32 protein-coding genes and 2 pseudogenes are annotated in these 42,720 nt (G+C 38.6%); 5 read left to right on the top strand and 29 right to left on the bottom strand.

Features of this window, described 5'->3' with window-relative positions:
• Positions 1–314 precede the first annotated feature (314 nt).
• The 3 genes from WQ54_RS18970 to WQ54_RS18960 all read right to left on the bottom strand — a co-directional run bounded on the left by WQ54_RS18970 (position 315) and on the right by WQ54_RS18960 (position 2,905).
• Complete coding sequence (locus WQ54_RS18970; protein ID WP_046585952.1) at positions 315–1,034, bottom strand: YebC/PmpR family DNA-binding transcriptional regulator; 720 nt, start codon at positions 1,032–1,034, stop codon at positions 315–317.
• Between the two features lie 126 nt (positions 1,035–1,160).
• Complete coding sequence (locus WQ54_RS18965) at positions 1,161–2,153, bottom strand: lipoate--protein ligase (RefSeq protein WP_046586319.1); 993 nt, start codon at positions 2,151–2,153, stop codon at positions 1,161–1,163.
• 14 nt (positions 2,154–2,167) lie between these two features.
• Positions 2,168–2,905: an MBL fold metallo-hydrolase gene (locus WQ54_RS18960; protein ID WP_046586311.1), complete on the bottom strand. Its 738-nt coding sequence runs from the start codon at positions 2,903–2,905 to the stop codon at positions 2,168–2,170.
• Positions 2,906–3,169: 264 nt separating this feature from the next.
• Between WQ54_RS18960 and yhfH the strand changes: the two genes are divergently transcribed.
• Entirely contained in the window at positions 3,170–3,304 is a 135-nt protein-coding gene (gene yhfH / locus WQ54_RS32880) for a protein YhfH (protein ID WP_084822173.1), read from the top strand.
• Between the two features lie 154 nt (positions 3,305–3,458).
• Here the strand turns inward: yhfH and WQ54_RS18955 are convergent, their stop codons facing one another.
• The 13 genes and pseudogenes from WQ54_RS18955 to WQ54_RS18895 all read right to left on the bottom strand — a co-directional run bounded on the left by WQ54_RS18955 (position 3,459) and on the right by WQ54_RS18895 (position 22,436).
• Positions 3,459–4,478 carry a LacI family DNA-binding transcriptional regulator gene (locus tag WQ54_RS18955; RefSeq protein WP_046586302.1) on the bottom strand — a complete coding sequence of 340 codons (1,020 nt, stop codon included), beginning with the start codon at positions 4,476–4,478 and terminating at the stop codon, positions 3,459–3,461.
• 184 nt (positions 4,479–4,662) lie between these two features.
• Positions 4,663–6,885, bottom strand: a complete 2,223-nt coding sequence (locus WQ54_RS18950; RefSeq protein WP_052737869.1) for a YhgE/Pip domain-containing protein — start codon at positions 6,883–6,885, stop codon at positions 4,663–4,665.
• A 76-nt stretch (positions 6,886–6,961) separates the two neighbouring features.
• Positions 6,962–7,534: a TetR/AcrR family transcriptional regulator gene (locus WQ54_RS18945; protein ID WP_046586294.1), complete on the bottom strand. Its 573-nt coding sequence runs from the start codon at positions 7,532–7,534 to the stop codon at positions 6,962–6,964.
• Positions 7,535–7,660: 126 nt separating this feature from the next.
• A complete protein-coding gene (locus WQ54_RS18940; protein ID WP_046586292.1) occupies positions 7,661–9,037 on the bottom strand; it encodes an MATE family efflux transporter in 1,377 nt (458 codons plus the stop codon).
• A gap of 451 nt (positions 9,038–9,488) precedes the next feature.
• On the bottom strand, positions 9,489–10,517 hold the full coding sequence (locus WQ54_RS18935) for an SDR family oxidoreductase (RefSeq protein ID WP_046586290.1): 1,029 nt from the start codon (positions 10,515–10,517) through the stop codon (positions 9,489–9,491).
• Between the two features lie 434 nt (positions 10,518–10,951).
• Complete coding sequence (locus WQ54_RS18930; protein WP_269431580.1) at positions 10,952–11,581, bottom strand: MFS transporter; 630 nt, start codon at positions 11,579–11,581, stop codon at positions 10,952–10,954.
• Positions 11,582–11,617: 36 nt separating this feature from the next.
• A pseudogene (locus WQ54_RS18925) lies at positions 11,618–11,746 on the bottom strand (endo-1,4-beta-xylanase); the annotation flags it as partial.
• A gap of 186 nt (positions 11,747–11,932) precedes the next feature.
• Positions 11,933–13,909, bottom strand: coding sequence for a YjhG/YagF family D-xylonate dehydratase (locus WQ54_RS18920; RefSeq protein ID WP_046586288.1), 1,977 nt, complete (start codon positions 13,907–13,909; stop codon positions 11,933–11,935).
• A 65-nt stretch (positions 13,910–13,974) separates the two neighbouring features.
• The gene (locus WQ54_RS18915; RefSeq protein WP_084822169.1) at positions 13,975–15,606 is read right to left on the bottom strand and encodes a glycoside hydrolase family 43 protein; all 1,632 of its coding nucleotides are present in this window, start codon (positions 15,604–15,606) and stop codon (positions 13,975–13,977) included.
• 55 nt (positions 15,607–15,661) lie between these two features.
• Positions 15,662–17,728, bottom strand: a complete 2,067-nt coding sequence (locus WQ54_RS18910) for an alpha-glucuronidase family glycosyl hydrolase (protein WP_231597577.1) — start codon at positions 17,726–17,728, stop codon at positions 15,662–15,664.
• Between the two features lie 284 nt (positions 17,729–18,012).
• Entirely contained in the window at positions 18,013–18,945 is a 933-nt protein-coding gene (gene hemH / locus WQ54_RS18905) for a ferrochelatase (RefSeq protein ID WP_046586286.1), read from the bottom strand.
• Between the two features lie 57 nt (positions 18,946–19,002).
• Entirely contained in the window at positions 19,003–20,055 is a 1,053-nt protein-coding gene (hemE, locus tag WQ54_RS18900) for a uroporphyrinogen decarboxylase (RefSeq protein WP_046586284.1), read from the bottom strand.
• Positions 20,056–20,294: 239 nt separating this feature from the next.
• Positions 20,295–22,436, bottom strand: coding sequence for a transglycosylase domain-containing protein (locus WQ54_RS18895; RefSeq protein WP_046586281.1), 2,142 nt, complete (start codon positions 22,434–22,436; stop codon positions 20,295–20,297).
• A gap of 139 nt (positions 22,437–22,575) precedes the next feature.
• Between WQ54_RS18895 and WQ54_RS18890 the strand changes: the two genes are divergently transcribed.
• Both WQ54_RS18890 and WQ54_RS18885 read left to right on the top strand, forming a co-directional pair.
• Positions 22,576–23,079, top strand: coding sequence for an antibiotic biosynthesis monooxygenase (locus tag WQ54_RS18890; protein ID WP_046586279.1), 504 nt, complete (start codon positions 22,576–22,578; stop codon positions 23,077–23,079).
• 482 nt (positions 23,080–23,561) lie between these two features.
• Positions 23,562–24,950: a hypothetical protein gene (locus WQ54_RS18885; RefSeq protein WP_046586278.1), complete on the top strand. Its 1,389-nt coding sequence runs from the start codon at positions 23,562–23,564 to the stop codon at positions 24,948–24,950.
• A gap of 277 nt (positions 24,951–25,227) precedes the next feature.
• Here WQ54_RS18885 and WQ54_RS18880 read toward each other — a convergent pair whose 3' ends face one another.
• The 8 genes from WQ54_RS18880 to WQ54_RS18845 all read right to left on the bottom strand — a co-directional run bounded on the left by WQ54_RS18880 (position 25,228) and on the right by WQ54_RS18845 (position 33,938).
• Positions 25,228–25,758 carry a chromate transporter gene (locus WQ54_RS18880; protein WP_046586276.1) on the bottom strand — a complete coding sequence of 177 codons (531 nt, stop codon included), beginning with the start codon at positions 25,756–25,758 and terminating at the stop codon, positions 25,228–25,230.
• On the bottom strand, positions 25,755–26,330 hold the full coding sequence (locus WQ54_RS18875; RefSeq protein ID WP_046586274.1) for a chromate transporter: 576 nt from the start codon (positions 26,328–26,330) through the stop codon (positions 25,755–25,757). Before WQ54_RS18875 ends, WQ54_RS18880 begins: the two co-directional genes overlap by 4 nt.
• A gap of 353 nt (positions 26,331–26,683) precedes the next feature.
• The gene (locus WQ54_RS18870) at positions 26,684–27,133 is read right to left on the bottom strand and encodes an Lrp/AsnC family transcriptional regulator (RefSeq protein WP_046586269.1); all 450 of its coding nucleotides are present in this window, start codon (positions 27,131–27,133) and stop codon (positions 26,684–26,686) included.
• A 103-nt stretch (positions 27,134–27,236) separates the two neighbouring features.
• Positions 27,237–28,817 (bottom strand): gamma-glutamyltransferase, encoded by a 1,581-nt coding sequence (gene ggt, locus WQ54_RS18865; RefSeq protein ID WP_046586268.1) that lies wholly within the window; start codon positions 28,815–28,817, stop codon positions 27,237–27,239.
• A complete protein-coding gene (locus WQ54_RS18860; protein ID WP_046586267.1) occupies positions 28,814–30,061 on the bottom strand; it encodes an MFS transporter in 1,248 nt (415 codons plus the stop codon). The genes ggt and WQ54_RS18860 overlap by 4 nt, the downstream gene beginning before the upstream one ends.
• A gap of 358 nt (positions 30,062–30,419) precedes the next feature.
• Positions 30,420–31,403, bottom strand: coding sequence for an aldo/keto reductase (locus WQ54_RS18855; protein WP_046586266.1), 984 nt, complete (start codon positions 31,401–31,403; stop codon positions 30,420–30,422).
• A 123-nt stretch (positions 31,404–31,526) separates the two neighbouring features.
• Positions 31,527–32,978: a YfcC family protein gene (locus tag WQ54_RS18850; RefSeq protein ID WP_231597576.1), complete on the bottom strand. Its 1,452-nt coding sequence runs from the start codon at positions 32,976–32,978 to the stop codon at positions 31,527–31,529.
• A 315-nt stretch (positions 32,979–33,293) separates the two neighbouring features.
• The gene (locus tag WQ54_RS18845) at positions 33,294–33,938 is read right to left on the bottom strand and encodes a phosphatase PAP2 family protein (RefSeq protein ID WP_084822165.1); all 645 of its coding nucleotides are present in this window, start codon (positions 33,936–33,938) and stop codon (positions 33,294–33,296) included.
• Between the two features lie 154 nt (positions 33,939–34,092).
• Here WQ54_RS18845 and WQ54_RS18840 point away from each other — a divergent pair, with 154 nt between their 5' ends.
• Positions 34,093–35,295 carry a M20 family metallopeptidase gene (locus WQ54_RS18840; protein ID WP_046586259.1) on the top strand — a complete coding sequence of 401 codons (1,203 nt, stop codon included), beginning with the start codon at positions 34,093–34,095 and terminating at the stop codon, positions 35,293–35,295.
• Between the two features lie 93 nt (positions 35,296–35,388).
• Here WQ54_RS18840 and WQ54_RS18835 read toward each other — a convergent pair whose 3' ends face one another.
• The gene (locus tag WQ54_RS18835; protein WP_046586258.1) at positions 35,389–36,885 is read right to left on the bottom strand and encodes a flotillin family protein; all 1,497 of its coding nucleotides are present in this window, start codon (positions 36,883–36,885) and stop codon (positions 35,389–35,391) included.
• Positions 36,886–37,200: 315 nt separating this feature from the next.
• Here WQ54_RS18835 and WQ54_RS18830 point away from each other — a divergent pair, with 315 nt between their 5' ends.
• Complete coding sequence (locus tag WQ54_RS18830; RefSeq protein ID WP_046586257.1) at positions 37,201–37,818, top strand: J domain-containing protein; 618 nt, start codon at positions 37,201–37,203, stop codon at positions 37,816–37,818.
• 84 nt (positions 37,819–37,902) lie between these two features.
• On the opposite strand, the pseudogene WQ54_RS18825 reads toward WQ54_RS18830, so the two are convergent.
• From WQ54_RS18825 to WQ54_RS18810, 4 genes and pseudogenes are all read right to left on the bottom strand, one after another.
• Positions 37,903–38,996 (bottom strand): annotated as a pseudogene (locus WQ54_RS18825) (tartrate dehydrogenase).
• 588 nt (positions 38,997–39,584) lie between these two features.
• Entirely contained in the window at positions 39,585–40,298 is a 714-nt protein-coding gene (locus tag WQ54_RS18820; RefSeq protein WP_046586253.1) for an EcsC family protein, read from the bottom strand.
• Positions 40,299–40,301: 3 nt separating this feature from the next.
• Entirely contained in the window at positions 40,302–41,528 is a 1,227-nt protein-coding gene (locus WQ54_RS18815) for an ABC transporter permease (protein WP_046586251.1), read from the bottom strand.
• Complete coding sequence (locus WQ54_RS18810; RefSeq protein WP_046586250.1) at positions 41,515–42,261, bottom strand: ABC transporter ATP-binding protein; 747 nt, start codon at positions 42,259–42,261, stop codon at positions 41,515–41,517. The genes WQ54_RS18815 and WQ54_RS18810 overlap by 14 nt, the downstream gene beginning before the upstream one ends.
• Between the last annotated feature and the right edge of the window lie 459 nt (positions 42,262–42,720).

The raw sequence follows: 42,720 nt of genomic DNA, 5'->3' as shown, positions 1-42,720 counted from the left end.
AAATATAATAACGTTTCTTTTTGTTTCTGAAAATAAATGGTACAAACAATACCAATTAACTTCATTTCTATATACTTCTACGAAAAATATTAACAATAAAAATATCGCTTGCGATAATATACTACAGCGACAAGATTTATATCGTATCACTAATAATTCAGGAAGTCAATAACTTTGTTTAAGAACTAATTGGAAACTTTTGAAATCAAACTATGACATAGTATTATGAAATGGCAGCAATGCTCTGGTACTTGATTTGAAAATATATTAAGGGCCTAGCCCCCACTTTAAGACAGAGGCCCGACCCTTTATTATCATTCACCTAAATCAACGTTGTGGTACACTTGTCTAACATCTTCTAAATCTTCCAATGCATCAATCATTTTTTCAAATTGTGCCTTAGAATCTTCTGGTAGTGTGACGTCATTTTGTGCCAGCATGGTTAATTCTGCAACGGTAAATTCAGTTATGCCGCTATTTTTGAACGCTTCTTGAACAGCATGGAATTGATCAGGTTCTGCATAAACAATCACTTGATCATCTTCTGCTAGAATATCGCGAACCTCTACATCTGCTTCCATTAAAAGCTCAAGAACTTCATCTTCAGTTTTGCCTTCAAATCCGATTACAGCTGTCGCATCAAACATGTAGGATACCGATCCGCTCACACCCATGTTTCCTCCGTTTTTACCGAATGCTGCACGTACCTCGGATGCAGTACGGTTAACATTATTCGTCAGCGCATCCACAATCACCATTGATCCGTTTGGCCCAAATCCTTCATAACGAAGCTCATCATAGCTTTCTTCTGCTCCGCCTTTTGCCTTTTCAATTGCACGGTCAATAATTGTTTTAGGAACACTGTATGTTTTCGCGCGTTCGAGAACAATTTTTAATGCTTGATTTGATTCTGGATCTGGTTCACCCTGCTTTGCGGCTACATATATTTCACGTCCAAATTTTGCATAAATACGACTTGTATTCGCATCCTTTGACGCTTTCTTTTCTTTAATATTGTTCCACTTACGGCCCATCATGAACACTCTCTTTCTACTTTGAATCTAAATTTAAAAGTTTCTATTACTACTATGATCTATTATACCTTAAACACTAGGAAATGGATAATCTTGATTAATCATTTCCGCCCAAAAGCAGCTCATTTAATAAATAAGCTGCAGGAAATCTGTCTTTTCAATATTTCCAAAGTATGCTTTTACATCGATTTCTTGAAGCATTCTTTCTAGTTCCGACTTATCATATCGGGTACCTATCAAGGCTTGTTCTACCTCTTTTACATCGCCCACGCCAAAAAAGTCACCATAAATCTTGCAATTTTCGATAACACCTTTTTGTACTTCTAATCGTACATCGATCTGTCCAACAGGGAATCGGTGTGAATGTTGATAGTTAAATTTAGGAGACTTTCCATAGTTCCAATCCCAATTTTGATAGCGTTCTTTTGAGATTTCATTGATTTTTTTCCAATCTTCATCGGTTAAATCATATGTTGGAATTTGATCTGCTCCATCAAAAATATACCTCAGTAATAACTCTCTAAATTGTTCAATCGTTATTTTTTCTTCTAAATACTCAATAATATTGGCAACCCTGCTTCTAATTGACTTTATTCCTTTTGATTCGATTTTATCCTTTTTTACTTTTAATGCTGAAACTACACTATCAATTTCGGAATCAAATAATAATGTCCCATGAGAAAACATTCGTCCACGTGATGAAAATTGTGCATTCCCTGAAATTTTTCGACCATCGCCTGCGATAATGTCATTCCGGCCACTCATTTCTGCTTTCACACCTAGCTTTTCAAGGGCCAGAACAACAGGCTCAGTGAACTTTTTGAAATTATGAAAACTTTCACCATCATCTTTTGTTATAAAGCTAAAATTCAAATTCCCTTTATCATGGTAAACGGCACCGCCGCCAGAAAGCCGTCTGACAACATGGATTTTATTTTCTTCAACATATGATGTATTAATTTCCTCAATCGTATTTTGATTTTTCCCAATAATGATCGATGGTTCATTTATGTAAAACAATAAATAGGTTTCATTTGGGTCTAAATGTTTAACAGCATATTCTTCAATGGCTAAATTTATTCTAGGGTCTGTAATCCCGTTATTATCGATAAACAACATTTCAATTCCTCCAATTAATGTTTGCTCCATTCAAGGCCGGAACTAGCTAGGGTAACCTGTCCATTAAATTGCTCATTAGCTTCCTTTACTAAATTCTCATGGTCCCCAAAATGCGGCAAATGTGTTAATATAAGCTGCTTCACACCAGCGCCTTGAGCGATCGCTGCTGCTTCTTTACAATTCATATGTCCGGCACTTGATCCGTCTTGATTGCCATAATAGCTCGATTCTGCAATCAAAAGATCTGCACCTTTCGAAAACGGAATGAAGTCTTCTTGAAAGCTTGAGTCGGCAGTATAAACAATGGTCGATTGTTTGTCAGTAATCCTCATGGCAAAACAAGGAACAGGGTGAACAGTCCGTAAAAAGCGAATCTCAAATGGACCAATCGTTAAGGGCTGATCCGCTTCATACGGTATACCTTTTGTTGCATCTTTATAGGTAAGCTTTGCAAAGGCTGCTTGATCAAAAGTATGAGCATAAATCGGGATGGTTTTTTTTGAGCCCGTAATAAATGATGTTACATAACTCGCATATTGCAATGGCCCGATATCAGCCATATGATCATGATGATAATGAGATAGAATCACAGCGTCCAATTCTTCTATGGCAACTGTCTCCTGGAGTTTTGATAAAACGGCACTTCCGCAATCGACTAATAATCGAAACCCGTTTGATTCTAGCAAATACCCTGAGGTTGCTTCATTTGGCCCCGGAAATCCGCCCCAATAACCAATCACCTTTAGTTTCATTTGCTCATCAACCTTTCATTTCCCAGTTATTTTACTAATCAATATCCCCATTATACTAAACGGCTAACACGACTTCACGTTTATAAGCTTTGCTTTCAGCCACTTTAAAATGACTCTATTTGGGCATAAACACATTTTTCCATCATATCGTTATTTCATCACAAAAAGGGCCATTCAAGCGAAAATTGTTACAAAACAGTTGTTGACACAATATAACTGTTATAATACAATTAAATCAACAAATGACAACGGAGGGGATTCCAAATGATCATGAAAATAACTGAATTTTTCAGAAACTTACCAAAAAAACAATGCAAAGAGTGTGGCCAGGATATAGAGGAACAGCATGAATGCTATGGCAACACATGTAATGAGTGCCTGCATGTAACAGATCTATAAGAATCGATGAGTAAAGGGACTTATAAAACTAAAAGTATCTGAATCTTCAATAATTCCATTCTGTACTAATACACATTCCACCATTTATCTCCACATAAAAAGGATGGCGAAACAATCGCCATCCTTTTTACTTTAGGCTATTTAAGCCTTCTATTTAAGATGTCGCAACTAGCTTCCTTTTCATCATGGTTGATTCTCTTACTGCAAGCTGAGAAGAAAACACATGCTTTTCGTAAGAGCGGTACTGTTTTTTATGTATTTTATCATAAATAACATCCAATGATTTCAAGGCGATTTCCTGAACAGGCTGGATCACGGTCGTAATCTGCGGATCCAGTATTTCCGTAATTTCCATATTATCAAAACCAACTACAGCTAGATCTCCAGGTATGCTCCATCCATGTTTTTTTGCTTCAGAAACAACACCTGCCGCAACAGCATCTCCTCCAGTAAAAATAGCTGTCGGTGAAGTCTTCATGCTTGCGATCCTTTTAAAAATTTGCTTTCCATCCTCAACGTTAGTAGCATGTTGGAAGTGACAGTTTTCATCAAAATAGCAGCCTGCCTCTGTTAATGCCCGTTTAAATCCAAGCTCCCTTGCCTTCATTCCTTCGCTTACTATTCCGCTTGAACAATAAGCGATTTGTCTATGACCCCTTTCAAGCAAATGGCTGGCAATTGTAAAGCCGCTATATGCTTGATCCATATACACCATAGGAATTTGTGCATTCTCCACCATTTCATTGCAAAGAACAATTGGACCATAATTTAAATAAGCATCGACGACCGGCCAGTCATTTTCAACCGACGTCATAATCACTCCATCAACCTGCCTAGTTTTTAACAGATTCAAATAATATCGTTCTTTCTGTTTCAAGAATTGTGTTTGGCAAATAATTAACTGATAGCCTTTTGCAGAAGCAGCCATTTCTAGTTTTTCGATCAGCTGGCTAAAAAATGGTGTAGATATTTTTGGAATTAAAACAGCAATAATTCCAGTTTTCTGATTTCTTAAGCTTCTCGCAGCAGAATTTGGAACATACCCCAATTGCTCCATAGCCTGCTGAACAAGCTTCTTCTTCGCATCGGAAACATATGGATGATTATTTAAAACACGTGAAACAGTTGTTCTTGATAATCCCGCTAGTTTCGCGACATCTTCTATGGTAGACAAATTTCTCCCTCCCCATGGCTCTATGTTGCCCACCTTGTTTGACGTCTGAAAACGTTTTCATATATAAGTATATGAAAATATTATTTATTTTTCAACCTTTTTTCGAAGAAATCTAACTTTTTTTATGTCATTCTTTGGATTTGATAGAAAGAGAGGCTGACTTGCAGCCCCTCTTTCTGTTTGACTAAGCAGAAACCTCGTTTAGTGCCCGATTTTCCTTTCTCAATTTCATTGTAAAGTAGAAAATCGTCCCTGCTATTGCAATAGCAAAATATCCTAATAAAACAAGTGCTTGTGACCACATATAATCAAAATTGCCGCTAGAGATTATTGCTTTAAATCCAGCAACAGAGTAGGTCATCGGCAGCCATTGATTGATCTTTTGAAATCCTTCTGGAATTAGCTCAAGCGGAAATGTTCCTGCGCTTGTTGTTAATTGAAGGATCAACAGGATGATCGCAATAAATCTACCAGGATCAGCCATCGTTGTTACCAATAATTGAACAATTGATATAAAGGTCAAGCTTGTTACTATGCTGAATAGGAAAAATAAACCCACACTTTTTACTTCTAAACCCAAACCATATAAAAGGACAAGATCTGCCAGGATTGCTTGAATGATGGCAACAAAAAACAGCACACTAAATTTGCTGGCAAACCAAGCTAATCCAGATTTTGGTATCCCAGTTGTTTTTCGTAATGGAAACACAACTGTTACTAAGAGTGTTCCAACAAATAAGGCCAATGATAAGAAATATGGTGCAAGACCTGTTCCATAGTTTGGAACTTCGTTTAGTTCTTCTGTGTGTAGATCAACAGGATCTGCCACCATATCATAGACCTTATCAGATCCTTTTACATCTTTTGTTTCATCTGTTGCTTCTTTTAGCTTTGTGGAAAGTTCACTTGTTCCATCTGAAAGCTCTGATAATCCTTCATCTACTTGATCTGCACCATTTGCCAGTCTCTTTGAGCCATCTTCTAACGCGACAGATCCATCAGCTAACTGACCAATCCCTTGTTCAAGAGCTGTTCCCCCATTTACTAATTGTTCAGTGCCAGCTTTCGCTTCAGCAAGCTTGTCACCAAAAACATGTAAACCTTCTGTTAGAGCCGATTGACCGTTATTCACTTGAACTGCCCCATTATAAAGTTTTTCCTGACCTGTTGTAAGCTGATTAATTGCAGCTTCTACTGAAGCAGTCCCTTTATATAGTTTTTCTGTATTTGCCGGCAATTCCGCTACATTTTGATTAAGCTCACCGGCACCTGCTGCTAATTGATTAAGGCTAGTTGATAGCTGCTTTCCACCTTGGTCTAAACTATTTAAAGCTTCCGCTAGTGCTAAAAGCTCCTGGCGTTTCTCTTCAGGTAAAGGCATTCCTTGCAAATCTGCTATCACATTATTAACCCCAGAAGTTACTTGGGATAAATTCTTTGATAAATCCGCTGCTCCCTGACTGGCAGCAGTGGTTCCACCTGCAAGCTGCTTTGTGCCTTCCACCAGGCCCGGCGCACTATTTTTTAAGGTTTCGGTCCCCTTTTTCAGGTTTGGAAGATTATTTTGTAACTCCTTCATGCCTGTTATTGAATCATTCAATCCTGTTGCTAATTGTGAAGATCCTGACTCGGCTTTGGACGATCCGTTATATAATTCCTCCTGACCCTGTTTCATCGCAGCTAAACCGCTATCTAATTCGCTTACTCCCTCTACTAGCTCTGCTGTACCTGAAGATGCTTCCTGCAGACCATCTTTAAAGGTAAGCGAATTGGTTACAAGCTGATGAAGATTTTCAGTAAGTTTGCCTGAGCCTTCCTTTAGCTCGCCAGCGCCATTATTAATTTTATTAGCACCTTCGCTTGCATCTCCAATTCCATCTGCCATTAGCTCAATATTATCAAATATCGTTTCTGCATAAGTTTTCGTTATTGTATTAGCAACCTCTTCTTTAATTTTAGCAACAGCACTTTCACCTATTTGCCCTGAAATAAAGTTATTTCCTTTATTTGAGATAAATGTAAGTTCTAAGTGCTCTGGTTCGCTGCTTTGTAAAGTTGTGGCATTGCTTGAAAAGTTCTTTGGGACTTCAATTACCATATAATAATCTAGTTGTTCCAGACCTTCTTCTGCCTGTTTCTGATTGACAAAATGCCACTCAAATTTCCTGTTATCTTTTAAATTATCAATTAATTCATTCCCAACGTCCAGCTCCTTCCCTTCATAGGTGGTGCCAGTGTCATTGTTGACAACAGCAACAGGGAGCTGATCAAGTTTTCCATAAGGATCCCAAAATGCACCTAGGTAGCCGCCGCTATACATTAACGGAATAAAAAGTACTCCGATGACAGCGATAAGAACTTTTTTATTTTTAAATAATGCCTTCCATTCTTGTTTAATTAAAGACAATTTTTTCAACCTCCTGTATTTTTCAAAATGACCATTTTGTTCATTGGGTCATAATATATCAAAAAAGTTAGGATTATCAGATTGATAATCCCTTTAATAAATACTGCTCAAATACTTCTGCAATTTCTTCTTTTTCAAGTGGTTCGTGATGTTTTTCCCAATCAAAGATTAACGAGATATAGAGCTTTAATAAAATAAAAGCGGTCAACTCTGGATCACAAGGTTTGATCTCTTTATTTTCGATTGCAACAGTAATTTTTTGCTTAATATAATACAATATCATTTGTTCAACCTTTTTAACACCCTCATTCACTGTTGGTGTTCCAAAATCACTACTTTCCTGAAAAAGTTTGATGGTCAATTGATGCGTTTTTCGAAATTCCAAAATACTGTATAACGCTCTGTGGACATTCTGTAAAAATGACAAATTGGAATCAAACGCATTCTCTGCAGCTTCCTTCATATCCAACAGCAGACCATCAATGATTTCAGCAAAAAGCTCTTCTTTATTTTTATAAAACGTATAGATCGTCCCTTTTCCTACATTAGCCAGCTTAGAAACTTGATCCATCGTTGTTGCTTTATATCCGAATTGGGTAAAAGATTTTGTTGCTGCCTCCAAAATTAGCTGCTTTCGATTGATGCCCAAACGATTCCCTCCTATCACAAAATGACCACATGAAGAAATTAGTCAGTTTTTATATTGTTACTATAACATGTGATTTAATTGAATTCAATATCTGGTTTTGGAGTCAGTCTTCAGTCATTCATTCCATCAGCTTATAACAGCTTTTGTTCCCTTATTCTCATGTTTTATAAGTGCTTTATTCTCCCACGTTCTGCTTTTCCAGCGAAGGCACAGGATCAATCCTCTGACCCACTCATCTGCAATAAATGCAACCCACATTCCTATCAATCCATATCCCAAATGGATTCCAAGCAAATAGGTTAAAGGAACGCTGAAGCACCAAATCACAAAAATTGATACGAACATCGAAAATCGAGCATCACCAGCGGCTTGAAGCGACCTTTCAAGAAATATATTAAAATTTCTTCCAGGTTCTAGCAGAAAGCCCATCAGCAACAATACGGAACCAAGGGAAATGATGTCACTGTCATCAGTAAATAAACTTAATAATTGGTTCCTAAATAAACAAATGATGAGCACAGCAGTGAGCGTGATTATCATGCTTCTCCGCAAATTCAAAAAGGCTTGTTTATAGGCTTCTTCCTTCTCGCCAGCACCAACTAAATGCCCGATAATAATCTGTACGCCTCTCCCCAACGAAATGGCAAGGATCATAATAAAGAACATAATATTTTGTGTATAAATCCTTGTTGATAGCATTTCTGATCCTAGTGAGACAATAAAAGCGGTCGTCACAATTTGATTAGCTGAATATGATAAGTTTGATGCAGATGCCGGTATACCTATTTTTAATATCTTTTTTACATGGTCTTTATTCCAGCTAAAAAGGTTCTTCCAAATTATCTTTACATGTACCTTTTTTGTTAAAACAAGCAGGTTTATAAAAAGTCCGATACAAATGCTGATAACAGTCGAGATCGCGACTCCAACTACTCCAAGCTTTGGCACACCTAGCGCACCGTATATAAACAGGTAATTACCCACAATATGTATAGCATTTATTCCGAGTGCAACAAACATTGTATATTTTGTAAAACCGTGTGATTGGATGATCGCGGTGATTGTAATCATAACAGCTTGAATAAACAATGATCCTCCTGCGATTAGAAGATATGACTTTGCAAGTGAAAATAGGGAAGGATCAAGGTCAAACATGTGAAGAATTGGATTGCAGAAAAAGATCATGACCAAGCTAATCAATACACCAAATAAAAGATTTAATGAAATGGAAGTTGCTGCAAGCTTTCCAATTTCATCCCGCTTTTGCGCCCCAAGATATTGAGTAATGACAACCGCGGAACCAACGGCAACGAAGTTAAACAATAAAAAGGTGAACATGATAATTTGATTTGCTACTCCCACTGCTGCTACAGCTGAATCAGACACCTTGCTTAACATAAATGTATCAGCGGTTCTTAGAAACATTTGGAGTGCTGATTCGATGAAAATCGGCCAGGTTATTGCAAATAAAGAAAGTTTGATAACGCTATTTTTGTTATCCACAACAAAGACTCCTTCTGGCTGGTTTGTTTATCTAACGAAAGCGCATTAGAAAACATTTTTTATCGTTCGTCATTTTAGGCAAACCGGTTAACTAATATTTACTCTTTCTTTTCTGATCATTTTTTAAGATAAAATTAGATCAGAGCTGGTTTGCCGTCAGTCATTCAATATAGTTGATATAGCGAGGCTTCCACTAGCAGGAGTTTTCCAATCCTATTGATGGTTGTGCTGAGCCTTATCTTGCTTAAGACGCCAAGTCCTTAAAGGAGTTAAATTATTATATGATTATTTGGTGGTGTTTCCTAATATCAGGAGTTAATAGTAAAGGACTTAAACTGATGAAATGATTGCATGGTATTTGCGTTCTAAAAAATTCCTGGATTTATAATCATTGATAATACAAGACTAGAAGGATGCAGTCTCAAAGGAGACAGCACCCTATTATACCTTTCTATTTATAAACCTCTTCATTTATTGCTTGTAACGCACCTTGTAAGGCATCGATAACCCGATCACACCAACGATCAAATTCCTTATCTTCTGTTTGAAGTTCAGGGTTGGCTAAAATGTTTTCAATCGTTTGCTTTATTCCTTGGTCAACTCGAGTGGTTGCAACAAAATCCGGAACAAGTCGTTTTAGCTTTGAATTATCAAATACAACGGTATTCGCCTTATCTCCTAATAATCCGCCTCTGTAATCCTCTTTACTGCAAGCCGCTAAAAATTCCGATGGAACATGGACAGCATTGAGTTTTACTCCGAGGGCATCGGCAATAATTTCGTAAATTTGGTTCCAGGTAACGCTTTCATCTGAAGTAATGTGAACAGCCTCTCCAATCGCATGAATATTTCCCATTAAACCAATAAAGCCTTTGGCAAAATCACTATTATGTGTCAACGTCCATAAAGATGTACCATCCCCATGAATGATCACAGGTTTGTTCTCTAACATCCGCTTTGCAACCTGCCAGGAACCCTTTCTTCCATGTACACCAAGCGGAATGGAACGTTCATCATAGGTGTGACTTGGCCTTACGATTGTTATAGGGAAACCATTCTCACGATATTGATTCATCAAATACTCTTCACAGGCAATCTTATTTCGAGAATACTGCCAATATGGATTTGCTAAAGGCGTTCCTTCTGTTATACGATAATCAGACAAAGGAGTTTGGTACGCAGAAGCAGAGCTAATAAACATAAATTGTTTCGTTTTCCCGTTAAATAAACGGTAATCTCTTTCCAACTGAGCTGGTTCAAATGCTATGAAGTCTGCTACCACATCAAACTCTAAATGTTCGATAAGTTTAGCTACACGCTCTTCATCGTTAATATCAGCTTGAATGAGATTGACAGATGCAGGCAATTGCTTCGTTCGATTTCCTCTATTAAGAAGATAAAGTTCGCAGCCTTTTTCTGCTAGCTGTTTTGTAATTGCAGAGCTAATTGTTCCAGTTCCTCCAATAAATAACGCTTTCATAATTTTACCTCCGCTAATAATTTATTTTTATTTAACCAAAGCCTGTTCATGATTAATACCAATTACCTTTTTATCTATGTCATATTCAGCTTCATTTCAAAGGTATCTGGCGGTATTATTCAAAAAACAGGTAAAAATATGTAAAACTAATCTTCAGGAGAAGATCTTTACAATCGAAAAAAGATACAAACTTTACATATGCTGCTTCTTTCCTGGCTTACTTTTCCCTTTATATGAGAACAAACCATTTATCTTTTTTGCCTGACGCTGCTTTCGAAACAATATGCATATTTAAATAACATTGGCTCCTTTTAAAATAATTATCCTTAAATATTCTATTAGACTTGTTTCTTGTTTTTCCTTTCCAGGCAGATGAAAAAAGTAGTTTTTTTTATTTAAAAGAATGTCAGACTCCCTTAAAGTAAACCAGTTATTTAAGTTTTTGCCGGAAGCTTCCTCTTAGGCGGCACAGCAAAGAATGCGAGTAATGCACCAATTGCCCCAATTACCGCAGACACTATCAGCATGCTATCATAGCTGCCGAATTGGTCGTATGCCCAACCAAACTGGATGGGTCCCAAAGCAGAACCGATGACGCCAGCCGTATGTGTAACCCCTTGAATACTTCCCAAATATTTACGGCCATAGTAGTTTGGCCAAATGACACCCATAGGAATATTCATAAACCCTTGTGCGATTCCCCAAGAAATAGCGAAAAGGACAACCACAAGATATGATTGCGCATACAAAAGGATAATCGGAGCTATGAGATTTAGCAAAAAGGTCAGACTCAGCATTCGATGTACCTTGACACGCTCGACAATAAACCCGGAAACAATTGAACAGCCGAAGCTAACGAGCGGAATTAAGCTGAGAACAAACGCCGTCGTCATCCTGTCAATTCCCTGCTCCCCCAGTATCGAAAAAATCTGAAATGTAATGCCCGTGTAAATCATCGCCGGGATTGCCCCGCATATCATCACAAACCAAAATGTTTTTGTCCGCATCGCCTCTGACAAAGTCCACGAATCCTCCTGCTCTGCAGGTGATTGACCATCCTTTATATGAGGTTCGGCTTTTATTGTCTCAAGGATAAGAAATCATCGATCTATCGTCTTAACCACTTCCCAAAAAGCTTCTTTTGGCTGATGCTTCTCATCAAATAAAAATGGCCAATTTCTTCTTCCTTTAACCGGCAAGTTATTTAACCAAGTATAATCATCAGCAGCCGCAATCGGGAAATAGTCTTTAAACATTTCCTTTAACGATGGAACTTCATTTTTCATCCCTATTATCCCCCTAAAAATAAGTTATCTATTTGTAATAGTAGGCGATTTATGATAGGAGGAAGGGAAGTTTTCCCTTCCGGTGACGGTCAACTTCATCTCCTAATAGACTCACTTTCCAGGAAAATATCATTCTAATTCAAGTGCCTTTTTACCAGCTTCTAATACTTTAATAATCTGATCCACATCGTAAATATTCCCTTTCCAGGTTCCGCCGCTAACAGCCTGTAACGCAGCCCATAGGCGGGTATCGTCTGGTAAATCAGGATCTGGCTTTAAGTCTGGATGAGGCTCTCTCCCAGCAAGAATGGAGGCACCTTCTTCTGGTGAGAAGGTTCTTTCCTCTATTCCAATAAAGTTAATACTGCCTTCGAGCTGATAGCAGTCGACTATAATTTCAATCACGTCTCCAGTTCGCAGTTTTCCAATCGGACCTCCTGCTAATGCCTCTGGTCCAACATGTCCAATACAAGCACCTGTTGAAACTCCTGAAAAACGAGCGTCAGTAATGAGCGAAACATGCTTTCCGAACGATAAATGTTTTAAAGCGGAAGTCAGCTGATATGTTTCTTCCATTCCCGTACCAGTAGGACCGCGGCCCGCGACGATCATAATATCTCCCGCTTCAATCTCTCCAACTTTAATAGCGGTAATAGCTTCCTTTTCAGATGTAAATACCTTTGCTTTTCCTGTATGGCGATATACTCCGTCTTTTCCTAAGACAGCTGGGTCAATAGCTGTTGACTTAATAACGGATCCCTCGGGTGCAATATTGCCTGTCGGGAATGTCACTGTAGAATTTAGCCCTCGTGCTTTTGCCTGATCCGGGTTCATAATGACATCATCTGGATCAACACCATCTGATTGTTTAAGGTGTTTTCGAACTTCAGCCCGACGTTCAGATGATTCCCACCAGTCTAACACCTGACCAAGAGTTTCCCCTGTAACAGTAAGGGCAGACTCTTCTAGCAGTCCAAGTTTGCGAAGATGCAGCATGACTTCTGGTACACCCCCAGCCATGAACGCACGAACAGTAGGATGAAAAACAGGTCCATTAGGCAAAACACTTACTAAACGAGGCACCTCTTTATTGATATGGCTCCAATCTTCAACAGATGGAATCGACAGCTTAGCAGCATGGGCAATTGCCGGGATATGCAGCAGCAGATTTGTTGACCCGCCGAACGCAGCATGAACAACCATCGCATTTTTAATCGCCGCATCGGTTAAAATATCTTTCATCTTTAACCCTTTTGCTTCCATGGCAATCACAGCACGGGCAGATTGCCGAGCGATTTCCTCCCAAATAGGCTGTCCTGATGGAGCTAAAGCAGAATGCGGAACAGACATACCTAATGCCTCGGCAACTACTTGAGACGTTGCCGCTGTTCCGAGAAACTGACATCCCCCGCCAGGTGTGCCGCATGCTCTGCAGCCTAAATCAGCAGCCTCTTGCAAGGTTATTTCATTTTGTGCATATCTGGCGCCAATCGTTTGAATTTTAGCTGCATCCTCGCCATGTGTAGGTGGAAGCGTCACCCCTCCTGGAACTACAATACATGGCAAATCATGCATTGAAGCAAGGGCAAGCATAGTTGCCGGCAGACCTTTATCACAGGTTGCCACTCCTATAACTCCCTTTCGAGTTGGCAAAGAACGGATTAATCTTCGGTACACAATAGCTGCATCATTACGATAAGGCAGTGAGTCGAACATCCCGGCTGTACCTTGTGATCGTCCATCACACGGATCGCTAACGTAACCAGCGAAAGGAACACCTCCTCTTTCCCGTATTTCTTCAGCGGCCGCACGCATAAGTAATCCTACCTCCCAATGGCCTGTATGATATCCTAACGCAATTGGAGTACCATCCTCTGCACGAATTCCTCCCTGAGTGCTAAGAATAAGGATTTGCTTTCCCAGTAACTCGCTAGGTTTCCAACCCATGCCGACATTTTGTGTTAAACCAAACAAATCTCCACTTGGAGAGTGCATCAGCAATTCATGTGTCAAAGGAAGAGAACCTGAAGGCCCAGGAGCATGGGATTGAACCCGGTACAGCTCCTCCCGCTCCATTCCCATAATATAGTTTAACTGTTCACTCATCATATTTAGCTCCTTACTATTTAGTAAGTATTAAGATTAGGCGTTACTTTGAAAAAAATTTGTTTTTATGATTCTTTGATTCCAGTCTTCTCACCCTGAACCCCGGCAATAGCTTTTTCATTTATATATTCTTTATAAATAAAATAATCAAAATCAGCATGCTTCATAGCACCGGCTAAATCTTGAACACACATTCCAATAAACGTTCCTGTAAACCGAATATAGTCACTGCCTTCATCTGACAGATGACTAATATCGATCATTGGTCCAATCTCATGCCACTCCGTTTCTTTAATCGAATAGAAAAATTGCAGCCATTCTTTTTTAATCACTGCCTTTAATTTACAGCGAGCGTAACCTTCGATCGATAGATCCCTCTGCAATAGTTCATCATATTGGCCGCCTTTAGACTGAATGATTCCAAGGCTTTTACCGAGTTCCTCATCATGACTGATCCGTAAATAGACGTAATCCTCTGTGTCATAATACAAAATAAGTCCAGCCATTTGCTGAAATGTTTCTGGTTCAAACTCAACCTCTGTCTCAACCTCACAGTAAAAACTCTGCTGTCTCCGTGCTACCAAGCTTTGTCTATGAAGTGAGCTCATAGACTCTCTTCCTCTTAATCTCAAATATCCCGGTCGTTCGCTTAATGAAAGCCATGTCGAATCTGGTGGAAGTCTAAGGGTATTCCACTGAATTGATAAGTCAACGCTTTCAAAATCATCCTTGTCAGGTATAGGCGGAAACGGATGCAGCTTGATTGTTGGCGCCTTGACTTTAACAAGCGGTTCCCTGTTTCCCCCCTCAATCCGAAGCCAAGAATCCTCTGTCCAGCAGCATCGCTGAATAGCAGTTTCTCTCCCTAAATTGCAATATTTGTCCTTAACAGGACGGCCGCATAAATGGGCAAGATACCATTCTCCTGTATGGGTTTCAATAAGGCTTCCGTGTCCTGCCTTTTGAAGCTCCAATTCAGGAGAATGAGAGGATGTAAGAATTGGATTTTGCGGATCTACCTCATAAGGGCCGAAAAGAGATGGTGATCTAGCCATTGATACTGCATGGTTATATTCTGTTCCCCCTTCTGCCGTCATTAAGTAGTAATAACCGTTCACCTTATACAAATGCGGTCCTTCAGTCAGCTTCAATTCCGTTCCTTTAAAAATATTTCTTACCGGTCCAACTAACTTTTGCTCTTCAACAGAAAATTCTTGAATGACAATTCCCGCAAATCTATTCTTTCCTTTGCGATGATCCCAAAGCATGTTAACAAGCCATTTTGATCCATCATCATCGTGAAAAAGGGATGGATCAAATCCGCTGCTGTTTAAGTATATAGGTTCAGACCAAGGACCCATAATATCCTTAGCAGTAATCATATAATTATGGGTATCTTTAAACGCTCCCTTTCTGCTTTTTACATCGGTATAGATCAGGTAAAAGATGCCATCTGAATAGCTTAAACAAGGTGCCCAAATCCCTCCTGAGTTCAGATTCCCCTCCATATTGACTTGTGTGGTACGGGTTATTGGATGTGTTAACAATCTCCAGTTCACTAAATCCTTGGAATGATGGATCTGCACCCCTGGAAACCATTCAAAAGTGGATGTTGCGATATAGTAATCCTCTCCCACCCTTAAAAAGGATGGGTCAGGATTGTATCCAGACAAGATTGGATTAGAAATCATGATCATGTTTAAGTTCCTCCTTCGTTCTCCTATGAGTTTTCCGATCGGATGACTTTACGACTTATTTATAAATTAATCTATTTTTTTCGTCCTCAATACCCGATTTTCTGTAGAAATACGTATTGATTTGATCTCGCCATTCTTTCGCACTTCTAAGCTGCTCACTAATACGGTCCAGTACGTTCTGAAATTTTACCTGATCAATTTTTCCTTCTAGTTGCTTCCATAAGTCAATATAGTTCTCAACTTCTTCTACACCTTCAAAATGTGTATCATAAATATGCTGAATAACCGATTTTCCTGATTGCAGTCGATGTGTATAGGAAACATGATGGAAAAATAAGAGCAACTCATCTGGACAAGTTTCTATGTTTTCATAGATTTCTGTGTTCTCAGGGAAATATTGACCAGTATAGCCTGTGCCATCTTTTAATGTTCGATTGACACCAATCCCATTCCGATCCGCAAAGTGATATGTCCCCCATACTGAATATTCATAGCCATCTATATTCGGCCCATAATGATGTCCAGGATTCACCATAAAACCAATTCCTAACGGTGCCGTATATTTCTCGTATGTAGGCCATGACCCCATAAGGATTTTATAAATATGGGTAATCACTTTTTCATCTCTTCCAAAGGTCAATTCGATCCACTCTTTAGCCACTTCTTCTGATGACAATTCAGGATTCCAAATTAATCGGCCGTAGCCATATAAATTTGCTTGGGCTAATGTATGTCCAGTCCAATTATCGTCGTCTCCAATATTCGATACAGCTGCTACTCCTGCCATTTCTCTCTCATATAAGGAGCCATCAACAATTGATTTAATTTTTGAATTCTCCCCTTTTGCATACGTATCAAATTCAAAAACTTCCTTCCATTGAGGAACCAGGAAACAAACATGCTTTTGCTGACCTGTATATTCTTGGGTAATTTGAAATTCCATAAGGTGATTTGTCTTTTCCATTGCTCCTAATAAAGGAGAAACAGGTTCACGCACTTGAAAATCAATTGGACCATTTTTAATTTGAAGAATAACATTATCAAGGAACTTTCCATCTAATGGTTTGAAATGATCATATGCTGCTCTTGCACGATCTGTACTTCTATCGCGCCAATCTTGCAAGCAATTGTAGACAAAGCATCTCCATATAACCGCTCCGCCAAATGGTTGTAACGCCTCTGCCAAAACATTTGCCCCATCCGCATGATTTCTGCCATAAGTAAACGGTCCTGGCCTGTGCTCCGAGTCCGCCTTCACAACAAATCCGCCGAAATCGGGAATAAACTGATAAATTTCTGCTGCCTTTGTTTTCCACCATTCCTGCACTTGAGGATCTAAAGGATCTGCTGTGTTTAATCCTCCTAATTGAATAGGACTTGAATAATTGATACTTAAAAATAATTGAATCCCATAGGCGCTAAATATATCAGCTATTTTAGCTACTTCTGGTAAAAACTCTTTATCTATTAATTTCGTTTCCAACTGATGAACATTGACATTATTAATAGAGATTGCGTTTATTCCAACCGAAGACAACAGCCTGGCATATTTGACAATCCTCGTTTTATCCTCAACAATTTTTTTATCAGCATAGAAGATTGACTTTCCTGCATAGCCTCTTTCTACACTGCCCATCGCATTTGACTCATCCATATTATCCCATTGGTTGATCATTCTTATTTTATTTTTCGGATTTTCACTAATAGATAAGCTGCTTACATCTGCATCTGTTTGGATTAACCTGAAGAAATGGTACATTCCATATAAAAGCCCTTTATCTTTGGAAGCGACAACATAAATTGTTTGATGAATGGTTTTAATGGCATAGCCTTCATCATTTATCACATTCGAAAACTGTTTTTTTACCTCACCGCAATCTTCCAATCTAGAGAAAATAATCGTACAATCCTGGGTTATCTTTTCACTTAGCTTTATCTCTCTTTTTAAAACATGGGTGAAGGTAGAATGGATTTCACTTTTTATCGTGTTTACTATCGGAGAATCACCTAGAACTGCTACATGATTAATAGATTGAATAAACTCTTGATTAAACTCTCCTTCGACCCTTGGCAGCCAGCATAAATCAGCTTGTTGTTCAAACGTATTCATTACATTCATCATATTCTCTCCTTAACTAATTATTTCTGCTTTAAACCAAACAAAGCTTCTTCCTCCAAATAGTAAGCCCTTTCATTTTCATATAAAAAACTATGTACAAAAAATATTTACCTATAATCAAATAACCAAATAGCCAATTTGTGATACTCCAGACAGACCTAGGGTATACTAGTATGGTAGATTAGTTAATTTTATATCATTTTTACCGAATATTCAACTTATTTCTGCTGCTTTGTTTGAATAAATAGCCAAAAAACGAGCTTGAATCCCAAGCTCGTTTTGTTAAACTAATTCACTTTATTTAAATGCTTTAAAACAACCGTTCCTAGACAATCAATAAACTCCTGCTTTGCATTTGGCATTTCCGGACGATAATAATTAGAACCTAGCTCGTCTGTTACAACCTTGCACTCATAATCGTTGTCATATAGAACTTCTAAGTGGTCTGCGACAAAACCAACAGGAATATAAACAAACGTTTTGTAACCTTCTTCATATAAATCCCTTGTCAAATCCTGTACATCTGGTCCTAACCAAGGCTCTGGCGTATTTCCAGCACTTTGCCAGCCAATGACATAATTCTTTACTCCCGCTGCTTCAGCAATCAAGTCAGCCGTTTCCTGTAACTGCTGTGGGTATGGGTCGCCATGTGCCGTGATTTTTTCAGGAAGACTATGTGCGGACACAATAAGTACAGCTGCTTCTTTTTCCTCAGCTGACATGTTTTCATACGTCCCTTTTACACGATCAGCCCAGTAGTTAATGAATTTCGTTTCTGTATACCAGCTTTCAACAGAAGTAATGTTGATATCATGCTTGTCTGCCTCTTCTTTTGCTCGTCCATTATATGACTTGACACTGAAGGTTGAGAAATGAGGGGCTAATACGATGCTTACTGCTTCCGTAATTCCGTCCTCGTGCATTTGCTGGACAGCGTCCTCGATAAATGGTTCAATATGCTTTAAGCCAATATATAGCTTAAATTCAATCTCTTCTTGTACACGATTTAAGTGTTCCTCCAGCTTTTCACCTTGCTCTACCGTTATTTTAGCTAAAGGGGAAATTCCCCCGATTGCTTCATAGCGTTCCTTTAAATCCTGAAGCATTTCCGGAGCAGGCTTACGGCCATGTCTGATATGTGTATAGTAACGTTCTATATCTTCTTCTTTATATGGGGTACCATATGCCATGACTAATAACCCCATTTTTTTCTTAGTCAAAATGATTCACCTCTAATTCAGTTCTAAATGCTCGTTGCTCTTTATGAATAAAGCAGATTAAGCGTTCACTTTTACGTTCTTTGAATAATCATGGATAAAAGCAGTCAACTTCTTTAGGTTTTCCGGATTTACTTCTGGAAATACACCGTGTCCAAGATTAAAGATATAACCATCCGTTTGCATGCCTTGGTCCAAAATTTGCTTTGCTCTTTCTTCAATAACTTCCCATGGAGAAAGTAAGATCGCCGGGTCAAGATTCCCTTGAAGGGTTTTTGTTAGACCCATGGAACGAGCCTCCTGGATCTGAAGTCTCCAGTCAAGACCGACTACATCTAACGGAAGATCATGCCATTCCTTGGCTAAATGACTTGCTCCGACACCGAACATGATTAACGGGACATTCTCTGATTTTAGCTCACTAAAGATCCGTTCCATTGTTGGCTTAATATAATAACGATAATCCGCTACATTAAGCGCGCCAACCCATGAGTCAAAAATTTGAATAGCTTTTGCCCCTGCCTTAATTTGTGCTTTTACATATGTAATGCTCACTTCAGCAAGCTTATCCATTAAAGCAAACCATGCCTTTGGTTCTGCATACATGAATGCTTTTGTTTTATTGTAATTTCGGGAAGGACCTCCCTCAATCATATAGCTGGCTAGTGTAAAGGGAGCTCCAGTAAAGCCAATTAACGGTACTTCAAGTTGTTCCTGCGTCAGCAGTTTAATTGTCTCTAATACATAGGAAACATCTGATTCAGGATCAATTTCCCCAAGCTTTTCAACATCGCTAAGGGAACGAATAGGGTTATCGATGACCGGCCCGATCCCTGACTTTATTTCAACTTCTACGCCGATCGCCGGCAGCGGAGTCATAATATCTTTATAAAGAATCGCAGCATCAACATCATATTGCTCTACAGGCAATCTTGTTACATATGCACATAATTCTGGCTGATGCGTGATTTCAAAAAGGCTGTATTTTTCTTTGATTGCACGATATTCAGGCTGTGATCGCCCAGCTTGTCTCATATACCAAACTGGAACATAGTCCGTCTTTTCTCCGCGACAAGCTTTTAAAAACGTATCATTTATTTTTTTTTCAGCCATCCAAAAAGCCACCTTTCTATCTTAAGAAGGGAAATACCCCTTTATTAAATAATAGTTATTATAATCTAATATTAATTCTATATTAAAATCCCAACACTTACAACTATAACGTTTTCAAGCCATATTGTATAGTTATGATGAGGAAATGTCGAAAAAAAGTCGAATTACTACAAGTACACCCCTACAAAAGAAAACCCATCTTAACGGTGAAAACCCGAAAGATGGATGTTTTTCTATTATCATTTACGAGAACTAAATAAGCTTGGTTTAGTAAATTCTACCGCAACCCCTTCTTCACGGGTTTGGACATTATACGGGGCAACCTTATACGTACTTTCAGAAAATACATTTACGTATGGAATTTCATAAACCCCTTTTCCGGTAACAGTCCCGACAAGCTTTTGTCCACTTTCTGATTGTTCGTATATGCGATATTCTACTCGTTCATCCTGCTGCGCTTCCCATTCAAGAGTTAATGTAATTAATCCCAGCGGCTTAAAGGTGTATCTCGCATCAACCTTTTCAATTTCCGTAAGACGGATTGGACTTTCTAAATCATTTACACCTTCCGGAACCTTAAATGCTACATTTTGCTCCCAATTTGCCTCGGTTAAAATATCCTTAAACAGCTTTGTAGGGTAGGAGCTGCCTTGTTTTAAATAATGAGTTTTATCGGTCTTATCATATCCCATCCAAAGTGCGCCAACGACATTTTCAGTAAAACCTACAAACCAAGCATCCTTTGCGGCTCCTTCAACTCCCGGGAACGTGGTCGTACCTGTTTTTCCAGCCAATTCACCTTGAAATGCACCATTCTTTGCTGTCCCTTCACTCACGACATGCTGAAGCATTCTCGTCATATCCCACGCCGTTTGCGGTGAATAAACCTGCTCTACCTCTGGTTGGCTTTCAGCAATAACTTCTCCCTTGCGATCTGTTATTTTTTGAATAAGATGATGCTCACTGAAATTTCCTTGCGTTGTGAACGTTCGATATGCATTTGCCATTTGAATAGGTGTCACTCCTTTTGAAAGTCCTCCCAATGCGATTGCTAATCCATCATCCTTAAACGTAATCCCTACCTTTTGTAAATATTTTTTACTGTTCGCTATCCCTAATTCAGATAATGTCCAGACAGCTGCCGCATTTTTAGACGAAATAATGGCATCATACATGGTTACCTTTCCGGCGTAATTGTTATCATAATTTTCTGGTACATAATCTCCATATTTCAGCTTTTCATCCTTTAACAATGAATAAGGGGAAAACAAGTCTGACTCAATCGATGGTGCATAGACCGCGATTGGTTTAAACGTTGAACCCGGCTGTCGCATCACATTCAGTCGATTCAAGCCCTTTGGCACGTAATCGCGGCCGCCAATAGCAGCCAAAACGCCTCCCGTTTTATTATCTATTAAAATAAATGCACCTTGCGCATATTCGTCTGTTCCTGGAAAGTACTCCTTCTTTTGAAACAATTCATAAGCAGATTTTTGAACCTCTTCCTGAAGTGGAACAGAAATTGTATATCCACCTCTTAATAACTCCTCATTAGAGAGGGCATACTTTTCTTTTGCTTCATCAAATACCATATCAATATAAGTGGATAGCCATGGGCTAACCTGTTTTTTATTGACATTTAATTTCACTGTTTTCCCTTGTGTTCTAACAACCTCTTCATATGAAATATAGTTTTGGTCACCCATTAAGCTTAAAATGACATTTCGGCGTTCCCTGCTCTTTTCAGCATTGTCGATTGGAGAATAGGTCGACGGAGCTTTTGGTATTCCTGCTAAAAGGGCCCCTTCCTCTAGAGTCAGCTCTGAAACCTCTTTATTAAAATACAACTTTGCCGCAGTTTTAATCCCATAGGCACCATGCCCAAAATAAACTTGGTTTAAATACATTTCCAATAATTTTGCTTTACTGTAACGGTTCTCCAAGTTTATAGCGATAATCGCTTCCTTTGTTTTCCGAAGCAATGTTTTGTCATTTGTCAAAAAGATATTCTTCGCAAGCTGCTGGGTAATCGTACTTCCGCCTTCAACTTTGCTGCCAGCAAGGATATCCTTATACAGAGCCCTTCCGATCGCTCTCATGTCAATCCCATGATGCTCATAAAATCGTTGATCTTCAACAGAAATAAATGCCTGCTGCACATGATCCGGTACTTCGGAAATGTCAACAAGCTCCCGATTCTCTATATAGAGCTTTGTAATTTCGTTTCCTTCTATGTCAACAAGCTTAGAAGCTGTGTTCATGACCAATTTCTCGTCATCTATCACGTAATTCCCCATAAAAATAATAAATATATAACCTAAAAACGAAAAAGCAACAGTAAGTATTAGTATTAGACAAGATAAAAGAAGTTTCTTTTTCATATGCTCACCCCTTTAATTATATTAGTATTGTTAAAAATAGGCAGGTATATGTGTGAACACGATAAATTTTGGGAAAAGGTGAATAGTAACTGTATACTAAAATGATCATTTAGCATAATGAACAATGAGGTGATGAGAGATGAAGCTTTACATAACTTATGGTACGGTTGATTACTTAGCCAAGCTGGTTAAGAAACATACCGATAAAAAATTAAGACTTATGGCTAATGACCAAACTGCTGTATTATTTCACGAAACTGATAGCAAAACAATCTTTAATGCCCCTAAAAAGTATGAAATCCTTTATTTTTCAGGGGATTTGGCAAACGGAGCATTTGCTCTGGTGAACAATATCCCTGTTTCATCTGAAGCCAGACCGCTATTTGAAAAAACCTTTCATGACGAGTCACAGAAAATCGAAAAACACTCTGGTCTCTCAGCTATTCGCGTTTTACGACCTTTAAAAGGTGACACATACATCATTTTAACATTATGGGAAAGCGAACAGTACTCTAAGGCATGGCAAGAGTCTGCCTCTTTTGAGACTATTTTCAAAAATACGGGGTCAACTGGAGGATTCGGTCACCCGCTTGCAAATCCAGCATACGTTGCAAAATACTATTCAGCTGATATAGACGAATAGTTAAAGCAGGCTTTGCCGCGTGATATGCTAGATTGAGTGAAGCCTTAAGTGTAAAGGTTGGATTTAGAGCTTGGATAAATTCACAAAACTTTGGAATTAAACCACGAATTTCAATTATTGAACTACTGGACGCGGGAGCACCTTCATTTCTTGGAGTTGCCCTACACATTCAGGCTGTCCCGCGAGGCATAGCTACTTTAGGGACAGTCCCTCAATCATCTTACTTGGATTCGACATTTGTCAACGATTCGAATTACCCTTCTCAAAACTGCTTATTTATCATCTTTCGTTCTACTAAGAACCACAAGCCACGAATCATGATTAGACAACATATGCACTTCTGACAATATTTCCTTGGAAATGACAACTTCTTTCTACATGGCTAACACATGAAATTTTCCTGCACCCCTCACATCCTCTTTCACTCATTCATACAGTATTAAGAGCCTATTATAGGCATTTTCTCTACAGGAGTGATAGACATGGAAATAGATCTTACACTCATTCATTGGATCTACTTAGCATTTATCCTCGCAATCATCGGCTTTATGCTCTTCCGCCGTGATACGACGATTACTTGTATAGTTGGCATACTTTCCCTTGCTGCTGCATCTACTTTTTCTGTTAGTGATTCTGTTAGCAGCCTTTTTAATAGCTTCATCTTTGCCATTACCGAATTATTGCCTACGATCCTTGTGATCTCCATCATTGTCGCAATGAGTAAAATATTAACGATTTCCGGCATAAATGAAGTAATGATTTCCCCATTCTCAAAAGTCATCAAAAATCCAACCACTGCATACTGGACAATCGGTATTTTAATGATGGTGATTTCCTTTTTCTTTTGGCCCTCTCCAGCAGTTGCGTTAATTGGGGCGGTCCTTCTGCCAGTTGCGATTAGAGCAGGGCTGCCCGCATTAGGCGTAGCCATTTCAATGAATTTATTTGGGCACGGTATCGCTCTTTCAGGTGATTTCATCATCCAAGCAGCACCAAAGCTTACAGCAGATGCAGCGGGCTTGCCAGTTGGGGATGTCATTCAGGCAAGTATTCCTCTCGTGATTACAATGGGAGTTGTTACAACCATTTCTGCTTATATTTTATTAATGAGAGATATTAAGCTAAAAAAACCTTTTCCAACTGTAGCAGCGCCATCTCCAATTCAGGACTCATCAGATGAGCAATTATCATCAACAGGTAGAAAAATTCTGGCTTTGTTGATTCCGATTATTTTTTTGATTGATGTCATCCTTATGTTTACTCTGAACCTTCAAGGCGGCGATGCAACAGCTTTAATTGGAGGAACTGCACTGCTTATTTTAATTGTGACAACCTGCCTGACTCACAAAAAGCGCGGTTTTGAAGAAACAACAAACTACCTGATACAAGGATTTCAGTTTGGATTTCGTGTATTCGGCCCAGTTATACCGATTGCTGCGTTTTTTTACTTAGGGGATGCTGGATTTAATACCATCATTGGAGACTATTTACCGAAAAGCTCGGAAGGAATTATTAATGATCTTGGTGTTGCCCTTGCCCATGTTGTGCCACTTACACCAGAGGTTGGAACCATTACCTTAACAGGTGTCGGAGTTTTAACCGGACTAGATGGCTCAGGGTTCTCAGGTATTTCTCTTGCAGGATCAATTGCGCAATTATTTTCAACGGCCATTGGGGTTAGTGCAGCAACCTTAACAGCTTTAGGTCAAGTAGCAGGAATTTGGGTAGGAGGAGGAACGTTAATTCCTTGGGCATTGATTCCTGCTGCAGCAATTTGTGGTGTTGACCCATTTGAGTTGGCGAGAAAAAATCTTATTCCTGTTTCAATTGGACTTGTTGTTACAACGATAGTTGCGATGTTTTTAATATAAGGCTTATTTCTAAAAAATTGTTATTTTTAAATAGGTCCTCTGACAAATACTGTTTTAGGTTTATTGGAGCTGGAAGCGAGTCTCATGTTAAGAGCAGAGTGACATGTAAGACTTATGCAGTTTTACTATGAGATCCCCCCCGCGGAAAGCGAGAATCTCTCGCGAAAATCAACCGCTCCCTAGTAGTTTGCGAACCCAGCTTAATAAAAAAATAAAAATCTAACAGTGTCTACTTAATAGACACTGTTAGATTTTTTAGTTTCACTTAATAACAGCATTACGTAATAAAAATGGCTCCATACCCCATGGCTCCTACAATGACAAGGGCAGGGTGTACTTTCCACCTTTCTAACAATAAAAAGCTTAAGATGATAAGAAAAAGAGTCTGCCAAAAACCAATATCAATGTATGCTTCAGAAAAAAAACTAAATGCCATAACCCCAAGTAATACAGCAATTGTCGGCCTAATATAAGTCGTCATTCTTTTTACCTTCGGAGAATCTTTAAACTTATATAAAAATCCTAATAATAAAATCATTAAGATTAACGATGGTGCAACGGTCGCAAATATCCCGATAAAACCGCCCAGAATTCCCCCTTGCTCATAACCGATATACCCTGCCATCTTTGTTGCTATTGGACCTGGAAGAGCATTTCCTAATGCAAGCACCTCACTAAATTCATTTACACTCATCCAGCCGTATCGATCCACAACTTCATTCTCAATTAAGGGAATAGAAGCTGGACCACCCCCATACCCAAGTATTCCCGGAATAAAAAAGGCAAGGAAGATTTCCCAATAAATCATGAAGCATTCCCCCTTTCTACAGTACGTTCAGCCTCAGTCTTTTTATCCTTCTTTAAGATCGCTAATAGTAAAAGTCCGCCAATCAAAAGGGCTGGATGTAAACCGATAATCTCCATTAATAAGAAACTGGCACTTAAAAGTATGATTGATTTTACCCAGCCTAAAGATCCTTTCGATTTATCAAAAAATTCCCATGTTAAGGTTGCAAGCATAACGCCAACTACAGGAACCACTGCAGCTGTCATCCCTTGAACCCAATGATAGTCTTTCACAGAAGAAATGGTCGTTAGAAGAACGATCATTAAGATAATTGTTGGTAAAATGGTTGACAAGGTTGCATTAATAAGTCCTAATATTCCCGCTACTCTATAACCAATATAACCTGCCATTTTCGTGGCAATTGGACCTGGCAATGTATTTCCTAATGCAAGTACATCTGCAAATTCATCATCATTCATCCATTTATAGTTATCCACGACTTCTTTATGAACAAGCGGTATAGATGAAGGCCCGCCGCCATAGCCCAAAATTCCAACACGGAAAAACGCTAAAAATAACTGTAGATGTTTCATATGATCTCCCTTTGTAAATTATTTTTTTCTCACATACAACTGGAACCTTCAAATCTAAATCTTTTTTGTGAATCTTGCTTATTTTCCCCCAAAAGCATTTTTTCTGTTTATTTCTACATGATAAACTCTATGATAAAAAATGTATTTTATGTTAAATTAATATACGTTTGTTAGTCGTTTTTTAATTAAATCCTAACAAACGGAAGTTTTTTTATTTATTTACAATTATATAGTAATAATCCACTCGTTTCTATAGATTCATTTAATATTTTTCAAAAAAAGAGGCAAACTCCCTTCCCTTTAATCTTAGAACCAAAGGGGATGATGAGAGTTAACCTCTTCAAATCGTCATTCTATAATTTCAAGCCGCTGCGGCTCTTAAAACGTCTAAGCAAAATATGGCTCTCTACTCTTGTAATACCTTCAAGTGAATACAGCTCATTATTGATAAACTTTTCTAACGCACTAAAATCATCTACTAACACATGCATATGCAGCGTACTTGGACCAGTCATTTGATAACAGCTTGATACACAAGGATTATCCGCTAACGTTTCAGCAACAGCTACTAAGGAACCAGGTTCACAATCCACTTCAAAAAAAGCGGAAACATTCTTTCCCATTTTCTCAGAATTAATGACGACACTAAATTTTTCAATAACTTCATTTTTTATTAATTGGTTGACACGTTCGCGAACAGATACTCTAGATAAATCCAATTCTTTCCCTATATCTGAATACGACATTCTTCCATTAGCTGTAAGTAACTCAAGTATTCTCCTATCAATATGATCAATCTTCACATTATACCCATCCTTTAGCATGATATAGTATGAGTATAATATTAACAGACAAAGGATGAAAGCCCTTCAGGTAAAAGTGCCCCAATCATTCAACTAGTTCAATTTACCTCCCAATAGCAGCACCGTCACTTCTTGGATCAACACCGCCATGAAGAAAGCCTTGATCATCAATACAAATTGCATTTGCATGTCCCATTATTCCATCAAATTCATCTACCCTTTTAACAATATGCCCCGCTGCCATTAATTGTTCAATAACTGCTAAAGGAACACGTCCCTCAATTTTTAGCTCTTGTGTAGCTTCTCCCCAGGTTCTGCCCCATACAAAGCGGGGTTCGCTGATAGCCAGTTGCGGATCCATTCCATAATCAATCATTCTCGTTATCATAACGGTTTGTGTTTGCGGCTGACCTTCACCACCTTGTGTACCATAGAGAATTCGCGGTCGTCCATCTTTAAGTGCCATAGCAGGCATTAGGGTATGGAAGGTTCTTTTTCTCGGCTCTAAACAATTAACCTGTGATGAATCAAGCGAAAAGAAGGAACCTCTGTTCTGCATGATAATTCCAGTATCCCCAGCGACAACTCCTGATCCAAATTCAAAGTAAAGGCTTTGTATAAAGGAAATAGCATTACCCTCCTCATCTACAACAGCAGCATGAGCGGTATCACTGCCAACCGATTGAGTTTGAATATCCCTCGCTTGATCCAAATGAATAGAGCTTGCCATTTCTTTGGCGTAGGATTTGCTTAGTAATCGATCTAATGGAACGGCTTGAAAATCTGGGTCCGTTAAGTATTTGTTCCGATCCTGAAAACACCTTTTTAATGATTCAATTAATAGATGATAATATTCATATGAGCCTTCTGAAATCGAAGCAATGTCATAGTTTTCAAGGATATTAAGGACCATTAGCCCTGTAAAGCCTTGCGAATTTGGCGGTACTTGATACATATTGTAGCCTCTGTAAGTAGTTGATATCGGCTCAGTCCATATTCCCTTATGTTCAGTAAAATCAGCTTCATTGAGCAATCCGCCTTTTTCTTTTAGACTAGCGATGATACGCTTTCCCAGCTCACCTTTATAAAAGTTATTCCTTCCATTCAAGGCAAGATCCTTTAATGTATCAGCTAAATCAGTTTGAATAAATCTCTCATTAACATCAGGCACCCTCCGATTTGGAAGAAAAATAGCAGCTGCATCATCATCTCTTTGGAGCATTTCAATACTTTTAACTGTATTCTCATGCTGATCCTTTGAAAAAGGAAAGCCTGAACTTGCATACTCGATAGCAGGTTGGAGCACTTCCCCTAGTGATAATCTTCCATACTCCTTCAGGATCGCATCCCAGCTATCAACCATCCCAGGCACTGTTATAACACTTTCTATCCCGCGGGTCGGAATTGAGCTTTTTCCTTTATATACATCACGCGTTATAGCAGAGCCTGACCGGCCGCTTCCATTATAAGCTCGGACCATTCGATCTTCCCCGCTATATGCCAGCCAAAAAGAGTCACCGCCAAGGCCAGTCATATGCGGGTATACCACCGCAAGGCAGGCACTAACAGCTACTGCTGCGTCAAAGGCATTCCCCCCTTTTTGAAGAATCGTATTTCCTGCTTGTGATGCTAGATAATGGGGGCTTACAACCATTGTCTTGCTCCCAACAATTGCTTTACTCACCCTACTTTTCCCTCCTCAGCTAGATTTCCTGTCGTGACAGTTGATGTTGAATCATTTGTTGATTTTAATCGATGATCTGTAAAGATAAACATAATTCCTCCTATGATTAAGAGTGCCCCTGATATGTAAAAGCCGAATTCAAGACTTCCCGTTTGATCAGCAAAATACCCGGTAATATAAGGAGCAAATATGGAAGACAACATACCGCTAAAGTTAAAAAATCCATAAACCCTTGAATACATGGAAGATGGGGTAATATCAGCCATATATGAGATTAAAACCGGATCAAGCGCTAATTTTCCGAGTAATCCATATAGAATTAAACCTACAAGAAGTAAAGAATAGTTTTCTATATAAGGAATGGCAAATTGACATAGCGCTCCTGCAAGCGCCAGCGCAATAATAAGAGGCTTTTTGCTTTTGATTTTGTCTGATAAAATCCCGAATATGATAGCACCAGGAATCGAAGCCCATGGCACTAAAGATGCAATAATGCCAGTTTGCGAGGCATCCACCCCTCGAGCGGTTTGCAGATAATAAGGAAGCCATGTCAGCATTCCAAAAAATCCATATAGAGAACAAAAGATTAATAGATAAACAAAAAGATGATTTTTTGTAAACAACAGCTTCACATTGCCTTTTTCATGTATCGCCTTCTCTTGTTTTTGGTCTTTATGGTGGTTGTCTTTTACGAATATTCCTATTAAGATCGCCACAATAATCGTCGGTACCGCAAAAACATAAAAAGGAAACTGCCAGCCTTTATTTAATGTATATGTAAAATAACTAGATGCGATAAATCCAAGTGATATCCCAAACGCCATTCCGCTATTAATCAAAGCAGATACAAGACCCCTGTATTTTTGAGGTGTTATGCTCGAAGAAATCCCATACTGAGAGCCGTAATAGGTTCCTTCTCCCAGGCCTGTCAATGCTCTCATTAATAAAAATAGACCGAAGCTAGCGGCTAAACCACTCAAATATGTTGCAACACCAAATAAAACATATCCAGCTACTAACACTTTTACCCTTCCAAACTTATCAGCTAAAAACCCTGTTGGTACTTGCATAAAGGCATATGCAGCAAAAAATACCGTTGACATCAAACCTAACTGAGCTTTATCTAGTCCCCATTCTTCCCCGATGCTGCCCATAACTGGAGAAAGGATGTTGCGATCGGCATACATAAATACCCATCCTAAGAAAAATAGAAAAATAACAAAAGCTGGATGTGTCTTTTTCATTAAAAATCCTCCTTCTATTGTCTGAATATTGGGATCATTATAACAACATTCTTTTCAATAGAAGTGGTTCTTGTAATATATTCTCACATAGTTTTTTAGCACTTCGGAATTTATCTTTGTATTTTGATTTCGTTTCGAAACCATTTATTAAAAATTAATTTTCGAAACGAAGTCAAATGGAACAACAACCTTAAATACAATGGGATATGAGCGTTAGATTTTATTTCAGAACATTAAAGCTCATTAACAATAATAAAAGCTCTCTTCTTTTCATCAATAAATTGACAAAAAATTGACCAAAATCCACTAGTAGGATTTTGGCCGACTGGCTAACCTATATTATTATCAAAAGGTCTATTTATCTGCGAAATTTCTCAAGAAACCTTGTCGGGTATTCACTAGGAAGTTGGCTAACCTCATCAAGTTTATTCCATTGCTCTTCTGTTAAATTCCAGCCTACACTCCCCATATTCTCCTCAAATTGTTCAAGGCTGCTTGCTCCAAAAATCGGTGAAGTAATTTCTTCTTTATTTACTAACCAGTTCAATGCAATTTGAGCAGGAGTTTTATCGATCTCATGTGATATTTCTTCAACGGCTCTTAAAATAGAAAAGTTTCTTTCATTGGCTCTATACTCCCAACTAGATTCACCAACCCCATGAGAAAGCCTTCCGCTTTGTGGTTTTTCACCCTGTTTGTATTTCCCGGTTAAGAATCCTCCTCCAATTGGTGCCCACGGAATGACACCGACATTTTCTTCTTTGCACAATGGGAGGACCTCCCTATCCATTTCACGACTAAGCAGACTATATTGTGGCTGTATGGAAATAAATCGTACAAGATTATGAAAATCACTATAAGATAAAGCCTTCATCATTTGCCACGCCAAAAAGTTTGAACAGCCTATGTATCTTACTTTGCCAGAACTGACAAGGTCATCTAATGTTCTTATCGTTTCTTCAATAGGTGTGATATTATCCCAGACATGAAGCTGATAAAGATCAATATAATCAGTATTTAAACGCTTCAGACTTTGGTCCACACCTTCCATAATGCGGCGGCGCGAATAACCAAAATCATTTGGATGAGGTCCCACTCGCATTCTTACCTTTGTTGCCAGCACTACTTCTGAACGACGCTCCTTTATCGCCTTGCCGACAATCCGCTCAGATTCTCCTCCAACATAAACATCTGCTGTATCAATAAAATTTCCTCCCTTATCCAGGAAACGATGAATCATTTCAATAGAATCAGATTCATTGACCTCCTTCCCAAAGGTCATAGCACCTAAACAAAGTTCTGATACTAATAAACCGCTTTTGCCCAATACTTTGTATTCCATTTCTTCCTCTCCTATCTCATTTTCTAACTTTCAATATATTATTCGAGATAAGACTGTTTATTCCTTTAAATGAATAAAGCTGTAAAATCAAAAAATCTTTATTCTATATTTCTCAAACCGAATTTACCCGTTCCACTGAATCATTTGAGCAAAAATAAGGAATCCAATTGCAAGCACAAGCCATACTAAAAACAACGGTATGTAAAAGCGAACCCATTTTTGCCAAGGAACACCAGCAATAGCCAAAGTGGCCAAAAAGTATCCGGAAGTTGGGAATAAAATATTTCCCAGACCATCACCAAATTGATAGGCTAATACAGCCGTTTGTCTTGTAACTCCAATTAAATCCGAAAGCGGCGCTAAAATTGGCATTGTCACCAGAGCTTGCCCGCTTCCAGAAGGAACTAAGAAGCTAAAAAGCATTTGAACAAAGAACATTCCAATTGCGCTAAATATTGCTGGAAATTCTCCAACAGAAGCACCTAAGCTATTCACAATCGTATCCATCACTTGGCCATCTTCCAAAACGACTGCAACCGCTCTGGCTACACCAATAATAATGGCTCCAACCATCACCTCGCGAAAACCTTCATTAAATCCTTCACAAATATTCGTCAGGTTTAACCCGGAAATCATCCCTATGACGATTCCCATCAATATGAACAGCCCAGCCATCTCTAACATAAACCAGCCTTTTGCTAATACCCCATAAACGAGTAGAACAAAAAAACCTAAAAGGACAAGGAATGCAACCTTTTGACGCATTGATGCAACAGGTTTATTTACTTCTGATTTATTTAAATAAGCGGTTCTCTTACTTGCATCTTCCTCATATACCAGACTTGACTTTGGATTTTCTCTCACCTTTTGAGCGTAACGGACAATATAAATGATTCCGACCAAAACAAACACAATGAATGCGATGAATCTCATCTCTATTCCTGAAAACACGGGAAGACCTGAAATCTTTTGCCCCAATCCTGTATTGATCGGGTTAAGAAACCCTGTCATAAATCCTGCAGTAGTTGCAACTAAAGCTACCGCAGCAGCAACCATCGAATCATAGCCCATAGCAATCATTAACGGTAAGATAACCGGAACATACACTAAACTTAATTCCTGCGTACCGATCAAACTGCAGACTGTGGCAAACACTATCATTAGTACGGGTATTAATGCGATACTTCTGGTTGAAAACTTTCTTGTAAGCCTGTCTACCCCTATTTCAATAAGCCCAGTATGTCGAATAACCGTAAAAATACCGCCAATTATGAATGTAAAAAACACAACCTCCCCAGCAGCAACCAACCCCCTGGGTATAGCCGTCATAAATTCCGTCAATCCAACAGGTGTCCTTTCAACCCATTGAAATGAAGCAGGATCAATCGTTGTCCTCCCTTCAGGACCTGGGACTCTTTCGTATATGCCCGCAGGAACTAAATAAGTAGCTATAGCGCCAAGCGCGATAAAGAAAAATAAAAGCACGTAAATATGCGGAAGTGTGAATTTCTTTTTAATCCCGTAGGATTCTGTTGGAATATCAGAAGCAGCTTTCTCAACTTTTTCTAATGCCAATCTTACTCCTCCTTCAAGTTTGTTATTTTTAATCACTTTACATGTAAAGAAATATAACATTTAATTAATGACTAGTTTAACCGATCAATATGTAAGTTTCATTAGCAGATTTGTGGAAATTCCATACAATTCCTTGTACAATTTAGCTAAAAGGAATAAAGAGTCAAATAAAAATGCACAGATGAATGTTAAAAAACATCACACGAAATAAAGCTCTTTTATTTAAAAGAAGGTAGAAAAAAACTTCAGTACCTCCACCTTAATGGTCAAAGTACTGAAGTTTAGTGTCAAAATCTATCTTCATTTATTATTTTATTACATAGCAGCATCTTGACTGATTTTACTTCTTTCTAGCTTTCTATGCAGGAATTTATCGATTGAAATGAATCCAACCAACATTAATCCCCCTGTTATATAGCCGCCAATCACATCAGTGAGAAAATGCTCTCCTTCAATAAGCCTGCTCAAACCTATTAATACAAGGACAAGCGAAATTCCCGTGATAATCGTTTGCTTTGTTTTCTTTTGTTGGCTTGATTTCACTAAATAATACGCGAGCATTCCATACAAAATCAGTCCAACCATGACATGGCCGCTTGGAAAGCTAAACCCTTCCTCTATATGACTGACAAAAGAAGGACGTTCCCTTGCAACTATGGCCTTTAATAGTTTGTTTCCAATATTACCTAAAAGAACAGATAAAAATAAAAGGGCGGGAACTAAAAAACTTTTTTTAACTAAAATAAAAAGGATCATTGACAAAAACAGAACAGATATAATGCCCTGTGTTGAACCTAACATTCCAACCCAATTTACAAGAAGTAAGAAAGGTTCATCATGAATAGTGTACAATTCTTCCCCAATCATTGAGTCAAACCCATTGATTGCATTTGTTTTAATTAGTAAAATTAGTCCGATAAATATCAGAGTCAGTAATAATACATAATACTTTTTCACCATTTTCCTCCAATCGAATTAAATTCTTGAATTTTTTAAATTTTTTAACTACAATCGAGCTAATATAAATTCCTTACTTATTCTAATACATTTTGATTTCGAGACATATGTTTTTTATTAAGCTTTTTACAAATTTTATCTTTGAGGAGGAGGAATTATGCTAGATCAGTTATGGTCATCATTAGATGCCCATTATTCAGAAATGATTGAGATTCGCCGGTTTTTACATATGCACCCTGAGCTCTCCTTTCAGGAAGTAAATACAGCAAGCTACATTGTCGATTATTATAAAAAGCTTGGTGTATCTGTTAGACCTAATGTAGGTGGAAACGGTGTGGTAGCAACCATCATAGGAGATTTGCCGGGTCCTACCGTGGCATTACGAGCAGATTTTGATGCCCTTCCGATTCAGGACGAAAAAGATGTTGATTATAAATCAACTGTACCTGGAGTCATGCATGCATGCGGTCATGACGGACATACTGCTACCTTGCTTGTCTTAGCTAAGGTTCTTCACAACAATAGTCATCTATTGAACGGAAAGATTGTTCTAATTCATCAGCATGCAGAGGAATATGCTCCAGGCGGGGCACTTTCGATGATTGACGACGGCTGCCTGGAGGGTGTGGATGTCATTTTTGGTACACACCTTTGGGCTACAGAACCTGTCGGAAACATCCAATACCGGGTTGGACCGATTATGGCAGCAGCAGATCGTTTTGAAATCACGGTTCATGGTAAAGGCGGACATGGAGCACAGCCACATAAGACGAAGGATGCTATTCTGATCGGCTCCCAAATCGTCACTGGCCTGCAACAAATTGTCAGCCGCAAAATTGATCCCATTCATTCCGCCGTTGTTACCGTCGGTTCCTTCGTAGCCGAAAATGCCTTTAATATTATTGCCAACTCTGCCAAACTGATCGGAACAGCACGTTCATTTGAAGAGGATGTAAGAAGACAAATCGAACAAGAAATTGAGCAGGTGGTAAAAGGTACTTGTCTTATGAATGGAGCAGAATATGATTATTTGTATTTTAGAGGCTATCCAGCAGTTGTAAACCATCCAGCCGAAACCGAATTTCTTAAGAACATTGCCGAGAAGGTTCCTGGTGTTTATAAGGTAGAAGAAAGCCCATTGCAAATGGGCGGTGAAGATTTTGCCTATTACCTGCAGCATGTGAAGGGAACATTCTTTTTTACAGGAGCCATGCCTGCTAATAAGGAACATGCCTATCCACATCACCATCCTAGATTTGATATTGATGAAAAAGCACTTCTTATCGCTGCAAAAACACTATGTAAAGCAGCGATTCAGTATCAGCTTGATTCGGTAAGCGGTCAGCCAATTTCAATTTAAAAACTAAACTCTTTACTAGACTAAAAGGCGCATTCCGTTAAGGAAGCGCCTTTATATATTGTATGAGTTTATAAAATTAGCAGATTAAAGCTTTCATATATTCTTTTGGTTATTCTCAACGGAGAAAGCTTCTCCTCCGCCATTATCTATCCGATTTACATGAGGAACCGTGGCGGCTCCTTGAATTACCGTTCCATTTCTTGATGCATATGATTTGATTAACTCCGCTACATCAATGCCTGTCATTTCTTTTAGCGGCTCTTGCATATCAACCATCGTTTTTGTAATGCTTTTGCCAAAGGAAGGCACACCCTGGCCATTGCCTGAATCAATAATTTTAACAGATTCAATATTGTTAAGCGGCTGGGCAATCTTCTCAGCAAAAACTGGAAGCATTTCGATTAGTTTCTCGGTGATAATAACCTCACCATGCTTTTCCATTGCTTCAGCTAACAGCTTTCTTGCTTCAGCTTCGGCTTTCCCTCTTTCACGGATGACATCTGCTTCAGCCGAGCCTTCTTCCCTGCGGATTTTTGCTTTGGCTTCCCCGGCTATTTCCGCTTTACGTGCTTCAGCTTCCGCCTTCCGTGTTGTTTCATAGTATTCAGCATCAGCTTTTGTTTTGCGAACCTTGCTTTCTTCTTCCTCAAGCTTAACCGCACGTTCACGCTCTAAAAATTTTAGCGTTAATTCTTCTTCTTTTACTTCCTTTGCTAATTTAGCCTTTTCTAATTCATAGGACTGCTCTGATTTTGCTCGGGCACGTTCTGTTTCTTCTTTAAACGCGGCATCCTTAATATCCTTTTCTTTTTTAGATTCTGCTATCGCAATTTGGCGTTTATATTCTTCCTCTTTCGCCTCTTGGTCGGTTTGCGCACGGTGTATTCTGGTTTCTCGCTCACTATTAGCCTCAGCAATTTCTGCTAGTTTACGAACCTCAGCAATACGCGGTCTGCCTAAGTTTTTTAAATAACCATTCTCTTCATCTGCATCACGTAAATCTGTTAATCCCAATGAGGTTATTTTAAAACCCATTAAGTCTAGCTGCTTTTGCGCAACCTCAGACACATCCTGATTAAATTTTTCCCGGTTACTGTTAATATCTTCGACCGTCATTTTCGAAAGAATTGCACGCAGATTACTTCCAAGCACCTCGATAATTTCTGCCTCTATCTCTGATTGTTCCTTGCCTAAAAACTGTTCCGCATAGTTTGCGATTCCGTTTAAGGTATCAGCCACCTTTACCATGGCGACTGCATCAGCAACAATCGGTACACCTCCATTTGTATATACTCTTGGTGTGGATAGCTTTAATTGAAATGAAGTCAGATTTACAGGCGTTGATGTCTGGAAGCGTCTGAGTCGATACCCTCCTCCACGAATGATCTTCATTGAACGGCCTTCTTGGTCTGTAAAAATATTCGTTTCCTTCTCTGGATCGCCTAATCTTGGTCCTGTAATGATTAAGGCCTGGTTGGACTTGGCTGTACGGTAGCGATATTTTATCCAAAAGAAATAGCCAACTCCCGCAAGTGCAGCAATAATTAATACTGGAATTAAAAACATTAGTACCCCAATCGCATCTAACATATTTCTTCCCCCTTCTTTATATATATCTATCTAACCCATGCAGCTATTAGGCAGTACATGAATGATAAAAACATTTAATCCCTTTTCCCTGTACAAGGCAGTTTTTTCGAACATATTGATCAATATATAGTGTTATACGAATCGAATAGGGAAAGGTTTCAAAATCGGGAAAATTATACCTTTTTATGTATTCCACTTGATAAATCTTAAAAGAAAGCGCAAAAAAACAGTCCTGCCACCTTATATATATAATAGGGGCTTATACTGTTGCTCATTCAACTTACATAGCTACTACCCGAAGAAAGGAGAAATCGATTGAACACGGATCAAGCATTTACCTTGTTAAAGGAAGCTGGAATAACGGATAATATTGAAACCTTTAAGCAATGGCTCCGTGAGGGCAAAATTAAAGCTACTGGATTCACGGTAGATGATAAGGCCTTAATGCGTTTTATGAAGGAACAAACAAAACTTGATAAAGACCAGGTCATTCACCTATTAAAATTAAAAATAAAGACAAAAGATGAGGAAATTAAAGGTATAGAGGAATTACATGCAAGCTCAACAAGATTATTGATTCATCAAAGAGATAAGCTATATAATGAAATCAGCTTATTGCAAATTGAGAGGAACCATTTAAAAAAGGAAACAATCAATTTATTAAAGGAAAATATTGAATTACGTGATGAGTTGATTGAATTAAAAGAAAAACTTCTAAAAGGGGAAACAAGTGAAGATGCATCATCTTCTTCCTTATCTTCAAGTGATTTTCGTCAAAAGTTAGGACTTACCAAACTAGCAAATGATAAAGACATCATCGCTGCATATAAAGAACTATTAAAAAAAGCTCATCCGGATCATGGAGGAAACGCAAAGCTGTTTCATTATATTAAAACTGATTTTGATCAATTTAGAAACAAAATGAAAGACTAGGATGTTTATAGGAATGCAAACAGGCTGTCTCAGTGTAAGGGCTCACCCTTTTGAAACAGCCTCTCTTTTTACCAGTTATTAAATTCATCCTTTATTTGTTATACTTTCTAATGGCATCTCTACAAGCTTTTTTACCACTGCATCCCCTACCTCTTGCGTATTGGCCTTCCCTCCCATATCAGGTGTTAATTTGCTTCCTTCTAGCATAACTTGCTCCATTGCGGTTAGAACTCTTTTGCCCCATGCTTCCTGGTTAAAAAAGTCTAACATTTGACTTACAGACCAAATCGCAGCTAACGGGTTTGCAATCCCTTTCCCGGCGATATCTGGCGCGGAGCCATGAATGGGTTCGAACATAGATGGAAATTCTCGTTCAGGATTGATGTTTGCACCTGCAGCAAGTCCCATTCCACCGGCAATAGCAGCACCTAAATCAGTTAGGATATCACCAAATAAATTAGATGTAACAACCACCTCAAAGCGCCAAGGCTCTTTGACAAAAAACATGGCAGCAGCATCGACTAAATAAGAATTGGTCTCTACATCCGCGTACTCTTTAGCAACTTCTTCAAACACCTGATCCCAATACACCATCGAATAATTTAACGCATTCCCTTTGCTGATACTTGTAAGAGACTTTCCCTGTTTTCTCGCTTCTTCAAATGCATAACGGATTATTCTTTCAGTACCAACTCTTGAGAATATTCCTGTTTGCAGTACGACCTCATGAGACTGATTACGAAACAGCCAATCCCCAGCTCCGGCATATTCCCCTTCGCTATTTTCACGAATAACGAGCATATCAATTTGCTCACGCGAAATATTCTTCAGCGGGCATGGAGCACCATCTAATAACGTAATTGGACGCAGGTTCACATATTGATTGAACCCTTTGCGAATCTTCAATAAAAGATCCCATAATGAAATATGGTCAGGTACACCAGGATAACCTACAGCACCAAGGTAGATGGCATCAAAGGATGTAAGCTGCTCTAATCCATCCTCATCCATCATTTTCCCATCTGTAAATAATATTCACACCCCCATGGAAAATAAGTGAATTCAAAATCAAAGGTACGGTCTATTTCTGCAATCTTCTTTAATACTTTAATCCCCTCATTGACTACCTCCGGGCCTATTCCATCTCCAGCAATTACTGCAATTTTGTATTTTCTTATCATCTTTCTCCCCTTCCTTCCCAATGTCCACTTTACAGTCCAGATTTTCGCAGAGAAAATCCCTGTCTCTTATCCATTTCTTCGTTTTTATCACCAATTCCTTTAACAGGTTAAAACTTCTTGTGGTTAGATGGACAAAACACTTGTTGAATTGATTCAAAATGTCATTGAGAGCGGGGATAAAAGATAAATTACTTGTTATATTGGCTCAAAATATCCTTGAGAGCAGGGATAAAGGACAAATCACTTGTTAGATTGGATCAAAATGTCCTTGAGTGCGGGGATCAACGACATTTCACTTGTTAGATTGGATCAAAATGTCCTTGAGTGCGGGGATCAACGACATTTCACTTGTTAGATTGGATCAAAATGTCCTTGAGTGCGGGGATCAACGACATTTCACTTGTTAGATTGGATCAAAATATCCTTGAGAGCAGGGATAAAGGACAAATCACTTGTTATATTTGTTCATAATGTCCTTGAGAGCGCAAGCAGGGGTGAAGAACAAAAGCAAAAACACAAAAAAGCAGCAGATTTCCAACTATGAAATCCGCTGCTGTCATCATGAATAAGGAGATTCTCACTTCATTACTTCCTATTCGAAAAAATTCTAAGCCGATAGCAATTCATGGCGCATTCACCAAGTTGTTGAACAAGGTGATAATTAGCGACTCCCCCAACAACAGCACCAATCCCTGGCAGGATCTGCATAAGCTTGACAACATCAATATAATCTCTATATTCTTGCTGAAATACCCGCCAGTCCAAATCCTTCACTTCGTTTTTTAGTGAATCCCAATATTCGATCTTTTCAAGAGTTTCTTCTTTATGTGCTTCACTTGAAAACGCCAGCTGAAAAACATACAAAAGAAACAGCCTTTCTTCATATTCCTTCGTGCTGTATCCATAAATGCTAGCTACTTCAAATAAAAATTTCATCTTGATACTTAGGAATAAAGGGAAGTCGGCAAGCCCTAATAAAATTCCTCCAGCCCCGGTTGAGGCTCCTTCAATTGCAGCTGTCTTCTTAAATGTTCCTATCGTTTTTTCCACAAGCTGTTCACGTTCCTCAAACGTAAGGTTCTCTATTTTTTTAGGAAATGTGGTGACATTGGAACCTATAAGTGTGGCCTGAACCATTTTTTTAATACTTTCTGTAATGGTTGTATGTACCTTTTCTGGAATCAATTGATTCATTTTAGTCTGAGCTTTTTTAGAGGATCTTTCTAAAAAAGAAGGTCTTCGTAACTGACTTTGCTTCCAAAGCCTTGACTCTTCTGCCATCTGTGTTTCATAGGTCATATGTTATACACCCTTTTCACTCTTCTTTAACCTCGTTCCCATATACATATAGGTAAACAGACTAGCAAACACCACATTTACAGCTAAAGTGATGATAAAAATGAAAGCTGTTGCTGATATCAGGGTTACCACAGAGTAGACGATCGCTTGAATAATAAGCACGCTAAATATAATCTTTAAAAAGCTTTTTAACTTCTTTCTTTCCCCTGTCGGATAAAGATTAGGCAGTTCTAATAAATCAAAATGCTTATATAAACTCATTATCTGTATCCCAGTTAAGAATGAAAAAATGACTACAATGATCACATTCCCAATTAGCTGTTGATTAATAAACACTAAAATCACACTGCCGATTATTGTAAGTCTCACCGCAATCCCAAAGTAATCCCCAGATCGCAAAAAGGCTCTACTAAATAAATATTCATAAACATGATCTTGATGGTATGTTACTTGCTTTAAAAATAGATCAAGATACTTACGGCGTTTCGCTTGTTTTTTCAATTTAGGGACATCGGTAAATAAGTTAGCCAGTTTATAAAAGGACTGTTTCCTTTCTCCTTCCAATTTGATCAGCTGATCCCATTTAATTGCCTTCGACTTAACAAGCTTGGAAAAATAAGCATCATAGCCCACCATTATAAGAAAGATCACCAGCACAAAGAGATACTGTCCTGAAAGGATAAAAAAGATCATACAACCATTCATGACAAATCTAACAGCGAGATCGCTCCATTTTGCAGATGCTTCGGTTAAGTATCCAATTCTCCAGCTGATCCGTAAATTCCATAGCTTCACAACAATCAGCAAGATCAAGCTTATGATAAGGCTATTTCCAGTTGCAGAAGCTGCTTTAAAATAAAGCGGTGCAAATAAAATCATGACCACAATAATAGGAAAGCTCTGTGTCACTAAACTATAGGTAAAGGCCTTTTGAAAGTACCCTTTAAGCTTATGTTCCATAGGAAGCAGGAACACGATGTCAGCCTCTTTTAACAATGTTCGGACATGTGAACGGAGTAAAATTAATGAAAAGACAACCGCCATGATCAGAACAGCTGGAAAATCAGGAGACAAAGTCTCAAGCCATTTTTGATAGGTGACAGCCCCGCCCGCTGCTAAGAAAATAACCACAAATAATAAATGGTCATTTAACATGTATTTCAAATATGCCCTTGTTTCATTTATATGATGATTAACCCTCGTTTTCCAAATTTCATCAATGCTCTTCATCTTGATCTTCCTTTGTCAGCTGAATATAAAGATCATCAAGTGTAGCATCTCTCATGCCAAACTGTTCCCTTAGCTGCATTAACGTTCCTTTGGCCCGGATTTCTCCATTATGTAGAATAATAAAAGAGTCGCAATACCTCTCGGCAGTTGCAAGTATATGTGTAGACATTAGGATTCCAGATCCTTGCTGTTTAGCCTTTTCCATCATCTCCAAAAGGGAATTGATCGCCAACGGATCCAATCCGACAAACGGCTCGTCAATAATGTACAGTGCCGGCTCGATTAAAAATGCGCACATGATCATGACCTTTTGCTTCATCCCTTTTGAAAAATGAGCAGGAAACCATTTCAGCCGTTTCTCCATCCTAAATTCCTTTAAAAGCGGATGAAGACGTTTATCAAATGTTGCCTGATCAAGACCATAGGCCATTGCCGTTAATTCCAAGTGCTCATATAATGTTAATTCATCATATAAGATTGGTGTTTCAGGTATAAAGCTGAATTGTGAGCGATAGGCCGCTGCATCGTCAGCAAATGTTTTCTCATTTATTGAAATGCTGCCCTTATGCGCCTCCATCAATCCAATAATATGTTTAATGGTTGTGCTTTTTCCTGCACCATTTAAGCCAATAAGACCAACAATTTGACCTTTATCTACCTGGAACGAAATATCCTTCAAGACAGGGTTTCGCGTATACCCTCCAGTTAACTGATCTACTTTTAACAACGTCATTTTTTAGTTGTTCTCCTTTTTCTTTTTATCTTATCATAAGAAAAGCGCAAGTGCCTTGCTCAAGCCTATGCAAATAAAACACACATGAATAGAAGTGTACACTATCCTCCATCCAGGATGGAATATGCGCTGGAGCTAGACACCGAAACTAGACAACTTTAAATCAAAAACACTTGTCCTAGTGAAGAAAATTTTTTTCGCATAATGAAACGTGAACAGGACATCATAATCTTTGAGGAAGGGATAGCTTGTCAAAACAAAACCCTAAAAATGAGGTGTTTGTTCCAGACAACTATTTTTCTCAAGGCTAGGGAATACTTTGTTTTACCATTGAATATACAACACTTACGAAATGAGGTGTCTACGGGCCGCAATTCTCTGAATTAAACGCTCGAGTTATAATCATTTTGTAAATGAGGTGTTTGTCAAAGACAATATCTTTGATTGTTAAGATTGATT

Origin of the sequence: Bacillus sp. SA1-12, from assembly GCF_000981385.1 — a bacterium.
Lineage (GTDB): Bacteria > Bacillota > Bacilli > Bacillales > Bacillaceae > Metabacillus.
The sequence above is the reverse complement of the archived record's forward strand: the minus strand, read 5'-3'. Positions and strand labels throughout refer to the sequence as shown.

Bases quoted from the DNA above. Each gene is read 5' to 3' on its own strand.
- WQ54_RS18875 (WP_046586274.1), bottom strand. From the start codon at position 26,330: ATGAAACATCTACAGTTATTTTTAGCGTTTTTCCGTGTTGGAATTTTG.
- WQ54_RS18895 (WP_046586281.1), bottom strand. From the start codon at position 22,436: ATGAAAAAGAAACTTCTTTTATCTTGTCTAATACTAATACTTACTGTT.
- WQ54_RS18920 (WP_046586288.1), bottom strand. From the start codon at position 13,909: ATGAGTGAACAGTTAAACTATATTATGGGAATGGAGCGGGAGGAGCTG.
- WQ54_RS18810 (WP_046586250.1), bottom strand. From the start codon at position 42,261: ATGACGTTGTTAAAAGTAGATCAGTTAACTGGAGGGTATACGCGAAAC.
- WQ54_RS18880 (WP_046586276.1), bottom strand. From the start codon at position 25,758: ATGATTTATTGGGAAATCTTCCTTGCCTTTTTTATTCCGGGAATACTT.
- WQ54_RS18815 (WP_046586251.1), bottom strand. From the start codon at position 41,528: ATGAAGAGCATTGATGAAATTTGGAAAACGAGGGTTAATCATCATATA.
- hemE (WP_046586284.1), bottom strand. From the start codon at position 20,055: ATGGCTGAAAAAAAAATAAATGATACGTTTTTAAAAGCTTGTCGCGGA.
- WQ54_RS18910 (WP_231597577.1), bottom strand. From the start codon at position 17,728: ATGATGAATGTAATGAATACGTTTGAACAACAAGCTGATTTATGCTGG.
- WQ54_RS18960 (WP_046586311.1), bottom strand. From the start codon at position 2,905: ATGAAACTAAAGGTGATTGGTTATTGGGGCGGATTTCCGGGGCCAAAT.
- WQ54_RS18855 (WP_046586266.1), bottom strand. From the start codon at position 31,403: ATGGAATACAAAGTATTGGGCAAAAGCGGTTTATTAGTATCAGAACTT.
- WQ54_RS18935 (WP_046586290.1), bottom strand. From the start codon at position 10,517: ATGAAAGCGTTATTTATTGGAGGAACTGGAACAATTAGCTCTGCAATT.
- WQ54_RS18890 (WP_046586279.1), top strand. From the start codon at position 22,576: ATGAAGCTTTACATAACTTATGGTACGGTTGATTACTTAGCCAAGCTG.
- WQ54_RS18845 (WP_084822165.1), bottom strand. From the start codon at position 33,938: ATGGTGAAAAAGTATTATGTATTATTACTGACTCTGATATTTATCGGA.
- WQ54_RS18820 (WP_046586253.1), bottom strand. From the start codon at position 40,298: ATGACCTATGAAACACAGATGGCAGAAGAGTCAAGGCTTTGGAAGCAA.
- WQ54_RS18840 (WP_046586259.1), top strand. From the start codon at position 34,093: ATGCTAGATCAGTTATGGTCATCATTAGATGCCCATTATTCAGAAATG.
- WQ54_RS18885 (WP_046586278.1), top strand. From the start codon at position 23,562: ATGGAAATAGATCTTACACTCATTCATTGGATCTACTTAGCATTTATC.
- WQ54_RS18965 (WP_046586319.1), bottom strand. From the start codon at position 2,153: ATGTTGTTTATCGATAATAACGGGATTACAGACCCTAGAATAAATTTA.
- WQ54_RS18860 (WP_046586267.1), bottom strand. From the start codon at position 30,061: ATGAAAAAGACACATCCAGCTTTTGTTATTTTTCTATTTTTCTTAGGA.
- WQ54_RS18835 (WP_046586258.1), bottom strand. From the start codon at position 36,885: ATGTTAGATGCGATTGGGGTACTAATGTTTTTAATTCCAGTATTAATT.
- WQ54_RS18915 (WP_084822169.1), bottom strand. From the start codon at position 15,606: ATGATCATGATTTCTAATCCAATCTTGTCTGGATACAATCCTGACCCA.
- WQ54_RS18970 (WP_046585952.1), bottom strand. From the start codon at position 1,034: ATGGGCCGTAAGTGGAACAATATTAAAGAAAAGAAAGCGTCAAAGGAT.
- yhfH (WP_084822173.1), top strand. From the start codon at position 3,170: ATGATCATGAAAATAACTGAATTTTTCAGAAACTTACCAAAAAAACAA.